The sequence below is a fragment of the Arthrobacter sp. 10L430 genome, assembly GCF_056395245.1.
The window spans coordinates 1-55689 of record NZ_JBFTJD010000031.1 but is presented as its reverse complement, the minus strand read 5'-3'; the positions used below and the strand labels follow the sequence as shown (position 1 = coordinate 55689).

At 67.1% G+C, this 55689-nt stretch carries 54 protein-coding genes, 1 tRNA gene and 1 riboswitch (1 of these 56 only partly in view); of the genes, 30 read left to right on the top strand and 25 right to left on the bottom strand.

What is annotated here, in order from left to right; genetic code table 11:
* Window positions 1–343: the 5' end (the start) of a LysR family transcriptional regulator gene (locus AC1DDG_RS19700; protein WP_476877389.1), read on the bottom strand. Its footprint begins 512 nt before the window's first position; 343 of the gene's 855 nt are visible here — the first part of the coding sequence; the start codon lies at window positions 341–343; the stop codon falls past the left edge of the window.
* 173 nt (window positions 344–516) lie between these two features.
* Between AC1DDG_RS19700 and AC1DDG_RS19695 the strand changes: the two genes are divergently transcribed.
* Entirely contained in the window at window positions 517–1848 is a 1332-nt protein-coding gene (locus AC1DDG_RS19695) for an MFS transporter (protein WP_476877388.1), read from the top strand.
* 71 nt (window positions 1849–1919) lie between these two features.
* Here the strand turns inward: AC1DDG_RS19695 and AC1DDG_RS19690 are convergent, their stop codons facing one another.
* The 3 genes from AC1DDG_RS19690 to AC1DDG_RS19680 all read right to left on the bottom strand — a co-directional run bounded on the left by AC1DDG_RS19690 (window position 1920) and on the right by AC1DDG_RS19680 (window position 3425).
* Window positions 1920–3083 (bottom strand): N(5)-(carboxyethyl)ornithine synthase, encoded by a 1164-nt coding sequence (locus AC1DDG_RS19690; protein WP_476877387.1) that lies wholly within the window; start codon window positions 3081–3083, stop codon window positions 1920–1922.
* Window positions 3080–3226, bottom strand: coding sequence for a hypothetical protein (locus AC1DDG_RS19685; protein ID WP_230121423.1), 147 nt, complete (start codon window positions 3224–3226; stop codon window positions 3080–3082). Before AC1DDG_RS19685 ends, AC1DDG_RS19690 begins: the two co-directional genes overlap by 4 nt.
* Window positions 3227–3351: 125 nt before the next feature.
* Window positions 3352–3425, bottom strand: a tRNA-Gly gene (locus tag AC1DDG_RS19680).
* 244 nt (window positions 3426–3669) lie between these two features.
* Between AC1DDG_RS19680 and AC1DDG_RS19675 the strand changes: the two genes are divergently transcribed.
* Window positions 3670–4116, top strand: a complete 447-nt coding sequence (locus AC1DDG_RS19675; protein WP_476877386.1) for an SRPBCC family protein — start codon at window positions 3670–3672, stop codon at window positions 4114–4116.
* 47 nt (window positions 4117–4163) lie between these two features.
* Here the strand turns inward: AC1DDG_RS19675 and AC1DDG_RS19670 are convergent, their stop codons facing one another.
* Complete coding sequence (locus AC1DDG_RS19670) at window positions 4164–5426, bottom strand: CAP domain-containing protein (protein ID WP_476877385.1); 1263 nt, start codon at window positions 5424–5426, stop codon at window positions 4164–4166.
* A 13-nt stretch (window positions 5427–5439) separates the two neighbouring features.
* Here AC1DDG_RS19670 and AC1DDG_RS19665 point away from each other — a divergent pair, with 13 nt between their 5' ends.
* From AC1DDG_RS19665 to AC1DDG_RS19655, 3 genes are all read left to right on the top strand, one after another.
* Window positions 5440–5901, top strand: a complete 462-nt coding sequence (locus AC1DDG_RS19665; protein WP_476877384.1) for a hypothetical protein — start codon at window positions 5440–5442, stop codon at window positions 5899–5901.
* A gap of 203 nt (window positions 5902–6104) precedes the next feature.
* Window positions 6105–6680, top strand: coding sequence for a dCTP deaminase (gene dcd, locus AC1DDG_RS19660; protein ID WP_230121426.1), 576 nt, complete (start codon window positions 6105–6107; stop codon window positions 6678–6680).
* A gap of 438 nt (window positions 6681–7118) precedes the next feature.
* Window positions 7119–7787, top strand: coding sequence for a hypothetical protein (locus AC1DDG_RS19655; RefSeq protein ID WP_476877383.1), 669 nt, complete (start codon window positions 7119–7121; stop codon window positions 7785–7787).
* Between the two features lie 69 nt (window positions 7788–7856).
* On the opposite strand, the gene AC1DDG_RS19650 is transcribed toward AC1DDG_RS19655, so the two are convergent.
* The 5 genes from AC1DDG_RS19650 to AC1DDG_RS19630 form a co-directional block, all read right to left on the bottom strand.
* Complete coding sequence (locus AC1DDG_RS19650) at window positions 7857–9041, bottom strand: cation:proton antiporter (RefSeq protein WP_476877382.1); 1185 nt, start codon at window positions 9039–9041, stop codon at window positions 7857–7859.
* Between the two features lie 5 nt (window positions 9042–9046).
* Window positions 9047–9478, bottom strand: coding sequence for a cation:proton antiporter regulatory subunit (locus AC1DDG_RS19645; protein WP_476877381.1), 432 nt, complete (start codon window positions 9476–9478; stop codon window positions 9047–9049).
* 183 nt (window positions 9479–9661) lie between these two features.
* The gene (locus AC1DDG_RS19640) at window positions 9662–10852 is read right to left on the bottom strand and encodes a transposase (RefSeq protein WP_476877380.1); all 1191 of its coding nucleotides are present in this window, start codon (window positions 10850–10852) and stop codon (window positions 9662–9664) included.
* 222 nt (window positions 10853–11074) lie between these two features.
* Entirely contained in the window at window positions 11075–13375 is a 2301-nt protein-coding gene (locus tag AC1DDG_RS19635; RefSeq protein ID WP_476877379.1) for a fibronectin type III domain-containing protein, read from the bottom strand.
* Between the two features lie 342 nt (window positions 13376–13717).
* Window positions 13718–14116, bottom strand: coding sequence for a DUF5997 family protein (locus tag AC1DDG_RS19630; protein WP_476877378.1), 399 nt, complete (start codon window positions 14114–14116; stop codon window positions 13718–13720).
* Window positions 14117–14238: 122 nt separating this feature from the next.
* Here AC1DDG_RS19630 and AC1DDG_RS19625 point away from each other — a divergent pair, with 122 nt between their 5' ends.
* Window positions 14239–14976 carry a LysR family substrate-binding domain-containing protein gene (locus tag AC1DDG_RS19625; RefSeq protein ID WP_476877377.1) on the top strand — a complete coding sequence of 246 codons (738 nt, stop codon included), beginning with the start codon at window positions 14239–14241 and terminating at the stop codon, window positions 14974–14976.
* 16 nt (window positions 14977–14992) lie between these two features.
* On the opposite strand, the gene AC1DDG_RS19620 is transcribed toward AC1DDG_RS19625, so the two are convergent.
* On the bottom strand, window positions 14993–15721 hold the full coding sequence (locus tag AC1DDG_RS19620; protein ID WP_476877376.1) for a GntR family transcriptional regulator: 729 nt from the start codon (window positions 15719–15721) through the stop codon (window positions 14993–14995).
* 105 nt (window positions 15722–15826) lie between these two features.
* Between AC1DDG_RS19620 and AC1DDG_RS19615 the strand changes: the two genes are divergently transcribed.
* The 4 genes from AC1DDG_RS19615 (at window position 15827) to AC1DDG_RS19600 (ending at window position 21579) form a co-directional block, all read left to right on the top strand.
* Window positions 15827–16585 carry a LamB/YcsF family protein gene (locus AC1DDG_RS19615; RefSeq protein WP_476877375.1) on the top strand — a complete coding sequence of 253 codons (759 nt, stop codon included), beginning with the start codon at window positions 15827–15829 and terminating at the stop codon, window positions 16583–16585.
* Window positions 16586–16738: 153 nt separating this feature from the next.
* The gene (locus AC1DDG_RS19610; RefSeq protein WP_476877402.1) at window positions 16739–18031 is read left to right on the top strand and encodes an MFS transporter; all 1293 of its coding nucleotides are present in this window, start codon (window positions 16739–16741) and stop codon (window positions 18029–18031) included.
* Window positions 18032–18076: 45 nt separating this feature from the next.
* On the top strand, window positions 18077–19780 hold the full coding sequence (locus tag AC1DDG_RS19605) for a 5-oxoprolinase subunit B/C family protein (protein ID WP_476877374.1): 1704 nt from the start codon (window positions 18077–18079) through the stop codon (window positions 19778–19780).
* Complete coding sequence (locus AC1DDG_RS19600; RefSeq protein ID WP_476877373.1) at window positions 19780–21579, top strand: acetyl/propionyl/methylcrotonyl-CoA carboxylase subunit alpha; 1800 nt, start codon at window positions 19780–19782, stop codon at window positions 21577–21579. The genes AC1DDG_RS19605 and AC1DDG_RS19600 overlap by 1 nt, the downstream gene beginning before the upstream one ends.
* 9 nt (window positions 21580–21588) lie before the next feature.
* Here AC1DDG_RS19600 and AC1DDG_RS19595 read toward each other — a convergent pair whose 3' ends face one another.
* The gene (locus AC1DDG_RS19595; RefSeq protein ID WP_476877372.1) at window positions 21589–23202 is read right to left on the bottom strand and encodes an FG-GAP-like repeat-containing protein; all 1614 of its coding nucleotides are present in this window, start codon (window positions 23200–23202) and stop codon (window positions 21589–21591) included.
* A 242-nt stretch (window positions 23203–23444) separates the two neighbouring features.
* On the opposite strand from AC1DDG_RS19595, the gene AC1DDG_RS19590 reads away from it, so the two are divergent.
* The 7 genes from AC1DDG_RS19590 to AC1DDG_RS19560 all read left to right on the top strand — a co-directional run bounded on the left by AC1DDG_RS19590 (window position 23445) and on the right by AC1DDG_RS19560 (window position 30901).
* Complete coding sequence (locus AC1DDG_RS19590) at window positions 23445–25169, top strand: multicopper oxidase family protein (RefSeq protein WP_476877371.1); 1725 nt, start codon at window positions 23445–23447, stop codon at window positions 25167–25169.
* 1 nt (window position 25170) lies between these two features.
* Entirely contained in the window at window positions 25171–25983 is an 813-nt protein-coding gene (locus tag AC1DDG_RS19585) for a hypothetical protein (RefSeq protein ID WP_476877370.1), read from the top strand.
* Window positions 25984–25993: 10 nt separating this feature from the next.
* Entirely contained in the window at window positions 25994–26698 is a 705-nt protein-coding gene (locus tag AC1DDG_RS19580; RefSeq protein WP_476877369.1) for a LacI family DNA-binding transcriptional regulator, read from the top strand.
* 429 nt (window positions 26699–27127) lie between these two features.
* Window positions 27128–28036 (top strand): ABC transporter ATP-binding protein, encoded by a 909-nt coding sequence (locus AC1DDG_RS19575; RefSeq protein ID WP_476877368.1) that lies wholly within the window; start codon window positions 27128–27130, stop codon window positions 28034–28036.
* A complete protein-coding gene (locus tag AC1DDG_RS19570) occupies window positions 28036–28947 on the top strand; it encodes an ABC transporter permease (protein WP_476877367.1) in 912 nt (303 codons plus the stop codon). Before AC1DDG_RS19575 ends, AC1DDG_RS19570 begins: the two co-directional genes overlap by 1 nt.
* Window positions 28948–28980: 33 nt before the next feature.
* Window positions 28981–30381: an LLM class flavin-dependent oxidoreductase gene (locus AC1DDG_RS19565; protein WP_476877366.1), complete on the top strand. Its 1401-nt coding sequence runs from the start codon at window positions 28981–28983 to the stop codon at window positions 30379–30381.
* A 4-nt stretch (window positions 30382–30385) separates the two neighbouring features.
* Window positions 30386–30901 (top strand): flavin reductase family protein, encoded by a 516-nt coding sequence (locus tag AC1DDG_RS19560; protein ID WP_476877365.1) that lies wholly within the window; start codon window positions 30386–30388, stop codon window positions 30899–30901.
* A gap of 86 nt (window positions 30902–30987) precedes the next feature.
* Here AC1DDG_RS19560 and AC1DDG_RS19555 read toward each other — a convergent pair whose 3' ends face one another.
* On the bottom strand, window positions 30988–31599 hold the full coding sequence (locus AC1DDG_RS19555; protein WP_476877364.1) for a GNAT family N-acetyltransferase: 612 nt from the start codon (window positions 31597–31599) through the stop codon (window positions 30988–30990).
* Window positions 31600–31815: 216 nt separating this feature from the next.
* On the opposite strand from AC1DDG_RS19555, the gene AC1DDG_RS19550 reads away from it, so the two are divergent.
* The gene (locus tag AC1DDG_RS19550) at window positions 31816–32418 is read left to right on the top strand and encodes an NADPH-dependent FMN reductase (RefSeq protein ID WP_476877363.1); all 603 of its coding nucleotides are present in this window, start codon (window positions 31816–31818) and stop codon (window positions 32416–32418) included.
* A gap of 15 nt (window positions 32419–32433) precedes the next feature.
* Here AC1DDG_RS19550 and AC1DDG_RS19545 read toward each other — a convergent pair whose 3' ends face one another.
* Entirely contained in the window at window positions 32434–33444 is a 1011-nt protein-coding gene (locus AC1DDG_RS19545; protein ID WP_476877362.1) for a bile acid:sodium symporter family protein, read from the bottom strand.
* 161 nt (window positions 33445–33605) lie between these two features.
* Between AC1DDG_RS19545 and AC1DDG_RS19540 the strand changes: the two genes are divergently transcribed.
* On the top strand, window positions 33606–34745 hold the full coding sequence (locus tag AC1DDG_RS19540; RefSeq protein ID WP_476877361.1) for a GGDEF domain-containing protein: 1140 nt from the start codon (window positions 33606–33608) through the stop codon (window positions 34743–34745).
* Window positions 34746–34906: 161 nt separating this feature from the next.
* On the opposite strand, the gene AC1DDG_RS19535 is transcribed toward AC1DDG_RS19540, so the two are convergent.
* The 3 genes from AC1DDG_RS19535 to AC1DDG_RS19525 all read right to left on the bottom strand — a co-directional run bounded on the left by AC1DDG_RS19535 (window position 34907) and on the right by AC1DDG_RS19525 (window position 38653).
* The gene (locus tag AC1DDG_RS19535) at window positions 34907–35725 is read right to left on the bottom strand and encodes a hypothetical protein (RefSeq protein ID WP_476877360.1); all 819 of its coding nucleotides are present in this window, start codon (window positions 35723–35725) and stop codon (window positions 34907–34909) included.
* A gap of 3 nt (window positions 35726–35728) precedes the next feature.
* A riboswitch (cyclic di-AMP (ydaO/yuaA leader) is annotated at window positions 35729–35917 on the bottom strand.
* Window positions 35918–36038: 121 nt separating this feature from the next.
* The gene (locus AC1DDG_RS19530; RefSeq protein ID WP_476877359.1) at window positions 36039–37541 is read right to left on the bottom strand and encodes a SulP family inorganic anion transporter; all 1503 of its coding nucleotides are present in this window, start codon (window positions 37539–37541) and stop codon (window positions 36039–36041) included.
* Window positions 37542–37546: 5 nt separating this feature from the next.
* Entirely contained in the window at window positions 37547–38653 is a 1107-nt protein-coding gene (locus AC1DDG_RS19525) for a GTP pyrophosphokinase (protein WP_476877358.1), read from the bottom strand.
* Between the two features lie 267 nt (window positions 38654–38920).
* Between AC1DDG_RS19525 and AC1DDG_RS19520 the strand changes: the two genes are divergently transcribed.
* Window positions 38921–39751 carry an alpha/beta hydrolase gene (locus AC1DDG_RS19520; protein ID WP_230118241.1) on the top strand — a complete coding sequence of 277 codons (831 nt, stop codon included), beginning with the start codon at window positions 38921–38923 and terminating at the stop codon, window positions 39749–39751.
* Between the two features lie 113 nt (window positions 39752–39864).
* Here the strand turns inward: AC1DDG_RS19520 and AC1DDG_RS19515 are convergent, their stop codons facing one another.
* The 3 genes from AC1DDG_RS19515 to AC1DDG_RS19505 form a co-directional block, all read right to left on the bottom strand.
* Entirely contained in the window at window positions 39865–40626 is a 762-nt protein-coding gene (locus tag AC1DDG_RS19515) for a YcnI family copper-binding membrane protein (protein WP_476877357.1), read from the bottom strand.
* A gap of 117 nt (window positions 40627–40743) precedes the next feature.
* Window positions 40744–41358 carry a hypothetical protein gene (locus AC1DDG_RS19510; RefSeq protein WP_476877356.1) on the bottom strand — a complete coding sequence of 205 codons (615 nt, stop codon included), beginning with the start codon at window positions 41356–41358 and terminating at the stop codon, window positions 40744–40746.
* Window positions 41359–41473: 115 nt separating this feature from the next.
* Window positions 41474–42061, bottom strand: coding sequence for a copper resistance CopC family protein (locus AC1DDG_RS19505; RefSeq protein ID WP_476877355.1), 588 nt, complete (start codon window positions 42059–42061; stop codon window positions 41474–41476).
* A gap of 185 nt (window positions 42062–42246) precedes the next feature.
* Here AC1DDG_RS19505 and AC1DDG_RS19500 point away from each other — a divergent pair, with 185 nt between their 5' ends.
* The 8 genes from AC1DDG_RS19500 to AC1DDG_RS19465 all read left to right on the top strand — a co-directional run bounded on the left by AC1DDG_RS19500 (window position 42247) and on the right by AC1DDG_RS19465 (window position 48903).
* Entirely contained in the window at window positions 42247–42873 is a 627-nt protein-coding gene (locus tag AC1DDG_RS19500; RefSeq protein WP_476877354.1) for a hypothetical protein, read from the top strand.
* A 103-nt stretch (window positions 42874–42976) separates the two neighbouring features.
* Window positions 42977–43717 (top strand): YcnI family copper-binding membrane protein, encoded by a 741-nt coding sequence (locus AC1DDG_RS19495; RefSeq protein ID WP_476877353.1) that lies wholly within the window; start codon window positions 42977–42979, stop codon window positions 43715–43717.
* A gap of 395 nt (window positions 43718–44112) precedes the next feature.
* On the top strand, window positions 44113–45207 hold the full coding sequence (locus AC1DDG_RS19490) for a ferredoxin reductase (RefSeq protein WP_476877401.1): 1095 nt from the start codon (window positions 44113–44115) through the stop codon (window positions 45205–45207).
* Window positions 45208–45220: 13 nt separating this feature from the next.
* Complete coding sequence (locus tag AC1DDG_RS19485) at window positions 45221–46402, top strand: fatty acid desaturase family protein (RefSeq protein ID WP_230118167.1); 1182 nt, start codon at window positions 45221–45223, stop codon at window positions 46400–46402.
* A gap of 103 nt (window positions 46403–46505) precedes the next feature.
* The gene (locus AC1DDG_RS19480; RefSeq protein WP_476877352.1) at window positions 46506–47471 is read left to right on the top strand and encodes a carbohydrate kinase family protein; all 966 of its coding nucleotides are present in this window, start codon (window positions 46506–46508) and stop codon (window positions 47469–47471) included.
* A gap of 9 nt (window positions 47472–47480) precedes the next feature.
* Window positions 47481–48011: a YbhB/YbcL family Raf kinase inhibitor-like protein gene (locus tag AC1DDG_RS19475; protein ID WP_476877351.1), complete on the top strand. Its 531-nt coding sequence runs from the start codon at window positions 47481–47483 to the stop codon at window positions 48009–48011.
* A 72-nt stretch (window positions 48012–48083) separates the two neighbouring features.
* Window positions 48084–48413, top strand: a complete 330-nt coding sequence (locus tag AC1DDG_RS19470; RefSeq protein ID WP_476877350.1) for a PepSY domain-containing protein — start codon at window positions 48084–48086, stop codon at window positions 48411–48413.
* A 13-nt stretch (window positions 48414–48426) separates the two neighbouring features.
* A complete protein-coding gene (locus AC1DDG_RS19465) occupies window positions 48427–48903 on the top strand; it encodes an NUDIX hydrolase (protein ID WP_476877349.1) in 477 nt (158 codons plus the stop codon).
* Here AC1DDG_RS19465 and nagA read toward each other — a convergent pair.
* The 4 genes from nagA to AC1DDG_RS19445 are packed head-to-tail and all read right to left on the bottom strand — an operon-like array spanning window position 48872 to window position 53598.
* Window positions 48872–50044 carry an N-acetylglucosamine-6-phosphate deacetylase gene (nagA, locus tag AC1DDG_RS19460; protein WP_476877348.1) on the bottom strand — a complete coding sequence of 391 codons (1173 nt, stop codon included), beginning with the start codon at window positions 50042–50044 and terminating at the stop codon, window positions 48872–48874. The genes AC1DDG_RS19465 and nagA overlap by 32 nt on opposite strands.
* Window positions 50041–51117, bottom strand: coding sequence for an SIS domain-containing protein (locus tag AC1DDG_RS19455; RefSeq protein WP_476877347.1), 1077 nt, complete (start codon window positions 51115–51117; stop codon window positions 50041–50043). The genes nagA and AC1DDG_RS19455 overlap by 4 nt, the downstream gene beginning before the upstream one ends.
* A 40-nt stretch (window positions 51118–51157) precedes the next feature.
* Window positions 51158–52195, bottom strand: a complete 1038-nt coding sequence (locus AC1DDG_RS19450; protein ID WP_476877346.1) for an N-acetylglucosamine kinase — start codon at window positions 52193–52195, stop codon at window positions 51158–51160.
* On the bottom strand, window positions 52195–53598 hold the full coding sequence (locus AC1DDG_RS19445; protein ID WP_476877345.1) for a sugar porter family MFS transporter: 1404 nt from the start codon (window positions 53596–53598) through the stop codon (window positions 52195–52197). Before AC1DDG_RS19445 ends, AC1DDG_RS19450 begins: the two co-directional genes overlap by 1 nt.
* Window positions 53599–53726: 128 nt before the next feature.
* Between AC1DDG_RS19445 and AC1DDG_RS19440 the strand changes: the two genes are divergently transcribed.
* Window positions 53727–54440, top strand: a complete 714-nt coding sequence (locus tag AC1DDG_RS19440) for a GntR family transcriptional regulator (RefSeq protein WP_476877344.1) — start codon at window positions 53727–53729, stop codon at window positions 54438–54440.
* 172 nt (window positions 54441–54612) lie between these two features.
* On the top strand, window positions 54613–55050 hold the full coding sequence (locus tag AC1DDG_RS19435) for a hypothetical protein (RefSeq protein ID WP_476877343.1): 438 nt from the start codon (window positions 54613–54615) through the stop codon (window positions 55048–55050).
* A gap of 143 nt (window positions 55051–55193) precedes the next feature.
* Here AC1DDG_RS19435 and AC1DDG_RS19430 read toward each other — a convergent pair.
* Window positions 55194–55689, bottom strand: a 496-nt coding sequence (locus AC1DDG_RS19430; RefSeq protein ID WP_476877342.1) for an ABC transporter substrate-binding protein, incomplete at its 5' end; no start/stop codon positions are given.

Genomic DNA, 55689 nt, shown 5'->3' with positions numbered 1-55689 from the left:
TTTGCCGGAACTCCCTGAGGATGCGCGGCAGTCCGGTGATGGCGAGGTCGTCGGCGGTGCCGAACCGGAGCCGCCCCCGCATCGCTGAGCCGGAGAAGTAGCGGGCGGCGGCATCATGGGCCGCGAGGATGCTGCGGGCGAACCCGGCCATGGCATCACCGTTGTCCGTCAGCCGAACGTCGCGGGTGTCCCGGGTGATCAGCACCCGCTTCGCGGCCGTCTCGAGCTTGCGCACGTGTTGGCTGACGGTCGGCTGGGCCAACCCCAACCTGTCGGCGGCCTTGGTGAAACTCAGCGTTTCGGCAACGGCGAGGAAGGATCGCAGCTGGGCCGGTTCGAACATGCGGACTCCTGGTGGCTGGCGCGCACCGCCGGCGGGCGGGCTGGGTGGCGGTCTGTCGGGGCATGCATTGCGTTCCGCAATGCTAGTTATAAGCCCAATAGACTTCCATAATCATCAGCTCCAACCCTAGCGTTAGAGGAGCCCCCGTCAGCCCGCTCTCCTGAGGACTTCCTGTGACACCCCCACCGCCGTCAACGGCCACCGTCACCCAACCCGTCGCCGTCGTCAGTGAGCGCCTCCCCTGGCGTCACACGTTCATCTCCCTCCGCGTTCCCAACTTCCGGATCTTCGCGATCGGACACTTCGTGGCAGTCATTGCCCTGTGGATGCAGCGGATCGCCCAAGACTGGCTGGTGCTTCAGCTCTCCGGTTCCGTCACCGCCGTCGGCTTCACCGTGGCGCTGCAGTTCACGCCGTCCCTGGTGCTGGGACCCTGGGGCGGCATGATTGCGGACCGGTTCGCCAAACGCAGGATCCTGATCAGCTGCCAGTCAATGGCGGCGGTCTTGGCGGCCGCTCTCGCCGGGCTGGCTCTCAGCGGAGCCATCGAGGTGTGGCATGTGTATGTCATAGCGTTCGTGCTGGGCCTGGTCACAGTGCTGGACCAGCCGGCCCGGCAGGTGTTCGTCCATGAACTCGTGGGCCCCCGGTACCTGCGGAATGCCATCAGCGTGAACTCCACAACGTTCCAGCTGGGTGGACTGATAGGGCCCGCAGTCGCGGGCGTGCTCCTCACCGCGGTCGGCGCCGGGTGGGCCTTCGCCGCCAACGCCGTTGCGTGCTGTTCCACGGTGGCCATGCTGCTGCTCCTGCGCAAGGACGAGCTGTTCATCAGCGCCCCCGCGCCGAAGCGCAAGGGCATGCTCCGCGAAGGGCTGCGGTATGCGCTCAGCAAACCCACCATCTACTGGCCGTGGCTGATGGCAGGATTCATTGCCGTGTTCGCCATGAGCCTGCCCGTGCTGCTGGCCGCGTTCGCGGACCATGTCTATGGCATCGGTGCCGGCGGCTACGGCATGCTCAACGCCCTGGTCGCTTTGGGTGCGCTGGCAGGGGCAATCGCCTCCACCAGACGGCGCCAGCTCCGGCTGCGGTCAGTGGTCCTGGGCGCCGGAATGTACGGCCTCATGCTGTGCCTGTCAGCCTTCACGCCGTCGCTGGCATGGTTCGGCGCGGCCATGGTGCTGTCCGGCTTCTGGTGTCTGATGTTCCTCACGGCGTCCAACCAGCTGGTCCAGACCAGCTCCAACATGGCGATCCGTGGCAGGGTAATGAGCCTGTACATCATGGTTCTGATCGGCGGACAGGCCATCGGTGGACCCATGATCGGAAGCATCGCCGAACACTTTGGTCCGCACGCCGCCCTGCTGGTGGCAGGAGGGGTGCCGGTGCTCGCAGCGGCGACGGTCGCCGTCGTGCTTGCCCGCCGTGGCGAGCTGAAGCTCAAGGTCGACTTCCGGGACCGGCGGCGCCTGCTGCGGGTGGTGCAGCGGGCCGCCGCCTAGCGGCCGGCCTTCCGGCAGCCCCAATTGGCCGGCAGTGCCGGCCTTCCAGCAGCCCCGGTTGACCGGCAGCGCTAGCTTTCCGGAATCGGCGCGTGCGGGTAGTCCGCCGCGCGCCGCTGGAACTCCAGCACGTCCTTGTTGATGACCTCGCCGTCGCGGATTTCGATGGCGCGGCTTATGGTTTCGTTCTCCTGCCAGGCAGCCGGCCCGGACATCACGGTTTCCAGGAACGGCAGGAGTGCCTCGCTGATTTCCCAGCTTGAGGAGTTCCACAGGTAGGACGGGCTGTGGTCCACCGCGTAGTAATCGATGTGGTCGCCCACGGTGAACATCGGTTCGGCAAAGCTGGTGGTCTTGGCCCAGCTGAAACCCATGCCCTCGTCGCAGGAAACATCCACGATCAGGCTGCCGGGACGGAACGCCCCGAGGTCGTCCGCTTGCAGATAGGTGAGCGGATTGTTCGGGTCCTGCAGCGTGCAGTTGACCACGATGTCGCTCTCGGCCAGGAACGGCGCCAGGGGGACGCGGCCACGCTCGGTGATGACCTGGCTGAGGAACGGTGCCTTGTCGTCGTGGTCGAACTGCGTGATCCGCACCGAATGGATGGGGGAGCCCACAGCAGCGACGCCGCGGTTGGTGAGCACCTGGACGTGGTGGATGCCATGCGCGTTCAGGGCAGTTACCGCCCCGCGCGCGGTGGCGCCGAAACCGATGACGACGGCGCTGAGCCGCCGTCCATAGTCTCCCGTCGACCCGGTAAGCGCCAGGGCGTGGATCACCGAGCAGTAGCCGGCCAGCTCGTTGTTCTTGTGGAAAACGTGGAGGCCGAAGCCGCCGTCGCTGGCCCAGTGGTTCATGGCCTCGAAGGCGATGAGGGTGAGCTTCTTGTCGATGGCCAGCTGTGTGATGGCCCGGTCCTGGACGCAGTGCGGCCAGCCCCAGAGGGTTTGGCCGTCGCGGAGTTCGGCGAGGTCCTGGGGCTGCGGTTTTGGCAGCAGCACGACGTCGGCTTTCGCCACAAGCTCTTCCCGGCTGGCCAGGCGCCCCACCAGCGGGCCGAGCTGGGCATCGGACAAGCCAAAGCGTTCCCCGTAGCCACGCTCCAGGATCAACCGCTGGCGCAGCTCCGGCGCAATCCGCTCGAGGTGGAGCGGGTGCAGGGGCAGGCGGCGCTCGTCGGGTTTGCGCGACGAGGCAACCACGCCCAGGGTGAGATGGTTCGGCGAACCCGTCACTTCTTCTTTGCCGGCATCGGTTTGGCTGAAGTCTTGTCCAGCGAGCTGGCCGGCGCTGAGGTGGCTCTCTTGTCGGCGCGCTTTTCCTTGATGGATTTGCCGGATTTTTTGGATGCTGCTTGACGGGGGGATTTGTCAGCCATGATTGCTCCTGTAGCGGAACCGAAGAAGTTCCTGACTTCTGACCATACAGGTAACTGCCAAACGCGCCCTTGGAAGGGAACGGCCCGGGCGGCCGTGAAACGTGCCGGCGGGGACTGGGGAAAAATGGAGCGGCTGACGGGAATCGAACCCGCGTATCGAGCTTGGGAAGCTAGCGCTCTACCATTGAGCTACAGCCGCAGCGCACCGGATTCCGCCGGCGCAGAACCTAGCTTAGCGCAGTTGCGGTGCCGCTCTGCTCACAGGCTCTCCGTGTCCTCGCCGGTGCGCCGCCGACGCAGTTCCGTCCCGTCTCCCCGTAACTCTTCGGTAAAGGCCCGGTCCTCTGTCGCTGGGCCCCGGGCGCCGGTGGCTATCCTGATGTCCGTTAGCTGCAGAACGGGGGAACGGGCTACACGGACAGGCCCGACGTCGAAAGGATCCCATGGCATTTGCGGAACACGAGGTTTTCGTTCAGCGCGATGCCATGACCGTCTACTCCTTTCTCCTGAACGGACTCAACCTTCCCCGCTGGCAGCCGACTATTCGCAGCATCAGCCTGAGCTCCGGTCCTGCCGGGGCGCCGGGGGCCAGATATCAGGTGACGCTGATGGGCCTGCGCGGGCACCCGGTTGCAGGGGATTTCGAAATCACGCAGGCCCGGCCGGGTGCTGAAATCCAGTTCCAGGTGGTGGCCGGCCCGTCCCTGTCGCGCGGCGGCTTCTACCTCAGCACCGAGGGCAGCGGAACACGGGTGCGCTTTGCCCTCGAAGCCCCGCTCAAGGGACTCCGGACCTTCACCCGCACCGCGGTCCAACGGAGACTGCAGGAAGATGTCGCGCAGATTGGACGGCTCCCGGCAGTACTGGAAGAGCGTCCGACGGCGGTGTGAGACCCCGCTGCCGGCGCTCCGGTTCCGCTGGGGTACTGCGCAGCGGGCTACTGCGCCAGCCGGTGGCCTGCCCAGTTTCCGGGAACAGCGGAGGGCGTCGCAAGCGCCCCGCCGCTGAGATCCCAGTACTGTACGGCGTCGCCGGCCCGCTGGATGGCCAGGCCGGTTGAATAGGGGCCGGTGACGCCACGCAGCGCACGGATGGCCAACACGTCACCCCAGCCGCCCGCCACGACGCCCCGCGCCTCGGCCACCGGTGACGGGCGGCCGGAACCCCGGTAGAGGGATACGGTGCCATCACCTTGGCGGGCCAGCAGATCCTGGAACCCGTCGCCGTCGTAATCGGTCATGGCTAGCCGCGTCGCGGAGACGCCGGAGGCGATCAGGGTGCGCTGGACGAGGTCGCCGCTGCCCTGGTTGGGATACAGCCAGAGGTTGGCCGCGGCGTCGAGGGCCAGGAGCTGGGGCAGCCTGTTGGTTGAGCACCAGCCGCCGACCGCCAGCGTGAGGCCCGCCCAGCCGGACTGGCCCAGCGTCACGGGCGGCAGGAATCCGCCCGTGAGCACACCTGAGTGCAGCGTGAGCCGGCCGTCGTTCCACTGGCTCACCACGTCGAAAACGCCGTCGCGCTCCCAGTCCGTGACGAACACCGTCTTGGCCGCCGCGAAACCCGTGCCGATGGGTTCCGCCGGGCCAAACAGCCCCGACCCCAACGAGGGACGGTTGACGAGCTGGCCTGTCGCGTCCACTGAGACGAGGTCCCCAGCGCTGCGGATGGATGCCGTGGCCAGATCAAGGGTGGGCGGCATGTGTTTGACCAGGGGATCGCAGACGCTGGCGGGTTCAGCGGGAAGAGCGGTGGTGCCGCCAGGGCTCGCGGTGGTCCCGGCGGGGAGGGCTGAATAGCCGAAGAAGTTCACCACGCCCCACATGGTGTAGCGGTTCGGGGTGGTTTGCCAGTTTCCGTCGGTGAATGTGATGCCAATGCCCACCACGTTGAAACGCGGATCGATCAGGATGGCGTTGTGGGCCGGGGAGCCTTTCCACCACTCGACGAGCTGCGCGGCATCGCGGTCCCAGCGGACGGCAATGACCTCGCCCGCGCCGTTGTTCGGGCTGAGGGCCCGTGCGTCCGTCCAGAAGTTCGCCCGGTGCTCGATGACTTCGCGGGAGGCGATGCTGTCGGACCACTCCTGCGCCAAGCCTGCCACCGTCGCGTGGTACTTCACGGCAGCGAGCCCCAGGGATGCCCGGTAGGTGTTGATCGCGTTGAACACAGCGGCGACCTGGGCTGCGTTGCTGTCGGGCACCAGGGCCTCGGGGGTGAGGGTTCGCGGGGCAACGGACGCGGCCGACTTTGTCTGGGCCGATCCTCCCAGCGTCGGCGGCGGCGCGGACGTGAATGCACCGGCAGGGGCTGAGAGCGGCGGGATGGACGCCGGTTCAGGCGGACCGGCGGCGGTTGACCCTGAAGCCGCAGGGTCCGCGGGTCCGACGGCCGGCGGCGCGGTGGTCATTTGGTGGGTGGTCATCTGCTGTGTGGTCACCTGCGCCGTGGCCGTCGTTCGTTGCGAGGCCACGGCAGGTGATGACGCCGCCGGGACGGAGGCGGTCGATGAAGGCAGTGTGGAGGGGGCTGTCGGCGCTGGCGCCGCTTCCACGGCTGTGGCGGGCGGCTGCCCGGGTGAGCGGGCCGCGGAGGCCGGCCCGCCGTCGTCGGCCGAAGTGGCAGTGGTGCTGCCCGGGGTGGGTTGCGCCGTCACGACCTGGTGGGCAACAGCCTGACGGCCGGGCTCCGGCGCCGGAACGCCGCTCGCCGCCGGAGCCGACAGTGCGAGGGCGCACATGATCGCAACAACGGCCTGGGCCGCAATCTTCTTCAAAATATCCCCAGCTCTATTTTGGCCGTGTGACGTGAGACCGTCGGCCGGATTGTTCTCGCAACACTAATGGGAGGCGCGGGCGCCAGCAATGCTATTTTTGAAGGTGTGCTGATCTCTGACCGCGACATTCGTGCCGAAATTGATTCCGAACGGATCGTGCTGGACCCGTACGACTCCGGGATGGTGCAGCCGTCCTCCGTGGATGTCCGGATTGACCGCTTTTTCCGGCTGTTCGACAACCACAAGTACGCCCACATCGATCCCGCGGAAGAGCAGCCCGAGCTGACCCGCCTGGTGGAGGTGGAGGAGGGTGAGCCGTTCATCCTGCACCCCGGTGAGTTTGTGCTGGGCTCCACCTACGAAACCGTCACACTGCCGGATGACATCGCCGCGCGTCTCGAGGGCAAGTCGTCCCTTGGCCGGCTGGGCCTGCTGACGCACTCCACCGCCGGCTTTATCGATCCTGGATTCTCCGGCCACGTCACGCTGGAGCTGTCCAACATGGCCACGCTGCCCATCAAGCTCTGGCCGGGAATGAAGATCGGCCAGCTCTGCTTCTTCCGCCTGACCTCTGCTGCCGAGCACCCCTACGGCTCCGGCGAGTACGGCAACCGCTACCAGGGCCAGCGCGGACCCACCGCGAGCCGCAGCCACCTGAACTTCCACCGCACGGACATCTAGCGCTCTGGTTTGGCGCCCGGGCTCACGCCGACGCGTGAGATCTCGGCGCTTTGACTCCACGTAACCGCCGAGACCTCACGCATCGATGAGCGCTCCGCGGCGGCACTACCCCTCCCCACTGTGGATAACCCGAATCGGCCTGCCCGAATGTGCCCACAATGGCCCATGAGGAAGCCGCAACCGTTACCCAACGTTCTCGCGGGCAGGTCCTTCACCCTAGTCGAGCAGCTCGCCGAGGGGGTGCCACCACATCGCGCATGGCGCAGCGATCTCCGCGTGGCAAGCCGCGGGGTGCGGGTGCCGTGGGGCGCGGGACAGGACCTGGCGCATACCTGCCGGCTGCTTGCCGGAATGTGTCCTTCCACTGTGTGCTGCTTAGGAACAGCCGGTCTGCTCTGGCGATGCCCGCTGCCGTGGTTTGTCCAGAATCAGTTCCGGGTGCACCTGGCACGGGTGGACGGCGGGACGCGACCCGTCCGGAATGGGGTAGCCGGCCACCGCCTCGACCTGCGGGGCTCTGACCTGACCGTGCTCGACGGCGTTCCCCTCACCACTCCGGCCAGGACCTGGTTCGACCTGGCCTCGGTACTCGAGCCGGAAGATTTGGTGGTCGCCGCGGACTTCTTCATCTGCAGCCAGTCGCGGAGCTTCGGCCGCAACCGGCTGGCCCTGTGTTCCTTGGCCGATTTGCGGAACCAGGTGGAGACTAACAGAGGCGCCCGGGGTATCCGAAAGGCGAAGGCAGCGCTGGAGCTGGCACGGGTTGGCGCCGACTCTGCGCCCGAGACCAGGCTCCGGCTGGCCTTCGGCAGGCTCGGCCTCCCCGAACCCGTGCTGAGCTATGTGGTCATGGATGAGACGGGATGGGAACTGGCCTGGCCGGACATTGCCTTTCCCGGCTTCAAGGTGGCGGTGAACTACGACGGCCGGCACCACCTGGAGCTCCGCCAGCGTGAATCGGATATCCGGCGCGACGAGTCCATCGACGCGATCGGCTGGACCTCCGTCACGGTAACCGCGGGCCAGGTGAAGGCCCATGGCTACGACGGGTGTGCTCATCGCGTCCTGGACGCCCTTGTCAGGGCCGGCTGGCGGAACGAGACGTGAGATCTCTGCGCTTTGAATCCGGGTAAGTGCCGAGATCTCGCGCATCGATGACACGCCGGAGCGACGGTGTCAGGCGCGGACCGTCTCGGTCCTTGCAGGGCGGGAGAACTTCTTGACCAGCGGCTCGATGTAGCGTGCGGCCAAGGGGCCGAAGATCGCCATGAGCAGGACATAGGCCGTGGCGAGGGCGGCCAGCTCGGCCTGGACCACGCCTGACGTGACCGCGAGGCCTGCAATGACAATCGAGAACTCGCCGCGGGCAATCAGTGCGGCTCCCGCGCGGAACCGGCCCGGCCGTGCAATGCCTGCCCGCTTGGCGGCCCACACCCCGGTGAGCATCTTCGTCGCGGCGGTGACGACGGCGAGGACGAGCGCCCATCCGAGGACTGGCGGGATGGACATAGGATCCGTATTGAGCCCGAAGGCCACGAAGAAGATGGCGGCGAACAGGTCGCGAAGGGGCTCGAGGATCCTGGTGGCGCTGTGGGCCGTGGCGCCGGAGATGGCAATCCCGAGCATGAACGCGCCCACCGCGGCTGACACCTGCAGGGCCGCGGCCACGCCGGCCACCAGGAGCGCCGCGCCAAGCAGATTGAGCAGGAAGACCTCGGAGTTTTCGCTGTGCACGGCCTTGGAGACGTGATGACCATGCCGCAGCGCCACCACCAGCACCACGGTTACCACGGCCAGCGAAATGCCCACGGTCTGCAGGCCCCCCAGGAAGCTGACGCCGGCAAGGGTGGCAGTGAGGATCGGGAGGTACACGGCCATGGCCAGGTCTTCGAACACCAGGATCGAGAGCACCACGGGCGTTTCCCTGTTACCGATACGGCCAAGGTCCGTGATGACCTTGGCCGCTATGCCGGACGAGGAGATGTAAGTGACCCCGCCCATCACCATGGCACCGACCAAACCCCACCCGAGCATCGCGGCGAGGGCAGCCCCGGGGGCGAAATTAAGCACCAGGTCCAAGACGCCGCCCTGCCAGGATCTCCGCAGCCCGGTGACCAGTTCGGCGGCCGTATATTCCAGACCGAGCATAAGCAGCAGCAGGATGACGCCGATTTCACCGGAGAGGTGCGCGAACTCCTTCATCCCGCTCAGCTCCACGAGGCCGCCCGCGCCGAAGCACAGGCCACCCACCAGATAAAGCGGGATGGGAGACATGCCGATCCGGCCGGCCAGCCTCGCCAGCAGGCCGAGGGAGAACACGACCGCACCCAGTTCGATGAGAGTCAGGGCCAGGCGGTCCATGACGGTCAGCCGTTGCGGAGGATATCGGCCGCTGAATCAAGGCCTTCTTGCGTACCGACAGCGACCAGAAGATCGCCTGAGTGAAGGACGACGTCGGGCCCTGGTGAGGGAACCACCTCACCTTCACGCATGATCGCCACGATCGAAACACCGCACCGGGTGCGGATGCATGCCTTGCCCATGGGCTGGTTTTGAAACGGTGAGTCCGGGGCGATGGAGAACTGCCTCGTCACGATGCCAGGAACCTCGCGGTGAGCCTCCGTCAGCTTCATGGCCAGATGCTGGCCGCCCAGCAGGTTGCCGAGGGTGGCAGCTTCGTCGCCGGTCAGCGGAATGGAGGCCTGGCAAGTGTCGGGATCATCCCACGTGGAAACGAACAGTTCTGTCTGGCCCTCGCGCAGCTCCACTACGCCGATCCTCCGGCCGGAGGCTGTCATGCTAGGAGACTGCTGAACAACGTGGTTGTGGGGCGGGCGGAACGCCACCAATGGCCGTCAAGCGGCGTGTTCTGGTCAGCACCCTTGGGTGCGACAACGGGGTCGTTCCGCCCGCTTAGTTCATTGTGCCCCCGGATGTGGGGCGTCATCCAGTGGTGGGATTGGCCGGGTCCGAGCGGTGGTTCATCCCAGCGCCCATGACCCCTCGTTCACGGTCAGTCCCAGGTTGAGGAGCCTGCGCAGGTTTAGTCCCGCGATCCGCAGGCGCAGCCAGGCGTTGTTCCGTTTGATGCCGCGGTGGGGAACGCGGCGGTTGCCGCGGGTGAGCCAGGCGATGGACCGCTCGACCATGGGCCGGTGGGTGCGGTAGTCGTCCCGGAAGGCCGGGTCCGCGGCGCGTTGACGGTGTTCGCGCTGTAACGCGTCGTGTTCGTGGAGTTCGAGCTTGCGTCCACGCGGTGAGGCGGTGCAACGGTCCCGGAGGGGGCAGCCGGTGCAGGCGGCGCCGAACGTGACACTGCGTTTAGGGGTGATGGTCTTAGTAATGCCGTGCGGGCAGGTCGCGGTGCCGGCTGCTTCATCGACGGTGAAGTCATCGAGGGTGAACCCGCCTTCGACGGCTGGGCGCAGGGGCCATGGTTTGATCACTGGGGTGTGAGCGGTGCGGGCGAGGGCGGCGAGCATTTCACCTGTGCCGTAGGCCGAATCTGCCAGGACCTGGACACTTGTGCCGGCGATCGTGGGATCCATGCCGATCAGCCGGGCACCGACGGCTCCGTCGCTGTTCTCCGGTCCGGAGGCCTTGGTCAGCTCCGCGGCGGTGATCAGCCCAGTGTCGGGCTCGATGACAAGATGGGCCTTGAATCCGTCCTGCTGGCGGGACTGGGTCTTATGCGCGTGCCGGGTGTCCGGGTCCACGGTGGAAATCATCCGGTCCGGGGCGACCTTCCGGGCGATCCGCCACCGCCCGTCGGTCCCGTCAGAATCCTCGGCCGGTTCCACGTCCTGCCCGGCGACGAGTGCGAGCAGCGCGTACGCATCGGCCGCCTTGCCGTCCAAGGTCTCGGGATCCACCGCGGCCAGCAGCGCCAGCGCGTCGGTGACCAACGCCGAAACCAGCCCATCCCTGGCGGCCTGGTCGTCCCACTCGATGTCCGGTTTGCCGGTGCGCGTGTAGTCATACACCGTAGCGTGGGTGCCCAGCAGTTCCTGCCCGTCAGGGACATCACGGCCGAAGCGGCGGATCCCGGCGATCAGCTGCGTGATGGTGTCCTGTCTCGCGACCGCGTCGTCCAGGACTGTTGAATCCACAGCCCTGCGGCGCTTGCCCTTCAGGATTCCGGTCTCCGCGACGACCTCGCTGATGGCCTCCATGATCCGGTGCGGGTTTCCCGATCCGGCCAGACGCCTCCGCCAGTACGTCAGCGTGCTCGGGTGGAACGCGGTATCGGCCCGGGGCCAACAACTCCCCGGCCAGCGCCTCCACATCCAAATACCCGCGTTGCGCATCCTCGCGTCCCTGCATAAGACCAGTCTTAACCACCACGCTCACGAGTCCAGCCGACGCGCCCGCCTCGCGGATAATTCAGCAGTCTCCTAGCGGTTCACGACGGTGGCGGGCCCGGCCGTTCCACCTACGGTGGACTCAATCCAGACTTTGCCGGGGTTGCTGGCTCCGGCTGCGGCGTTGCGCAGGCGGAGGTTGTAGTCTCCACCGGTCGCGGGGGCCGCGGCGGCCGTAACGGCTACCTGGCCCAGCACGGGGCCGGTGGCGCTTCCGGAGTGAACGGTGATGACGCCGCCGACCACGCTGCTGGTGCCGCTGATCCTGAGATCGCCGGCCCTCCACTGTGCGATACCAATCGTGACCCTGTCCGCTACCGGCGTCACCGTGACCTCGTCTGTCCGGACCGTGGTGCCAACGGTGACCGTCAGCCGGAAAGTGAGCGGACTGTTCGTCATCGGTGATTTGAAGACCGGAAGGCTGAACGTCGGCTTCAGCGTGGTGCCGCCGGCAATCGTCACCTTGTTCGGATCAGTTGCCCCGGAAAGTACCTGTTCCCACTTGTACTTGGCGCCCGTTGTGGTGGATCCGGTGCCGTCCAGTGCCACAGTGGTGGCTGTGGTGCGGCGGGTGACGGTCTGGTCCGGGCCGGCGATTGCCACCACGGCGCCCTGGGCGGTCGTGGACGCGGTCTTGGCCGATTCGGGACTGGTGCCGTTGATGTTGCTGGCCCTGATGGTGAACTGGTAGGCGGTGTCGCCGGCGAGTCCGTCGTAGACAAGGGACGTGGCCGTGCCGGGCGCCGTCTTGGGTGCGCCGAACGCGGTGCCGTCAGCTGTGTACGCCTGGATCGTGTAGCCGGTGATGGTCAGGCCGGCCGCGCCCGGGTCAGGTGCGGTCCAGGTCAGGCTTGCCGTGCCCTGGCCCACAACGGGTGTCCCGGAAAAGGCCGGAGCTGCCGGAACGGGGTCGTTGGTGACCTTGAAGACGGCTTCGCTGATGGTGGAGACGTTGCCGGAGGGATCGAAGGCGGCGAACTTCAGCGTGGTGCTGGCTGAGATGTCCATCGGGCCGGTGTAGTGGACGGCGGTGGCTCCAAGGACACCGCCCGAGAGAACGGGATCAGATCCGTCGATGGTGTAATAAATGTCGCTGCCGGTCTCGTTGGCGGCCAGCGCTACCCGCTGCGCGACGGGGGACGTGCCGCCGTTGGGCGTTGCACTCACCGTTGGTGCCGTGGTGTCCGTTTGCGGGATTGCGTGGATGGCCGGGTAGGTTTCCCCGGTGCTGCTGACCGCAACCATGTAGACGTCATAGTTTTCTCCGGTCGCGAGGCCCGTAATCGTGGTGCTAAAGGCGGCCTGGCCGGAGATACGCTTGCCGATTTCGATCTGCTCGCTGCTGGTGACGGTCTGGCCGACGGCCACGGCGCGGTAGCCGGTGATGGCCGGTGTGCCGGGTATGGCTTCGGCGGGCTTCCAGGTCAGCTTGAGACCTCCGGACACCTTGGCGGCTGCGACATTGGTGGGTCCCGCGGGGCCGGACTGCAGGGGACCGTTGGGGCAGCCTCCCATGCCGGGGCCGCCCGGCTCGCCGTACTCGGCAATGGTCAGGCCCTGGCGGTTGGCGTCGGCATCCTCGAACTCCCAGGACATGGCGCGCTCGCCGAGCCCGGCGTTAGCGGCCATTTGCGCTGTTGCCGCGTCGTCGAAAACGTACGTTGCGGTGAAGGTGTTGGGCCCGTCGACATCGAATTCAAGGCTCGACGAGTAGCCGCCCTTGGGGGCAGCGGTGAGGGGGCCAGAGACGGCCCGGATGTCGCGGCGGGCGACGGTGGTGTCCCTGAGTGCCGGCTCAATGATGCGCTGTTCCATCTGTGCCCGCGTGACTCCCGTTCCGACGTGCCCCTTGACCGTGACGGTGCTGCCGCTGACGCTGGAGTCGCCCGTGACGTACGCGTCCTGAACCCGGGTGTCTCCGGCAGCCGCGGCGCCGAACTTCAGGGAAACGGTGTCGCCGGGACGGATGTCGGGAGTGATGTTCAGGCCGGTTCCTGCTCCCCAGCAATAGCCGCCGGGGTGGTTGACTTCGAAGGCGACGTCCCCGGCCGCGACTATGCCCTTGGCGGAGCCGATGACGCCGGCACCGGCGCGGCTGACCTCCACTGTGGCGGTCTCGCCGATGTGGTCCTGGTACCCCTCGATGGTGACGAAGTCACGGTCCGGGAAAACGACGATGTTGTCCGGGAACGTGGGGACGGCGGCGCTGGCAGCTGGAATGGCAAAGACGGATGTTGCGCAGACCACGGCCGAAACGGTTGCAATGATTCCGGCCCTGCGGGTACCGGGAAGGCGTGAAGTGTGCGCTTCCGGCTCGGGTTGTGCTGATTTCATGATGACCTCATCGATCCGAGGTGCGCGATACCTTCACGCACAATCACAGAATCAATAGCCCGCCTTGGGGAAACGCTGTTCCTCGCGGGCCTTTGGAGCGTCTCCCGCCGTCATTTCTGCGGCCCCCTTGGGCCCCCAGATGGTGGGGGAGCGGACCGGATGAGCAGGTCCGTTCGTCGTGGCGGCAGCTGGTATGGCCGCGCCCCGTCTGGCTTCTGCGGGCGGCAGGCCGGCTCGGGGGCCCGGGCCCCCCAGCCGCGCTGGCATCCCCTCGGGATGGGGGATCAGGAGTCCGGGTTATCGCAAGGGTTGCGGCAGCTTTTGTGCTGCCGGAAGCTCCAGCTAGGCCTGGCGCGCCTTCTTGGCGTCTTTCTTGGCAGCCTCGTCTTTGACGCGCTGAGCCTCGGCGCGCACCGCGGCGTGGGTGGAGCGCTCGGCGACCAGCCACGCGGGGGGAGCCTGCAGCAGCGCGGTGATTTCCGCCGTCGTCAGGGCCTCTTCGACGCCGCCGCGGGCCAGTCCGCTGATCGAGACATTCAGCTTCTGCGCCACCACAGGGCGGGGGTGCGGGCCGTTGCGGCGCAGCTCGGCCAGCCACTCCGGCGGGTTCGCCTGGAGTTCGGCGAAATCGGCGCGCGTGATGGTTGAATCCTGGAACTCCTGGGGTGTTGCGGGCAGGTAGATGCCAAGCTTCTTGGCAACGGTGGCCGGCTTCATGGACTGGGAGTTAGCAGAGGTCATGCTTCAAGGGTATCTGGCTGCGTACCGGAAGGGGACCAACGGTGAACCAAGAGCGGGCACCGCGCGGGGCACCGGCGGCATAGGGCTCTGGCGGTACTGAGCTCGGGCGGTACTGTGAACGTGTGCCCGCTGAAGATGAATCCACATTAGCCCCCGCCCCGCCAGAACCCGGCCGGCGGGAGCTTCGCTTCGCGTACGTCGCCGGCGTCACGCCGGGAAAGTGGATCCGCCGCTGGGAAGAGCGGATGCCGCATGTTCCGTTGCGCGGGTTCATGTCCGACGGCGGCACGCAGCTTTCCGTGCTGCGCGACGGTTCCGCCGACCTCAGTTTTGTGCGGCTGCCCGTGGACCGCGAGGGCCTGAATGTCATTCCGCTGTATGAAGAACAGCCGGTGGTGGTGGCACCCAAGGGCCATGAGATCTCGGTGTTCGAGGAAGTGGCACTGGAGGACCTCGCGGAGGAGACCTTCCTCGACGCCGACGGGCTCGGCGGGCCGGAAACTGCCCTGCAGGTGGTGGCGTCGGGGGCGGGCCTGCTCATCCTGCCCATGTCCGTGGCCAGGCACTTCAACGTCAAGGACACCGTGGCCCGCCGGCTCACAGGGGCGCCCGGCACCGAAATTGCCTTGGCGTGGCCCAGCGATGCCACGGACGAGGTGATAGAGGAGTTCATCGGCATTGTCCGCGGGCGCACCGCCCAGAGCTCCCGGCAGCCGTCCGCCCAGCAGGAGAAGCCGAAGAAGGAACCCAAGCCGGACCGCCGCGGCACCGGTGCCAAGAAGCCCAAGGTGGCCCAGCGTTACGCCCCCAACCCGGACAAGGGCCGCGGCCGCGGCTCGCGGAAAAAGGGCAAGCGCTAGCCAGGCACCTGCGCTCTCAGGCGCCGTGAATGGCGACCTGCTGGGCCTCGGACCGGTCAAGGTACGCCAGCATCAGCTCTGACGCGCGCTCACCGTCCCCGGCTTCCAACGCGGCGCAGATCTGCTCGTTGTCCTCCAGGTATCCGCTGTAGAACTCGGCGTCCACCGTGGCCTTGTGGAAGAACAGTCGCATCTCGGCGAGGACCTGGGACATGATTGTGTCCAGGCGCCGGCTTCCGGCCATGGCCACAATGGCGCGGTGGAAATGCTGGTTGGCGCTGCCGAGCCCCTCATTGTCATTCGCGGCCGCGGCTTTCTTGCCCTCTTCCACAGCGGCGCGCACGGCCGCAATCTGCTCCGTGGTGCCCCCGTTCCGGATGGTGCTTACCTCGATGGCGCGGCGGACGGTGTAGACGTCGTGGATGTCACCGGCGCCAAGACTCGCCACGAACACACCACGGTTGGGATGCCGGACCAGGAGCCGCTCGCTGGCCAGCTCGGCGAAGGCCTCGCGGACAGTGTTGCGTGAAACGCCTAGATCCTCGGCCAGCGCGGCTTCCGTGAGCCTGGCGCCAGGCAGCAGCAGCCCTTCGGCAAGTTGGTGCCGCAGCTCCTGGGCAACCCGCTCCGCCACCGAGGGCACGGCTACCCGAAGGCGTGCCCCGGGAACCGATGCGCCGTTGGCTGCAGCGGCTACAGCGGCTGGGGCGGCGGCACTCCGGGCGTTGCGATCTGGGCTCGTCATGCCTCGAATTTACACGATTGCCACATCGTTTAATCGTTGGATTGTTGAACAATTCTCAAAAGTGGTGCATCCTAGAACTCAGGCTTCTATGAGACGAGGATCACAATGACGAAGATCGACCTGAACAGCGACGTCGGAGAATCATTCGGGCGGTGGACGCTGGGCGATGACCAGGCGATGTTCCGCTCCGTCACGAGCGCCAACGTGGCCTGCGGCTTCCACGCCGGTGATCCCAGCGTTATTCGGAAGACCTGCCGGCAGGCGGCCGCCGCCGGCGTCGTCATCGGCGCACATGTGGGCTACCGCGATCTTGCCGGTTTTGGCCGCCGCTTTCTGGACATAGCGCCCAACGAGCTCGCGGACGACGTCGTCTACCAGATCGGCGCGCTGCAGGCGCTGACCGCGGCGGAGGGCACGCGCGTCCAGTACGTTAAACCGCACGGCGGGCTCTACAACGCGATCGTCCACCACACGGCGCAGGCACAGGCCGTGGTTGACGCTGTGAAATCGCTGGACGCCCAGCTGCCCATTCTGGGGCTTCCCGGCTCGGAGGTGCTCCGCCTGGCGGAAGCCGCCGGCCTGCGTGCCGTCCCGGAAGCCTTCGCCGACCGGGCATACAACCCGGACGGCACGCTCGTGTCCCGCTCCCTGCCAGGATCTGTCCTTGATGATCCCGCAGAAGTGGCGGAACATGTCCTACAGATGGCCACTGATTCCGCCGTCCGCACCGTGGACGGTTCCGTCCTGAAAATCCGCGCAGAAAGCATCTGTGTGCACGGCGATTCCCCCGGAGCCGTTGCCATGGCCACAGCCGTGAAGTCAGCCCTGACCGCAGCAGGCGTCACCGTCGCCGCCTTTGCCTGACCGCCCGGCCTGCCTGCCGCAGCATGGCCGGATAACCCTTCCAAGCACTCCAACACCCCAACCCCGGAGTATCTAATGACCGCCTCAAACCCATCACCGGCCGGGTCCACACCCGGAACGCCGTCCCCGGCAAAGAAGCCGCAAACCAAGAGGATGCCGCCCGGGGCACTCAAGGCCTACGTCGCCAGCCTCACCGGCACGTCCCTTGAGTACTACGACTTCGCCATCTATTCGGTGGCTTCCGCCCTCGTCTTCCCCAAGATCTTCTTCCCCGGCAATGACGAGTTCGTCGGGCTGCTCCTTTCCTTCTCGGCGTTCGCCGTCGGCTACCTCGCCCGCCCCATCGGCGGTGTGATCTTCGGCCGGCTCGGCGACAAGATCGGCCGCAAGCAAGTCCTGGTAGTTACCCTCATGCTGATCGGCGCAGCCACGGTGCTGATCGGTGCGCTGCCTGACTACTCGGTCATCGGCGTCGCCGCCCCGGTCATCCTGGTGCTGCTGCGACTGGCCCAGGGCATCGGCGTCGGCGGCGAATGGGGCGGAGCCGTCCTGCTCTCCAGCGAATTCGGCGATGCCCACAAGCGCGGCTTCTGGTCTTCGGCCGCGCAGATCGGCCCGCCGGCCGGCAACCTGATGGCCAACGGCGTCCTGGCCGTGCTGGCAGCGACCCTTAGCAACGAGGCCTTCCTTTCCTGGGGCTGGCGCGTCGCCTTCCTGGCCTCCGCACTCCTCGTGGTCTTCGGCCTGCTCATCAGGCTCAAGCTCGAGGAAACCCCGGTCTTCAAGGCCATCCTTGCCCACGGTGAACAGCCCAAGGCCCCCATCAAGGAGGTCTTCACCAAGGAACCGCGTGCCCTGGTCGCGGCAGCCCTGTCCCGGGTCTGCCCCGATGTTCTCTACGCCCTCTTCACCGTCTTCGTGGCGGTCTACGCCACCAAGGAACTGGGCATGACCACCGGCAATGTCCTCGGCGCCATCCTGATCGGTTCCGCCTTCCAGCTGGTACTTATTCCCGCAGCCGGGGCCCTCACGGACCGCTTCAACCGCCGCCTCGTCTACGGAATTGCCGCAGTCGGAACCGCTGCGTACACCCCGCTGTTCTTCCTGATGATCCAGGGCAAATCCGTCCTGATGCTCACCGTCGGCGTCGTGATCGGCCTGGCCTTCCACGCGTTCATGTACGGCCCGCAGGCGGCGTACATCACCGAGCAGTTCCCGGCCCGGCTGCGCTACGCCGGCAGCTCGCTGGCCTACACGCTGGCCGGAGTGATCGGCGGCGCCGTGGCACCGTTGATCTTCACCGCCCTCTACGCAGCGTCCGGCGACTGGCTACTGATCGCGGTGTACCTGCTGGTGGCGTCCGTGGTCACCGTCATCGGCCTGGCGCTCGGCCGGAACCCGCAGACGGCCGAGGAAGAACGGCTGCTGCAGGAATCGCGCGCCTAAGTGGCTCAGATCCCGTTCACGGCACCGGCAACGATGGAAGCGGCTATGGAAACAGTGGCAGCACAAAAGGCGGCCGTTCAGAAGGTCAGGTCCGTGCGTGCGGTGGGGACCCGGGCGGTGCTCGCCGAACTCTCCGGCACCCGGGACGTTCTCGCCCTGCAGGCGCTGCTGCTGGAGAACCCGCTGCCGGGCCAGCAGGACGTTCTGGCCGCGGCCGAGACGGTCCTGCTGACGGCGGATTCGCCGGCAGCTGCACGACGCATCGCCGCGCTGCTGCTGCAACTCGACCTCACCGCGCCGCCCCAGCGGGACGGCGACCTGGTGGTCATTGACACTGTGTACGACGGCGAAGACCTCACCGAAGTGGGGGAGCTGACCGGCCTCGGAGCGGACGGCGTGATAGCCGCTCACACCGGGCAGATCTGGACTGTGGCCTTCGCCGGCTTCGCCCCTGGCTTCGGCTACATGGTGGGGGAGAACCAGGTCCTCGAAGTGCCCCGCCGCAGCTCACCGCGCACCGCCGTTCCCGCCGGCTCGGTGGCCCTGGCCGGCAACTACTCTGCCGTGTACCCGCGCCGGTCCCCGGGCGGCTGGCAGCTCATCGGCCGCACCGGCGCGAAAATGTGGGACCTGGACCGTGAACAGCCCGCGCTGGCGAGCCCCGGCCACCGGGTGCAGTTCCGTGCCGTCCGGGACGCAGTAACACTGGCTGATGAAGCCGTTGCCGCGGCGGAGCCGCAGGACGTTCCTTCCGGCCTGCAGATCGTTTCTCCGGGACTTTACAGCCTGATCCAGGATCTCGGCCGCTACGGCCACTCCGCACTGGGGGTTTCCGCCGCCGGAGCGCTGGACCGGGCCTCGCTGCGGCGGGCCAACCGCCTCGTGGGAAACCCGCCGTCGGCCGCCGCCGTAGAGACTGTCGCCGGCGGACTCACGGTGACGGCCGTCGGGGACCAGGTCCTCGCCGTCGCCGGCGCGCCGTCGGAACTGACCGTTGACTCTGCTTCAGACGACTCTGCTTCAGACGAGGATTCCGGGACCGTGCGGCGCTCGGTTCCGGTAGCCACCCCCTTCGCCTTGCTCGACGGCGAGACTCTGACCATCGGCGCGCCGGAGAGTGGTTTCCGCAGCTACCTCGCCGTACGCGGAGGAGTGGACGTAGCGCCCGTGCTCGGCAGCCGTTCCACCGACACCATGTCCGGCATCGGCCCGGCGCCGCTTGCCGCCGGCCAGGTCCTTGCCGCCGGTGGCGAGACCGAATCCGGCGTCGTCGGGACCCCCGAGCTGCAGCCGGAGTTCCCGGGCACCGGGGTGACCGTGCTCGACGTCGTCCCCGGCCCGCGCGCCGACTGGTTCGATCAGGAGGCGCTGGCGTCTTTTGCCGGCCAGGAGTGGGAGGTGAAGCCGCAGTCCAACCGGGTGGGCATGCGCCTGAACGGCACGCCGCTGCAGCGCAGCCGCGCAGGCGAACTCCCCAGTGAGGGCACGGTTGCCGGAGCCCTTCAGGTCCCGCCGGAGGGCCTGCCCGTACTCTTCCTCGCCGACCATCCGATCACCGGCGGCTACCCGGTCATCGCCGTCGTGGTGGACCACCAGCTCGACATCGCAGCCCAGATCCCGATTGGCGGCAAGATCCGCTTCCGCTGGGCCCCTGCTGAAAAAATTCCAGCCCCCGTTTCCCCTTCCGCCGAGATCCCAGCCGCCGCAGCGGCCCCCGAAACCACTTCCGAACGAAAAGCGAGTAACTGATGCGCAAGGTCCTGATCGCCAACCGCGGAGAAATCGCCGTCCGGATTGCCCGGGCCTGCGACGACGCCCAGCTGGGCTCCGTCGCCGTCTACGCGGACGTCGACGCTGACGCAGTGCACGTCTCCGCCGCGGACGAGGCGTACGCCTTGGGCGGGAACTCTCCCGCGGACACTTACCTGAACATCCCCAAGCTGCTCGCCGCGGCCGCCCAGTCCGGCGCGGACGCCATCCATCCCGGCTACGGCTTCCTCTCTGAGAACGCCGACTTCGCCCAGGCAGTCCTGGACGCCGGACTGACGTGGATCGGCCCGACGCCGGAGGCCATCTTGCTGCTTGGCAACAAGATCACCGCCCGGGAGACGGCCGTCCGCGCCGGTGCGCCGCTCGTGGCCGGCAGCGACGGTCCGGTGAACTCGGCCGCGGAAGCGCGCGCCTTCGCCGAAGAACACGGCCTGCCGATCGCCATCAAGGCAGCCTTCGGCGGCGGAGGGCGCGGCATGAAGGTGGTCCGTGCCCTGGACGAAGTGGAGGAAGCCTTCGACTCCGCGGTCCGGGAAGCCGTCGCCGCGTTCGGCCGGGGTGAATGCTTCGTGGAGCGCTACCTGGACCGTCCCCGCCACGTCGAGGCGCAGGTCCTGGCGGATACCCACGGCAACGTGGTCGTCGTAGGAACCCGCGACTGTTCCCTCCAGCGGCGGCACCAGAAGCTGGTAGAGGAGGCCCCTGCGCCGTTCCTCAGCGATGACCAGCGGAAGCAGATTTACGACGCCGCCAAGGCAGTCTGCCGGGAAGCCGGCTATTCCGGCGCCGGGACAGTGGAATTCCTCGTGGCCACGGACGGCACCGTGGCGTTCCTCGAAGTCAACACCCGCCTGCAGGTGGAGCATCCGATCACCGAGGAAACTACCGGGATCGACCTGGTCCAGGAGCAGTTCCGGATCGCGGCGGGAGAACGCCTGCGTTACTCCGAGGACCCGGCACCGCGCGGCCACTCCTTTGAGTTCCGGCTCAACGCCGAGGACGTGGGCCGCGGCTTCCTGCCGTCACCCGGAACCATTGCCGAGTTCTCCGGTCCCACCGGTCCGGGCATCCGCCTGGACACCGGCGTCCGCTCCGGCTCGTTCGTCGCGCCGCAGTTCGACTCCCTGCTGGCCAAGCTGATCGTCACGGGCGCGGACCGCCAGCAGGCGCTGCGCCGGGCCCGCCGCGCCCTCGCGGAAATCCGCATCACCGGCGTTTCCACCGTGCTGCCGTTCCACCGGGCGGTCCTCGAGTCCCCGGACTTCACCTCCGAAACCGGCCTGGGCATTCATACCCGCTGGATAGAGACCGACTTCGCGGACCGGATCCCGGCCGATCCGGGCTACAGCACCACAGCGCCCGACGGCGAACGCCGCACCATCACCGTGGAGGTGGACGGCCGCCGCATGGCGGTGGGCCTGCCGGCGGATTTGTTGGACGGCTGGGCACTTTCTGCCCGGACACTGTCCGGTGGGGCCCTGTCCGGTGGGGCGCTTCCGGCCGGGGTTTCGATTGGTTCGGGGTCCGGCGGCGGGGCTGCCGGTTCGGGCACGGATGCCGCCGACCCTGGGGAGCTGCGCGCAGACATGGCCGGGACCGTGGTGAAGTGGCTCGTAGAGCCGGGCGACGAAGTGTCGGCGGGGGACGCCGTCGTCGTTCTTGAAGCGATGAAGATGGAAACCCGGATCGCGGCGCACCGCGACGGAACGGTGACCGGCATCCGTGCCGAAGCGGGCGGAGTGGTCACCGCGGGAGCGGTGCTGGCACTGATCGGGTAGCCGCACGCATCAGCGGACGAGCGTGCGGATGCCGCCCCAGCCTGTCCCGATGGTGCCCGGTGCTCCCCACCGGCCCAGGCCCAGCGGGTAGTAGCGCAGCGCGCCGTCGTGGAACAGAACGGTCAGGCCGCGGGTGCCGGCTCCCTGAAAACTGTAATTGGCGGTGATGCTGCGGGCGCTCCAGCCGGTGCCGATTTGCGGGCGGGCTTCGCTCAGGAAGTTGCCCCTCCCGTCCTGGCGGTAGAGGCGGAGAATCCCGTCCCGGCCGGAGGCCAGCAGATCCGGGCGTCCGTTGTTGTCCCAGTCCGCGATGGTGAAGTTGGAAACGTTGCCCCATCCGCTGCCCACCAGGCGCCGGGTGCCCAGCCCGCGGCCTGCGGGGTTGTCGTATAGCCACAGCTTGCCCGCGGCGTCGCGCGCCAGAACACCCGGATACCTTCGTGAGGTGTCCCAGGTCCCGGCCGTGATGGTCAGCTGCTGCCACCCGCCGGCCCCTGCGGTAGACGGCGCGCCGAAACCGCCGGCCGGCCGGCCGGGGTAAACGGTCAGCGTTCCGTTGGGCCACTGCGCCAGCAGGTCCAGGGTGCCGTCACGGTTCCAGTCCACCTTTGAGACGGAGCGCGCAGATCCCCACCCTTTGCCGATGGCCGCGCGCTGGCCGAGGCCGCCATTGCCCAGGGCGGGGTAGTTCCACAACGTGCCATCCGGTGCCACGGCCAGAACATCGGAGCTGCTGTGGATAGAGGCAAGCGACTTGCCGGCAGTGTCCGAGGGCCCTGTCCTTGACGCGGAACGGAAAACGTCGCCCACCGCGCCCATGACGATTCGGTCCCCGGGCCGGCTGGTCCGGAGGAGACGGGTCACGGTGGAGAGCGTGGTGGAGATGCAGCCGGCGGACGGAACCTTTCCGGCGTGGAAGAAGATGGCGTACGAGGCTCCCTGGATGGTGGAGGCATCGGGAAGTCGGTTGTAATTAATCACCGCGGCCTGCTCGTAGTAGCCCTGGTTCATGAAGGTCCACAGGTTTTCGTCCGCCGGCCCGCCGGCACCTTCAAAGTACTGGTTGTAAGTACTCCCGCGCTCGCCGCCCCAGCGCGAGGACGGTTTGATGGTGCGGTACCTCAAAGCCGTGCCCGGATTCCGCCGTCCCAGGGCCTCGGTGACGGTAAAGGACCCTGTGGGTGAGCGGTTGGTGTCTTCCCACGCCTTTCCAGGTGCGGAAAAGCCGTTGATGCCTGCGAATCCCGTGGTTTGCCATTCAGTGCTGTACCCGGATGCTGTTTTCACGCAGCTGGTAATGGCCACTTGGGTGCGGTTCCGGTCCGTGGCGGTCGCAAACGTGACACGCGGGGCGCCGTACGTGTTGAACTGCACCTGCCCTGCGGTGAGCCGGGAGCAGGCGTTGTAAACCTGGACTGCGTATACCTGCGCCGCGGGGACCTGGGTTGCGTATACCTGGGCCGCGGGGACCGTAGCGGACTGGGCGGCGGGAACGTTACCCGCCGCCAGGATGGTGACCACAGCGGCAGCGATCAAAGTGGCCAGCCGCCGCGCCCGGTGCGACGGAGCGCGGCGTGACGGAGCGCGGTTTGCCGGAGCCCGGTGCGATGGAAAAAGCGTCAATTTATCCCCCAAATAAATGCGCGGCAATGCCGCGCGGCAATGCCGCGCGGCTTTGTCCGCGCCAGCGGATGTCCCCAATCTAAACCACCAATTCGGGTGGGCACGCCTGCACACCGAATTCCTCCCCCAAGGTTTTCAGAAGTCCGTTGGCGCACCATGGCTGTGTTCCACACCACAGGCAGTTGTGCAGGAAACTCGCGGCCGGTGTTCCTTCGAACACCGCACAATTCTTGGAGGAAGTCATGGCAACACGGAGAGACGTGCTGAAACTGAGCATGCTTGGCGGCGCTGTTGCCCTCACCGGGACCAACGGCGGCGCCGCCCTGGCCGGTGTGCCGGCAAAGGGCGGCGCGGACGATGCGGGATCGACGCCGATCACCACGCCCAGCAGGCTCGCGGCGAGCAACACGCCGGTTCCGTACAGTGCAACGTTCCGCCGGCCTCCCGAGTTGCTCCCCTACTCGACCGGCAGGGACCCCAACGGCCAGCTCTTCGCGAAGTATTCGCTGTCGCAAAAGCTGGGCAAGGCCCAGATAGCCCCGGGACTCTCCACCACGATTGCTGGCTATAACGGGACGTTTCCAGGCCCGACGATCCGCGTTCCGCAGGGCACCCGGACCGAGGTGCGGATCAGCAACCGCCTGCCGGCGCAAGGCCTGCTGTACACGGAGCCGTTCAACACCGTCACCCACCTGCACGGCTCGGCCTCGCTGCCGCAGTATGACGGGTATGCCAATGACCGCACGGCTCCGGGCAAGGTGAAGAACTACCACTACCCGAACTGGCAGGCTGCCCGAACGCTCTGGTACCACGACCACAACCACATGCTCACCGCCCAGGGTGTGTACTCCGGCATCGCGGCCATCTACGCCCTCTCGGACAAATATGAGCAGGCGCAGCTGCCGCAGGGCGAGTTCGACGTGCCGATCCTGGTCTCTGACGTGATGCTGAACGCGGACGGTTCCCTCGGCTACAACGACAACGGCCACGCCGGGCTGTGGGGCGACATCATCACGGTCAACGGCGTGCCGTGGCCCACCATGAAGGTCAAGCCCAGGATCTATCGCTTCCGCTTCCTGGTCGGCTCGATCACCCGGTCCTACCGGTTCGCCCTGTCCACCGGTGATCCGTTCTACGTGGTGGGCACTGACGCGGGCATGACGCCGAAGGTCCAGGCGGTTCCGTCCTGGCGGCAGGGCACTGCCGAGCGGTACGAGGTGCTCATCGACTTCCGGAAATACAAGCCCGGGCAGACCGTGGAGCTGCGGAACCTGAGCAACAAGAACAACGTGAACTTCGCCAACACCGGCAAGGTGATGAAGTTCCAGGTCGTGGCCAACTCCCCTTCCCCGGCAGGATCCAGGAGCATCAGCGCCATCCCCTCGACGCTGGACATCGGCGCACACCCCACAAAGGCCGCGGGCGGGATCGAAACCATGGCACTGACCCCCGACATGGCCGTGGCCAAGAGAATCCTGCGGGTCCAGCGCAAGGGCGGAGAGTGGACCATCAACGGCGAAACGTGGGACACCGTGGAGAAGTCCAACTTCACCCGGTGTTTCGCGAACCCACAGCGCATGCAGGTGGAGCAGTGGACCATCGTCAACGAATCAGGCGGCTGGTTCCACCCGGTCCACATCCACCTGATCGACGGAAAGATCATCGGCCGGAACACGAACGGCGGCAAGCCCTTCGCCTGGGAGGGCGGCCCGAAGGACGTGTTCTACGCGGGGGAGAACGAATCGGTCACCGTGCTGATGCAGTTCGACACCGGCAAACACCTGGGCGGCCGCTACATGGTCCACTGCCACAACCTGGTCCACGAGGACCACGACATGATGGTCCAGTTCGCGGTCGGAGACCTCAGGAACAACGACCCCATCAACGCAGACAAGCCCGTCTGGGAAACGAAGCCCGAAGGGTCCTACGCATCAAAGTACAAGGCCGCCTACCCGGCAGGAACGTGACATGAACCGAATTCTCCTCATCGCCCCGGCAGTGCTGCTGTCCCTCTCGCTCAGCGGCTGCACCGGCGGGGTCCAGTCCAACCCGTCAGCCACCCCGGCCCCAGCCGCCTCTTCGTCTGCGGCCGCCGCAGCAGACCAGGTGCTGGCCCAGGCGGAGGAGGGGCAGGACCTGGGCAATGGCCGGCCGGTGGTCAGCAATGACGGGCTGATGGTGCGCCGCCTCGTGGTGATCGCCGTCCACTCAGAGCTGGACGCCGACGTCGCGGGCATCCGCAAGAAGCTGGAAGCGGCCGCGGGGAACACCAAGCTTTCCAACATCTCCCCGGACGTGCTCGAGCCCGCGGTGCTCCAGCAGGTGGTGCCCGAAATCATCGTTGCACTCCCCGCCACAGCCACGCTCGACGACGGCCGCGCGATCGTGAACCGAGCCACCCAACAGGGCACCGGGAAACTTGGCGTCAACAACTTCTTCGTCCTCTCGGCCCTGGTCCACGACCTCCGGTTCAGCGTGGGCTCCGCCAACCCCACGGCATTGTCGGCGGCCGTGGACAGGGAGGGAATCGTCTCCGACGCGCTGGGGAACTATGACACCGACATTAAGGACGGACAGCTCAGCATCAGCTACACGGGACCGCTCCTGGGCGATGAAATCGTCCAGAGTGTCCGTACCGGCATCGCACGACCGGCCCACGCGGCGGCGACCACCGTTACAGTGGGCCCGAGGTCCACGACGGGAACCGGTGTGGACATGTCCATCGAGCCGGAGTGGGATCCGGAACAGCTTGCACCCATTGCCGACCACCCGCACAAATGACGGCTGCAAAATGAAGCTTGGATCGAACCCCACTATCCGCGACGTTGCCAACAAGGCCGGGGTCTCCCTGACCACTGTGTCCTACGTGCTGTCCGGAAGACACGGCGGCACCACCCGGATCAGCCAACCAACCCAGGACCGTGTACTCGCCGCCGCAGCCGGCCTGGGCTACGTGGCCAACAAAGCGGCCCGCGGGATGCGGCTGGGCCGGACCGACGTGATCGCCATTGCCGTCGGTGACCTGGAATGGCCTCCGGACCGTGCGCTGGCCACGGCCGCCTCGGCCATCCTCCCGAAGCACGGTTACCAGTCGGTCATCATGCTCGGCGAGGCGTGGCGGCAGTTCATGCTCGCGGGCTGCGCGGACGGGATCATTGTGGCGGGCCTGCCGCGGGACGCCCATGAGGACGCAACCGTCACCGAGCTGGCCAGGCGAGGAGTCGCGCAAGTCGTCATTTCGACGGCAATGCAGCCGGCCGGTTTTGATGTTCTGGTTCCCGGCGCCGCCCAGCAGGCGTCATCCGCCGCGGGTTCGGAATCGATTCCTGAACGGGCCGTCGCCATGCTCGTGGACCGGTTGGTGGGAAACGCACCGCCCGACGGCGTCCGTGTCGCAGCACCGCGTCGGCTGACGCTGCGCGGCACCTCACTGGACGTTTACCGTGCGGTTCCGTCCGCCGTCGACGCCTTCTCCTCCCGGATCGCCCGCACCTAGGCGCGAACGGGGCCTCAAGTTTTCGTTCGCGCTCAAGCTGGCGCTGTGCCTCGACGCTGCCGCGTAACAATCAACGTTGGGCGCCTCCCTTGCCCAGCCGGCCCCGGGGTGGTGCGTTTTATGACGGCTCCTGTCACATGCCGTAGCGGTACTTAGTCCCGGCGTCACAATGGCCCCTTGGCGGGCCGGAGCGCCCGAACTCAGCGGCTCAGAAGTCTCTGCGCGTCGCCCTTCTTACGGACTGTTGCCCTGTGTGTCCGCCCCGGCCCGTGACCGCCCGGACGGCTCCGGGCGGCAGCGCATTACGCCCGGTTTCCCCGCGTGAACAGGCCCTTCAGGCGCGCATTCATCTCTGTTCTGATGGTGGACAGAAGCCAACCACCGGCACCATCACGAATCTCAGACGACCTGCTGAAGGGAACCCCCGACATGACCTCCGGTACCGGCCCCACACCGAAAATAAGCCTCGAGAACATCACCAAGAAATTCACTGTACGGCCGACCAAGGAGAACCCCGAGGGGTCCGTCCTGACGGCACTCGACGGAATCTCCCTGGACGTGTCCGCCGGCGAATTCATTACCCTCGTAGGCCCGAGCGGCTCCGGCAAGACCACACTCCTTGACCTCCTTGCAGGCCTGACCAAACCGGACACCGGCAGAGTCCTCGTGGACGGCAGGGAAGTCACGGGACCGGGCCGGGACCGCGCCGTCGTCTTCCAGCAGTACGCACTCTTCCCGTGGCGCACGGCGGCAGCGAATGTATCCTTCGGGCTTGAAGGAACGGGCAGCAACGGCAAGCGCTACAGCCGCAAGGAGCGTGCAGAAAAGGCCCGCGAATATCTGGACCTCGTAGGCCTGGGTGGTTTTGAGGACCGGTACCCCCATGAGCTCTCCGGCGGGATGAAACAGCGGGTGGCCATCGCACGTAGCCTGGCCTATGAGCCGGACGTCCTGCTCATGGACGAGCCGTTCGCGGCACTGGACGCCCAGACGCGCGAGCAGCTTCAGACGGAACTGCTGCGCATCTGGGCCACCACCGGAAAGACCATCATTTTCATCACCCATGGCATTGACGAAGCCGTTTACCTGGGACAACGCGTGGCGGTGCTCAGTTCCCGGCCTGGCCGGCTCAAGCAGATCGTCGACATCGACCTCGGAGACCGGTCCGGGGATGAGGATGTCCGCTCCAACGCGGCGTTCGTTGAGCACCGGCACAAGGTCTGGTCGCTGCTTCACGACGAAGTCCGGCGGGCACAGGAAGCCGGGCACGTCAAGATCCAGCCGGACGGTTCAGCGCCGGACGAAGCAAGGAACGTCTCCACCGGAAAGGCAGCATGATGAGCACTCCGACACTGATAAAAGATCCAAACACCCTGGCCGCGCCGGCCCCGTCCCCGGCGACCAAAAGACGGGGAATCAAGGCGCGTTCCTGGGCTCCGAATACCGGCGCAGCCCGGTTCCGCTCAGGTGCCAGGCGCGCTGGCCGGGGCATCTGGGGCTCCGGCGCCATCATCCTGTTCCTGCTGCTCTGGGAACTTGGCCCCGTCTACCTGGCGCCGGCCTCGACACGCGTATTCCTGCCGCCGCTGCATGTGGTGCTTCAGGCCCTGGCCCGCCTGATCGAGAACGGACAGCTGCAGAGCCACCTGGCAGCGAGCCTTACCCGCTCGGCCAGCGGCTTCGGCATCGCCGTGGTGGCGGCCGTGGCCCTTGGCCTGCTGGTCGCCTGGTACCGGTCGCTGGACCAGTTCCTGAATCCCCTGCTGGAAGTCTTCCGGAACACGGCCGCGCTGGCGCTGCTGCCGGTCTTCACACTGCTCCTGGGGATCGGGGAAATATCAAAGATCAGCATCGTGGCCTACGCCGCATTCTTTCCGGTGCTGCTGAACACCATCGCCGGCGTGCGGACCGTGGATCCGCTGCTCATCCGCGCCGCCCGGTCCCTCGGGCTGTCCAACTTCCAGCTCTTCCAGAAGGTCATCCTGCCCTCTGCCGTGCCCACCATCTTCACGGGCATCCGGATGGCCGGGACATCCTCCATCCTGGTGCTCATCGCGGCCGAAATGGTGGGTGCCAAGGCCGGCCTGGGCTACCTGATCGTGAATTCGCAGATGAGCTTCCTCATCCCGGACATGTATGCGGGGATCCTGACCGTTTCGCTGCTCGGCCTGCTGGTCAACTACCTGCTGGTCGCCGTCGAACGTCATTTCTCCCGCTGGCGCACCGCCGTCGGATCCCAGGCCGCCTGAGCGGCGTCAGACTCTTCGAAAAGGAACCAAGCCATGACAAAACCATCCAAGCGCGAAGCCGACGGCGGACGCCAGCTGCACCTGAACGCGTTCCTCATGAGCACCGGACACCACGAGGCATCGTGGCGGCTCCCGGAAAGCGACAGCTTCGCGGGCACGCAGGTGGCGAACTTCCAGCAGCTGGCCCGGACGGCCGAGCGCGGAACGTTCGATTCAATCTTCTTCGCCGATTCGCCGGTGCTCCATGGTGATGTTGGCCAGCGACCCTACGGCACGCTCGAGCCCACGCTGCTGCTCAGCGCCATCGCGGCCGTCACGGACCGGATCGGGCTGATCGCCACCGCCTCCACCACCTACAACGATCCTTACAACCTGGCCCGGCGCTTTGCCTCACTGGACCACATCAGCGGCGGCCGGGCCGGCTGGAACGTGGTGACCACAGCCGGCGAGGCCGCCGCGCGGAACTTCTCGCTGGAAGACCAGCCGGCGCACTGGCGACGCTACGAGAGGGCGGCCGAATTCCTGGACGTTGCGCGGAAGCTCTGGGACAGCTGGGAGGACGATGCGCCGGTAGGGGACAAGGCAGCCGGCGTCTGGGCGGACAGCTCCCGTGTCCATGCCGTGAACCATACCGGCCGGTACTTCCGGATCCAGGGACCGCTGGACGTGCCCCGTCCGCCGCAGGGCCATCCGCTGATCGTCCAGGCCGGTTCCTCAGAGGACGGAAAGGACTTCGCGGCCCGCTACGCCGAGGCAGTCTTCACAGCGCAGCAGACGCTGGCGGAAGCCCAGCGGTTCTATGCGGACCTGAAAAGGAAGACCGCCGCCGTGGGAAGGGACCCGGAGACGATCAAGATCCTGCCGGGCATCGTCCCCATCATCGGCTCCACCGAGCAGGAAGCACGACGGCTGGAACGCCAGCTCGACGAGCTCATCCACCCCGAGCACGCGCGGAAGCAGCTGGCAGGCGTCCTGAGGGTTTCCCCGGAGTCCCTCCCGCTGGACGCCCAGCTGCCGGAAGACCTCCCCTCGGAGGATGAGATTGAGGGGGCCAAGAGCCGGTACACGCTGATCGTGGAGCTTGCGCGGCGGGAGCGGCTGACGGTCCGCCAGCTCATTGGGAGGCTTGGCGGGGGCCGCGGCCACCGCACGTTCTCCGGCACGCCGGAGCAGGTGGCCGACGCGATCCAGGAATGGTTCGAGAAGGGCGCGGCGGACGGGTTCAACATCATGCCGCCGGTGCTTCCCTCCGGGCTGGACGCCTTCGTGGACCACGTCATCCCCATCCTGCGCGCACGCGGGCTGTTCCGGCGCAAGTACACCGGGCGCACGCTCCGTGAACACTACGGGCTGGCCCGGCCGGCGAACACCTTCGCGGAAGCCGTTGACCTATCCGAACTGACGGGAAGAGAACTCCTTGTTTCTGAATCGTGAGCCCTTGAACCGTGAGCCTTTGAAGGGTGATCTGGACCCGTCCTCGCTGCGCGAAGCCTTCGGCCACGTCCCGTCGGCCGTAGCGGCGTTGTGCACCCTCGTGGACGGGGCTCCGCAGGGAATTGTGGCGTCGACCTTCACCGTGGGCGTGTCATTGGACCCGCCGCTGGTGATGTTTGCCGTGCAGAACAGCTCCCGCACCTGGCCGCTTGTCCGGGCAGGCGGGCGGATCGGAGTCTCGGTGCTCGCTGCTTCCCAGGGCGACGTCTGCCGCCAGATTGCGTCGAAATCGGCGGAGCGCTTCGCCGGCGTCGACATCACCACCACCGGGCCGGGGGCAGTATTCCTGAACGACGCCGGGCTCTGGCTCGACTGCTCGGTGGAAAGCGAAGTCCCCGCCGGCGACCACTCGGTTGTCCTGCTTCGCGTCCACGGAACATCGGTCCGGGACAACAGCGGCGATCCGCTGGTCTTCCAGGGCTCTGAGTTCCGGAGCCTCGAGCAGCCGAGCTACGTCTAGCTATTGGTGCTTCCGGGCATGGGCTTCGCCTTACTTGACCAAGGGGCCGGAGGCGAAGCCTACGCCGGCGGGAACCAGCCGGAAAGCTAGAAGTCGATCCGCATTACTACCCGCCGGAGGGTGGGCCTGCTGACCTCGGTGAATCCGGCCTCGGCGAAGATGCTTCGGCTGCCGACGTAGAGCTCGCCCCAGCTGAACTCCTGCCCCGGCTGGGTGATCATCGGATAGCCTTCGATCGCACGGGCGCCGCGCTCGCGGGCGAAGTCGACGGCGGCACTCGCCAGTGCGCGGCTGATGCCGCGGCGCCGGAAGCCGGTGCGGGTGACGAAGCAGGTCACGGCCCAGACGGCGTCGTCGTTTTTGTCTTCGGTCCGGTCTGCCCACGGGACGCGCATCCGGAGCAGGCGCACATATGCCGGGCGGGGCTCCACCGCGCACCAGCCGGCGGGTTCGCCGCCGAGGTAGGCGACGAGCCCGGTCGTGGCACGTTTCTCTGGACTTCCGCAGCCGGTCTGCGCGCGGAGCCGCCCGGAGCGTTCCTCGACGGGAACTGAGCGCCAGTCCTTGTCCCGGATTTTGAACCACTGGCATTGGCATCTGGAGGCCTCGCCGCGTTGGCCCATGACCGCCTGAAGATCATCCCAGGGCGTTTCATTGGCGGGCACCACCCGGATTCCCGCATCCGCCCCATTGGTCATCTGTATTGCACCGCCTCCCCAGGACCGACCGCCTCTACGAAACCGGCCGCTTCCCCGTGGCCGGTGGTAACGACGTTGCCAGCGCCGTCCGCGGACGTCAATATCCCCGGAGGTCACCGCGCTGCCCAGCGTCGGGAGGAAGCCCCGGGAAGAACCGCCCCCGGCCGTTTGTTAAGTCAATGTGGCAAGCAAACAGTTCCGGAGGGGAGACCTGCCATGACAAGGATCGCGATCGTTCTTGGAAGCACCCGGCCGGGCCGGCTGGGAAAGCCGGTGGCGGACTGGGTCATGGCGCGCGCCGCCAAACGCACTGACGCCCGGTTCGAACTCCTTGACGTGGCCGACTACGACCTCCCGCTGCTCGACGAACCGCTCCCGCCGTCCCTGGGCCACCACGACCAGGAGCACACCAAGGCGTGGGCAGACGCCGTGACCCGGTTTGACGGCTACATCTTCGTGACCGGCGAATACAACCACTCGATTCCCGGTGCGCTCAAGAACGCCCTGGACTACCTCTACGAGGAATGGAACAACAAGGCGGCCGGCTTCGTCAGCTACGGCAGCGCGGGTGGAATCCGCGCCGTGGAGCACCTGCGGGGCGTGGCTGCTGAACTCCAGATGGCCGACGTCCGAGCCCAGGTAGCGCTGCCGCTGGCCACGGAATTTGAGAACTACCGGACCTTCACGCCCTCGGAGGCGGCGGAAAAGAACCTGGAAAGGCTGTTCGGCCAGGTGGTCGCCTGGGCTGGGGCGCTGAAGGCGCTTCGCAAACCCGCCGCGGATCCCGGGAACCGTCCGCACTTGGCGGCGTCTGCTTAAGCGTCCGTTTTGCCTTTAGGAGTCGCGCAGCGGCTTCCGGGCGAGCCACGCGGCCACGATCGCACCGGAGATGTTGTGCCACAGCGAGAACACGGCCGACGGCAGCGCCGCCAGCGGGCTGAAGTGGGCGGTGGCGAGCGTTGCGGCCAGGCCCGAGTTCTGCATGCCCACCTCGAAGGCCAGCGCCCTGCGGGCCTTGTCGTCCAGGCGCCCCAGCTTCCCGGCAAGGTATCCCAGCCCCAGCCCGAAACCGTTGTGCAGAACCACGGCGAGGAACACAATGCCCCCGGCGGCCACGATCTTGCTGGCGCTGCCAGCCACCACCACTGCCACAATCAGGGAAATTACGACGGCGGACGCCCACGGAAGTGCCGGCAGTGCCTTTGCGACGAGGTTCTTGAGGAACAGCCGCGCCAGCAGCCCGGCGATGACCGGCAACAAAACCGTCTTGACGATGTCGAGAACCATTCCTCCGGCGTCGATGCTCAGGAACGATCCGGCGAGGAAGAGCACCAGCACCGGAGTGACGATCGGGGCGATGAGCGTCGAAACGCTGGCGACGGCCACTGAGAGTGCAACATCGCCCTTGGCCAGGAACGCCATCACGTTGGAAGCCGTGCCGGAGGGTGCGCAACCCACCAGGATCAGGCCCACGGCAAGCGCGGGCTCCAAGTGAAGCAGCTGTGCGATCAGCCAGCCCGCTCCGGGCATGATCACGTAGTGGGCAACGATGCCGAGCACCACCGCCCAGGGCCGCTTGGCCACCGCCGCGAAATCCGGCGGCGTGAGCGTCAGGCCCATGCAGAACATGATGATGCCCAGCAGGTAAGGAACGCCGGGGCCAAGCGGTTTGAACGCACCGGGGAGAAGGAAGCCCGCCACGCCGGCGGCGAGCACCAGCAGGGGGAAAACGGTCACGGCGACGCGGGCAATCTTCGCCTCCGCGGCCAGTGCCGGGTTCAGGGGCTCGACGGCGGCGTCAGCGGCGACCGGAGCGGTTTCGGGTTTTGTTGTTGCCTCAAGCATCCAATAATGCTGACACTGAATTGCGCGTCGGGGAAATTCGTGAACAGATGTCAGACAAATGTGTCGGCGCTTACAAAAATTTTGGTAAGCGTCCTGATAGTTGAGCCTTCAGCGGTGCGATACTGGGTCAGCAACGAATGGTGATTCGGGGGAGATGCGGCATGGTGCTCGACACGGCAACACTGCGGGTTGCCTTTGCCGTGATGGCTCTGGCCCTGGGTCTCTTGTTTTACTTCTCGGCTTTCCGCAGTACGCGCTCCCCGTACAGCGGCTGGTGGTGCCTCGCCTTGCTGCTGTTTCTCTCGGGTTCCGCCTGCTTTCTCCTCAACGGCACGCCCCAGCAGTGGTGGGCCAATACGTTGGGGAATATCCTGCTCGTTGCTGGTGCGTCCAGTGCCTGGGCAGGCGCGCGTTCGCTGCGAACGCCGGGATACAACTTCTGGCTCCTCACCGCCGTGCCCGTCTCCGCGGGAATAGCCTCCGCTGTTGATCACCCCGGTTCGAACATCTGGTCCGGCGGCGCCGTTTTCCTGGCGTCGATGTCCCTGATGATCGGCCTCACGGCACGCGAACTGTGGCGCTTGGAGCCGGGCTATTCAAGGGTCCGTATCCCCATGGCCATCGTGGCTGCGGGCGTGTCGGCGTTCTACCTGGGCCGGCTGGTCGTGTTTATCGCCGACGGCCCGAACAGCCCAACGTTTGTCGCCTACTTCGGGTCCGCCGTGACCACGCTTGTCACCATGGTGCTCCTGGCGGTGGTTTCGTTCAGCATGGCCGGGCTCAGTACCGAACAGCAGACGCGGGCGCTGCGAACCGTCGCCACCCAGGACGGCCTCACGGGCCTTCTCAACCGTTCGGCGTTCCTGGACAGAGCAGCCAAGCAGTTGCGCCGCAGCCCGCTGACCGAGAGCTTTGGATCGCTGATCCTGGCGGACCTTGATCACTTCAAATCCATCAATGACACCTACGGCCACGCGGCCGGCGATCTGGCGCTTCGGGCCTTCGCCGACGCCTGCCGCGCGACCGTCCGCTCAACTGACATCGTGGGCAGGTATGGCGGCGAGGAGTTCATCCTGGTGGTACCGGGGGCAAGCCCCTACCGCGCCGAGACAATCACGGCGGAGATCAGCCGCCGGCTCGCCGACGGCGCCCTGCCCGATGTGCCCAGGATGCCCACGGTCAGTTACGGCATCGCCGTGATCGAAGCCGGAACGGCAAGCCTGGACCAGCCGATCGCCGCCGCCGATGCCGCGCTGTACGAGGCAAAGTCCCGGGGGCGCAACCGCAGCGTGCAGGGCTGAGTGGGCGGGCCTGCCGAGCACGAAAGAGCCGGTGCACCGCTGCCCCCAAGGCAGCGGAACACCGGCTTGTTTCAGCGCGCAGCTCATTCCAGCGCGCGGCTCGTTGCAGCGCGCAGCTCGTTCCAGCGCGTGGCAGGAGTGCGCACAGCGAATGCGGGCTGTTAGGCGTGGGCTCGCACGAAGGTGACCGGACCCGTGGCGGTCAGCCAGGACAGCGGGTGCACCACGGTCTCGTTGACACCGTTCATGCCGCCGCTGAGGACCTTGCCTCCGCCGACGAAGATTCCCACGTGGCCGGACTGCACAACCATGTCTCCGGGCTGGGGCGTGGAGACGACGGATCCGTAGTTCATGAACTGCATCGGCGCGAGGTCGCCCACCGGAATGCCGGAAGCGCCCAGGGCCTTCTCCACCATCGCGGTGCAGTCCTGGGTGATCCCCAGCTGTGCGTAGGCGGCCGAGACCATCGAGGCGTTCACGCTGCCGGCTGCTGCTGCGTGAGCAGGAGCCTTCGCGGGAGCCGGGGCCGCCTGGACGGTGATCTTCGGAGCCGGCGCGATCTTCGGCGCCGGAGCGGCAACAGGTGCAGCAACCGGAGCGGCAGCAGGTGCCGGGGCAGCAGCGGGGGTTGCGGCGGCCGGGGCCGGTGCTTCAACCACGGGCGCTTCCACCACGGGTGCCGGGGTGGACTTCACAGCGGGGCGCTCGAAGTCGATCTTGACGCTGGCGTCCGCGCTCAGCGGCGCCTGTACCTGGCTGACGGCTTCGGGGGCCGCGGCCGGGGCCGCGTTCTTCTGGGCCGGGGCGGTGGCGGCGTTCGCTGCCATGCTGCCGGTGAAGGCAAGTCCCGATGCTGCGAGGATGACGGCGGCCTGGCGTCCCAGTCCTCCGGCGTTGGCCGTGACAGCGCGGGAGACGGAAGCGAAGCGGTTTGAACGGCCGGCCGCTGTGCGGCGGGCAGGGGTAGTGCGTGACGACATGAAGGAGCCTCTCCCGATGCCTGCGAGGTGAGCTGTCGGATTCGGATGGGAGACACCCGGCCGCGCGCCTGAACGGAATCAGGAACTGTGCGGCTTCACCCCAAGGCCCGTAGAAACAGGCCGAAAATTGGTTTCCCCGTCTCTGCCGGACATGGTCTTCGAGAGGATCCCGGGCTGCGGCAGAGTTAGGCAATCAGCGCGGGAGCGCCCTCCTCGGTGAGGAAGGCACGGTTCAACGGTACGCGAGCAAACGCCGAAAGTCACATTAAGGTAACGACACGCTGTTATGTGCGGGATTTTCGGGCTGTATGCATTAGTGCCCGGCGTTGAGTTTGCCGGCCAGCCTTTCGCGCATCTGGATGCTGGCAGAGTTCAGGCCGATCAGCTCAACCTCCCGGCCGTGGCGCCGGTACTTCTCCGTCACCGCGTCCAGTACGGCGACGGTGGAGGCGTCCCAGAGGTGCGAGGCGTGCAGGTCGATGACTACTCCGGAGATGCGCGGCTCGGCGTCCTGGGCGTAGTCGAACTGCGTGTAGAGGTCGTTGGAGGAGGCGAAGAACAGTTCGCCGTCCACGGTGTACGTGGCCACGGTCCTGCCGTTCAGCTCCACCTCGGTCCGTTCAACGGTGGCGAAGTGGGCCACGCGCCGGGCGAACATGGCCATCGCCGCGAGCACCCCGACGCCGACGCCGATAGCCAGGTTGTGCGTCGCCACCACGGTGGCCACGGTAATCACCATGACAGCGGTCTCGGACCTCGGCATGCGCTTCAGGGTCTTCGGAGCCACCGAGTGCCAGTCGAAGGTGATGGCCGAAACGAAAATCATGACGGCCACCAGGGCGGCCATGGGGATAAGCCCCACGACGTCGCCCAGCACCACCACCAGCACCAGCAGGAAGACGCCGGCCAGGAAGGTGGAGATCCGGCTCCGCGCACCGGAGCCTTTCACGTTGATCATGGTCTGGCCGATCACGGCACAGCCGCCCATGCCGCCCAGGAAACCGGTGACGATGTTAGCCACGCCCTGCCCCCAGGATTCACGGGTCTTATTGGAGCGAGTGTCCGTGATGTCATCCACGAACTTGGCTGTCATGAGTGATTCCAGCAGGCCCACGAGCGCCATGGACAGTGCAAAGGGCGCGACCACCTGGAGCGTCTCCCAGGTCAGGGGAACGTTGGGGATGAATACCGAGGGGAGGCTTTCCGGCAGCTGCCCCTTGTCCTGGACGGCGGGGACTTCGATGCCGGTAAGGACGGTGACGACGGTGAGCAGCACGATCGCCACCAGCGGCGACGGCACCGCCGTCGTGATTCGGGGAAGGCCGACGACGATCAGAAGTCCCGCTGCCACCAGCGGATAAACGAGCCACGGGACACCGATGAGTTCAGGCAGCTGGGCCATGAATACGAGGATGGCCAGCGCGTTGACGAACCCCACCATCACGGAGCGGGGGATGAAGCGCATGAGCCGGGTGACGCCGAGGGCAGCCAGCAGGATCTGGAACACGCCGGCCAGGATCACTGCGGAAATCAGGTAGTCCAGCCCGTGGCTGCGCATCAGCGGGGCGATCACCAGGGCCACGGCACCGGTGGCTGCCGAGATCATGGCGGGCCGGCCGCCCACGAAGGAGATGGTCACGGCCATGGTGAAGGAGGCGAACAGGCCGATCCGGGGGTCCACCCCGGCGATCACCGAGAAGGCGATGGCCTCCGGGATCAGGGCGAGAGCCACCACGAGGCCTGCCAGCGCCTCGGTTTTGAGGCGGCGCGGGGAGCGGAGTGTTGCCCGGACGGACTGGAGCTGTTCGGGTTTCATGGTCCCTACTTCTTGGTCTGGCGGTAGCGCTCGATCTGTTTCAGCCGCCGCAGGAGGCTGTCGCGCCGCGGGTGCGGAACGGCGTCGGGCGCCTCTGCGGTGAGGTCAATGTGTTTGGTGCCGTACTGCCAGAGGAGGAGGTCATCCAGCAGCCGGTCCGGGCCGGGGGAGTAGCGGTGGTCCAGGGCCTTGCGGACCTCAGTGATGCGGTTGGCGCTGAGGAGGCCGGCGAGCTGGACCGTCTGGTTCAGGCCGTGGGCTGCCATGAGTTCGGCGGCCCAGCCCCAGTCGTCATCCACTTTACGGTCTACGTGCGGCAGCAGCGTACGCCAGACGTCGCGGATGCGGTTGGGCGTGAGCTGCGCCGCGCCCTCACCCTCCAGGTCCCAGTAGCCGCGGACCTCCTCGTAGCGTTCATGCAGGTCCGCGAAGGCGCTCTCGACGGTTTCCAGCATGGCGGCCGTGGCCGTGAACTGGCGGTCGAAATGCGGGGTCCATGCCCGGGGGTCCTCGGCCTTGAAGCGGATGTCATGCTCGATCTCGCTCCACGCGTGCGCAAACACCGTGCGGATCTGGCATTCGAAGAAGTAGCTGCCGTTGGGCTGTGCTTCGGGGTTTAAGACGTGCTGGTACTCCTTGACGGCCTCGTTCTGGATGGTCCGCAGGATCAGGTGGCGGCTCGAGTAGCCGTAGGTCCCGGACTCAATGGAGCCGATGTCCTTCTCGCGGTCGCCGCGGCAGTCGAACAGCTGGCGCTGCCGTTTGATGAGGTTGGCCACCACTGCGTTTTCCGTGGGCAGCTTGGTGATGACGCGGACGCCCACCATGTCATTGAGCGTGCGGAACGGATCGGGGAACTTCAGCACCCTCGGATCATCCGGCTCCAGTGGCTCCTCCGTCCGGGAGATTTTTTCCCGGAAGGACTCCACGGTCTTGGTGCGGCCGGTGACAAAAAGCGGGGTGACCTCGGTGTCCTTGAGCATGGTCCGGAGAGTCAGCAGGACCTCGCGGGTGACAAGCTTCAGGGCAGGCCGGACGCGCTCATAGAGTTCCACGTTTTCCTGCACGGAGTCGCGCTGACTGACGTCCAGGCGATCCCAGTTGCTTGCCATGCTCCCAAACTACCAAGGGCGTGCGACAGTCGCAGGTGTGACACCGCCCGCTGCGGCCGCCGTCGGTCAGGTTGTCGGCGGTCGTCAAGGCGCGGACGGCCGGGCGGCTCACCCTTCCGCGCGCCGGGAGCGGCGTCACTGTAGGCTCGGCACATGGCTGATGTGCGCCGTCGGACCCCGCTTTCCCATGGACTGCCGGGCACCGCGGCAGTGGTGACGCCGGAGGCGCTGGTCGCCTCCTGCCCACCGGGACCCAAGGAGGATGCAGTGAAGCGGCAGAAGTACCAGTACGGTGACCACCCCAGCCAATGGGGCGAGCTCTTCCTGCCGGAAACGCCGCCACCGTCCTCGTCCCGGAACCCCAGGCGTCCGGCATTCCGCGGCGTGGTGGTGGTCATCCATGGCGGCTACTGGCGCTCGCAGTACGGTGCCGAGCTGGGCGAGCCGCTGGCCAAGGACCTTGCGGCCCACGGGATGGCGGCCTGGAACCTGGAATACCGCCGGGCAGGCAACGGCGGCGGCTGGCCCCACACCTTCGAGGACGTGCTGGCGGGGATCGACAAACTCCGCGGAATCGCGGACGAGCACGGACTTGACCTGGGCCGCGTGGTGGCGCTGGGGCACTCCGCCGGCGGCCACCTCGCCGTCTGGGCCGCCGGCCGGGACCGGCTGGCAGGACTTGGCACCCCGGACGCTGACCGGCAGGTCCTGCGGAACCTCAATGGCGAGGCCGTGCACCTGACGGGAGTGGTCAGCCAGTCCGGGCTGCTCAACCTCGCCCAGGCCGACTGGCTTGATCTCAGCAACGGGGCTGTCACCAACCTGATGGGCGGCTCCGCCGGCAAGTATCCCAAGCGCCACAAATATGCGGACCCCATGAGCGCGGTTCCGCTGGACGTGCCGGTCTACGCGGTCCACGGCCTTGACGACGACACCGTTCCGATGAGCCAGTCCGAAGCCTATGCCGCGGCGGCCCGAGCCGCGGGGGCACCGGTCCAGGTGGTGAAAGTCCCGGGCGACCACTTCGCGCTGATCGATCCGAAGGCCTCGTCCTACCGGAAATGCCGGGAACTCGTGCAGGAGCTGCTCGGACTTTAGGTGCAGCGGTGATCCGCTTTCTGGAAGCGAAACCGCCGCCGGCGAGGCCAGCGGCGGTTTCGTTGAAGCGGTTGCCGGCGGGCAGCGCCGGCGCGGGTCAGCGGGTCAGCGGGTCAGCTGGTCCTGGCAGTCCTCGTGCGGGCCAGGGCGGTCCCGCCGGCGGCGAGGCCGATCAGTCCGGCGGCGAGTCCGACCCAGCCGGCGACGTCGCCGCCGTTGGACGATGTTGCCGCGGCAGGAGTCGTTGACGAGGCCTCGGTGGCTGAATGTGCCGTCTCAGCCGTTTCGCCTGCTGTCGTGACAAAGGACGGCGCCGGGTGGGACTCTTGCTCCTCTGTCGCCGGAGCTGAGGAGGCCGTCGCGGTGTGATCGTGTGCAGCCTCTGCCTTGTCAGACCAGTTGACGGTGGTCCCGTCGGTGTAGCCCTGCACGGCAGGCAAGGTCACGGTGGTTCCGGCGCCGGGAAGCCTGCCCACGGAAAGGGTGAAGGTCTGGAATTCGTTCTGCCCGATCTGGTGTGCAGTGTCGGCAGTCCAGACGACGCTTGAGGGTGCCTTGGTTATGGTGGCCCCGTCCACCTGCACCGGTTTGGGCAGGCTGGCGGTGATGACCTGGGCTTTCCAGCCGTCCATGGGCTTGACCGACACTGCGGTCAGCGGCGTATCTGTGGGGAGCTTGACCTCGAGCCGGTTGGTCTTGGCGGTGGGGGACTCGTTCGGGACGCTGAAGGTCAGCTTGGTGAATCCGCCCTCGGCGGTCGCGGACGGATCGACGGTGACGTGCGCTGCGGCGGCGGCGGCGCCGGCGGCCAGGAGTCCTGCGGCTATGGTGGTGGCGGCAGCAGTCTTGAGGGTACGGCAAACGGAGGTCTTCATGGCGGGAGCGCCTTTCACAAGTAAAAACGGATCAGGAACGGGCGGCCGGTGCGGCGGCCCGGGACAGCGGGCGAAGCGCCGCCGTCGGCCCCTGTCCGTGGATGAAAGGGGCCGGCTCTAGGCGGCGGGCGCGAACACGGGAGGACCCCGCCGGGTGGGCAGCCGCAGCCCAAGGCGAGCCGGGCGAAGGATGGCGGTCACCGTGCAGGGCCCGGGAATCCTCGCCGGAACGATTGCGGCAGGTTCGGGCGGCCGCAGCAACGGGCGCAGCCAGGAGGCCAGGATCCCGAGGGCCTGTTCGCCACGGGCCAGGAGAAGCGCGGCGCCCAGCGTCGCAACAGTGTGGACGGCAAACATGAGGGCGTCGGGTCCGGACGAATGGATCGGCGTGGCCATCAACGTCTCGTGGACCAGGGATGTCCCCGGGTGCGCGGCGTGGCCGGCAAGAAGAGCCTGTGGAACCCCGGCCCGGGGCGACCCGGCGGACAGGGTGCTGAAGGCCCAGTGAAGCCAGAGCTGTCCGGCGCCGAGGAGGCCGGTCAGTACCGGAAACGACAGCCGGAATCGGGTCAGCGCAGCCACCGGGACCATGGTCACGGCACACAAAGCCGCCAGGATGGCCGGTTGCGGAAGCAGTCCGCCGCCGCCCAGGTGCCCACCGGCCGCGAAACCGAGGACGATTGAACCGATCAGCCCGGTTCGGAAGAGCCGGAACGAGGCACGGGGCATCATCGGCGGTCCTTTCCGGAAGGTCAACGGTCACAGCAGCGGTGGCACAAATTCTACTGCCAGACCCGTTTCAGGGGCGCGCCGGACGGCAATCATGACGCTTCACCGCTCCGGGAGCCTACGGCTCTTCAGCGGAGTCGTTGCCGGTCAGGCGACGACGCACGTACAAGCCTGTCGCGAGCAGCCCGGCGGCGAGCACCGTTCCCCCCGCGGCCGGGATCCACGGAAAGCCTGTTGCCTCGCCGGGTTTCCGGGCAGCGGTGGAGGGTGAGGACAGTTCCGCGGTTCCGGGCTGCGCGGTGCTGTTCGTGCGTCCTGCCGTGAAACTGAAACGTCCCTCGATCGGATGTGAATCCGAGGACACCACACGCCACACGACCGTGTACCGGCCAGCCGGCGCGCCGGGCTTCACCGCCTGGTCGACGTGGTTGTCCACGATGACCACCGGGCCGTCGGATTGGTTCGTCCCGCTTTCGTCCTTGACCAGGATCTCTGAACCCAGCGCGATCGGCGGATTGTTGAGCGTCAGCCGGACCGCCGCGGGGACCGCCGCAACAACGGATCCGTCAGCGGGCTCCGCCGCCTCGATCACATCGTGCGCGGCAGCCGGCGTCAGCGGGGCCAACGACAGGAGCGCCACCAGCGCCGTCAGGACGAGGCCGCCAACAGGGACGCGCACCCGCTTCCTCCAATGCTGGAAACCCATGGCGCACCATCCTCTGTCATCAGGGAGTATTTCCGCCCCAGTGTACGGCCCGCACAAGCTTTCCGAACCACCAATCCGGGGCGGTCACCGGAACGAATGGCTGTCAGCCGTCCAAGGTTTTTCCACGCTGACCTGCCTACCGTCAGCCTTGTCATACCGTTGTGGACCCAGGGGAGGAGGCGCGGATGGAACTACGTCATTCACTGCGCCTCTTCCGTGCGGTCCTCATCACGGTCGCGACGATGTCCGTGGCCGCCGCGGGGCATGTCCTCGGCGGCGGCGCGCTTCCCGCTCCCGGGACCGTTGCCGTTCTGGCCGCGCTCCTGCTGATACCTGTGGCGTGGCTTGCGGCGCGGGAGCTTTCTTTCCTGACCCTGCTGGGCGTGCTGGGAGCCGGGCAACTGCTGCTCCACGACGCCTTCACCTCCTTTTCAGCCCCGGCGGTTTGCCTGCCGTCGCTGGCTGGCCAAATGTCACATCACGGACAGGCCATGGTCATGGGGTGCCCTGCCGCCGGGCCGGCTTCCATGCCGCTTCACCTCGGCATTGGTTCCGACTCGCCGCCCATGCTCGCCTGCCACGTGTTCGCGCTGCTGGTGACCGCCTGGCTGCTGCGCCGGGGCGAGGTGGCACTCTGGTTACTCCTGGCCTGGCTCCGCCCCCTCGTGCAGCTGCCCCAACCCTCGGTGGTCATTCCCGTCCGCCAACGGACCCTGGCCGCAGGCCGGCCCTTCGTGCCCGCGGCTTGGCGGAACCTGCGGATTAACAGCCTCCGGGGGCCGCCCGCGGCCGCCCCGTGCGCTCTGCCCTGACCTTTTCGAAAACGGGGGGTGGGTGCACGGGACGCAGGCTCCCTTCACCCATCACTGCGCTGTCCTCCCTCCGAGAGCGGCAGCACCCCCGAAAGGCTTTGTCATGAACACCGCAACCCCGCGCACCCTGAAAACCGTCACCGTCCTCGCCGCCGCAGCCGGCCTCATGGCCCTGGGCGTCGGTGCCGCCTCCGCCCACGTCCACGTCGATCCGGAGTCCACCTCCGCCGGCGGATTCTCCCAGCTGACCTTCAAGGTTCCCAACGAATCCGAGACGGCCAAGACCACCAAACTCACCGTCACCCTCCCCACGGGCACGCCCTTCACCTCGGTTTCGGTCAAGCCCCTGGACGGCTGGTCGGCCAAGGTTGCCGAAGCGAAGCTCCCCGCACCCGTCACCGTGGAAGGCGCCACGATCACCAAAGCCGCCTCCACTGTCACCTGGACCGCGGACGCCGCCCATCAGCTCGGGCAGCACGAATACCAGACCTTCTCCATCTCCGTTGGCCGGCTCCCCTCTGCGGGCACCACCGTGTCGCTGCCCGTGGCACAGGCGTACTCCGACGGAACCGTCGTCAACTGGAACGAGGCCGAAACCCCCGGCCAGGCCGAACCCAACCATCCCGTTCCCTCCTTCGTCACCACCGCGGCAGCCGACGAGCACGCCCCGGCAGAGGCCGTCGTAGACACCACCGCCGCATCCGCAACCGCGCCGGTCACGCCCGCTCCGGACAACACCTTCGGCATCCTGGGCCTCACCGCAGGAGCACTCGGGCTGGGTGCGGGCGCGACGGCCCTGGTCCGGACACGGACAGTCCGGACGCGGACCGTCCAAAAGGACTGACTCAACGCACGTCCAGGCAGAAGCCCGGCCCCCGGTACCTGATGCGCAACGCATCCCGGCGGCCGGGCTTCGCCATGACGCGTTACGGGCCCGCCGCCAGAGAACGGGAACTCCGCCGGTGTCTGTTCGTTGCAGAGCCAGGGGGTAGATCGCAAAGCAGCACTCTGGGGGCGGCGTACCAGCCCTGCCAATCGGTCCGCTGGCTCTTGAGCGCCACGCGGTAAGTACACTTACTATTTATGTCTGATGGTTAAATTTTCACGTTCCGGCGGCCCGGTTGCTAGTGGCACCGGCTTGCGGGACTCTTATAGCGGGGGTTGAGGTAGTTTTGTATATTACGATCACCGGTTTCACTAGGAGATATAAATGGGTGAATCCAACAGGTGGTGGACAGTATGATTCGGCTCCGTAAATTGGCGCGGGCCGCGTCTGTTTTGACCACCCCGTTGGCGCCGGAGGATATTCTCGCGCTTTTTAATCCAGTCTTTTCGGCCCGCCAGCTGCGCGGCGTCGTCACCAAAGTTGTGCCGGAAACGGCGGACTCCGCCACCATCCACTTCCGTCCCGGGCGCGGCTGGAAGGCCCATAAGGCCGGCCAGTGGGCCCGGATCGGCGTGGAACTCGATGGCGTGCGCCACTGGCGCTCCTACTCGCTCAGCGCTCCCGCCGGGCAGGACCCTGCCATCACCGTGAGTGACATGGGCGCGGTGTCCGGTGTTCTGGTCCGGACCACCCGTCCCGGAGATGTGCTGTTCCTGGCGCCGCCGCAGGGCGACTTTGTTCTGCCGGAGCACCCGCGGCCGCTGCTGATGCTCACCGCGGGGAGCGGCATCACCCCCGTCATGTCCATGATCCGCACCCTGGTGCCGCACCGCCCGGATGCCGACGTCGTGCTCATCCACTCGGCCCGGACCCCGCAGGACAGCATCTTCCATGAGGAGCTCTCCGAACTTGCGGACCAGTTCCCCAACTTCCGCGTCACCCACTGGTACACCGGCGAACGCGGCCGCATGGACTTCGGCTCCCCCGCCCAGCTGGAGGACCTCTGCCCGGACTGGCGCCAGCGCGCCGCCTATGCGTGCGGCCCCGAGGGCTACCTGGACGACGCCGAGGCGCTGTGGTCCGCCGAGGCGGCCGCCCACGTGGAGGCGGCGCCGGGACCGTTTGCGGCAGACCCTATCAACCTGATCATCGAACGCTTCAACACCAGCCTGGTGGGCGGGGCCGGGCACGACGGCGGACTGGTCACCTTTGAAGCCTCCGACCGCGAAGTGGAGGCGGACGGGAACACCCCGCTGCTGGATGTGGGCGAAGACGCCGGCGTCCTCATGCCCAGCGGCTGCCGCATGGGCATCTGCCACAGCTGCCTCACGCCGCTGCGCGCCGGCCACGTCCGCGACCTTCGCACCGGCGAGGTCCATGGTGAGCCGGGCCAACTAATCCAGACGTGTGTCTCGGCAGCCGCCGGGCCCGTTAACCTCGAGATCTGAGGAGCAACACAGCATGACAGCAATATCTGACCGCACAGCCGCAGAATCGACGTCGATCAACGGGCCGACGGCCAAACCCCGTCCCGGAGCCCTGGCCACGTCGGGGAGCCCGCTTGTGCGACCGCCCGCGGCCGCTCACCTTACCGACGAGCAGGTGGCCGAGCTCGGCCGCGAGCTGGACGCCATCAAGGACGAGGTCCTCGCCAAGCGCGGTGCCTCCGACGCCGCCTACATCCGGCGCGTCATCAAGGTCCAGCGGGGCCTGGAAATTTCCGGCCGGGCAGCCCTCCTGATGGGCCGCAACAAGGCCGCCTGGATCACTGGCACCACCCTGCTGAGCGTCGCCAAGATCCTGGAAAATATGGAGATCGGCCACAACATCCTGCACGGACAGTGGGACTGGATGCGCGATCCCGACATCCACTCCACCACCTGGGAGTGGGACTTCGTGACCCCGGCCCGTTCGTGGCAGCACACCCACAACGACCTCCACCACCGCTGGACCAACGTGGTGGGCAGGGACAACGACGTCGGATACAACCTCCTGCGCATGGACGCCGACCAGCCGTGGAAGCCGCACAACCTCGGCAACCCCCTGTACAACGCCATCCTGGCTCCCATCTTCGAATGGGGAATCGCCATCTACGACCTCGAGCTGGTGGACTACCAGGAAGGCAAGAAGACCAAGGAGGCCATGCAGCGTGACCTCAAGGCCCTGGGCCGCAAGGTAGTCACCCAGTTCACCAAGGACTACGCCGCCACTCCGGCCGTCGCCATGCTGACCGGCTCGGGCAAGCAGGCGCTGTACGGCACGCTGACCGCCAATGCCGTCCGCAATGTCTGGGCCCATGCGGTGATCTTCTGCGGCCACTTCCCCGAGGGGGCGGACACGTTCACCGAGGAAATGGTGGAAGGTGAGACCCGCGGCGACTGGTACGTCCGGCAGATGATCGGCTCGGCCAACATCTCCGGCTCCAAGTTCATGCACCTCATGACCGGAAACCTGTCCCACCAGATCGAGCACCACCTTTTCCCGGACCTGCCGTCCAACCGGTACGGCGAGGTTGCCCCGAAGGTGCAGGAAATCTGCAAGCGTTACGGCCTGCCGTACACCACGGGACCGCTGCTCAAGCAGGTGGGTTCCTCGTGGGCCAAGGTCTTCAAACTCGCGCTGCCGGGAAAGAAGAAGTCCTAGACAGCCAGTGACCTTAACAGCGCGGCGGGCCCAACTGTCCGCCGCGCTGTTTTGTGCCCTGACGGACTGAGCGCAGGGCGGCGTTCTCTGGCAGAGTATGACCATGCTGACAGTTATTGGCGAGGGCCTGGTTGACGTGGTCCAGCGCACCTCCGGAATCGAAGCCCACGTGGGCGGCAGCCCGCTCAACGTCGCCGTGGGGCTCGCCCGCCTGGGCCATCCCGTGCAGTTCGTCGGCCGCTACGGCCGCGACGCCTACGGCGAATCCGTCGCTGCGCACCTGAAGGCCAGCTCCGTCATGCTCCCGCAGGCCCCGGATTCGCTGCCCACCAGCGTGGCCACAGCCTTAGTGGACGACGACGGCGCGGCCACCTACACGTTCGACCTCGCCTGGGAGCTTCCCGGCCTCGCGGAGCACCTGCCCTTCATGCTGCAGGGAACCACCCTGCTGCACACCGGCTCTATTGCCACCATGCTGGCGCCAGGCGCCGCTGACGTACTGGCCGCCGTCGAACATTCCCACCCGGCGGCGACCATCAGCTTCGACCCCAACTGCCGGCCCAGCATCATCACCGACGCGGACTATGCCCGCCGCCAGGCGGAGAAGTTCGTGACCCTCTCAGACATCGTCAAGGCGTCCGACGAGGATCTCGCGTGGCTGTACCCTGGTGCGGACGTGCTTGATTCCGCCCGCCGCTGGCTGTCGCTGGGTGGCTCGGAAGGGCCGGCCATGGTGGTGGTGACGCGCGGTGCGGCCGGACCGTGGGGCATCACGGCGGCAGGTGAAACTGAGTTCGCTGCGCCCAAGGTGGAGGTGGCGGACACCGTCGGGGCAGGTGACTCCTTCATGGCGGCGCTGCTCTCCGGCGTGGTGGACCGCGGACTGGACGGAGCCCAGAACCGGGCGGACCTGCGGGCTTTGCCGGCCGAGGGCCTCGCTGCGCTCCTGGCCCACGCGAGCCGCGCGGCCGCCGTAACGGTGTCCCGTGCCGGCGCCAACCCGCCCACCAGGGCGGAACTCAACCGCATCGAAGAAGCAGCAGAGGAAGCAGAAGTTCCCACCATCTGAAAGGCAGCCATGACATCCTCCGGTCCATTTTCAGACCTGCCGGACGTACCGTCGTTCGGGCTCAGCAGCGAGTCATTCCGGGACGGTGAAACACTGCCGCCCGCCCAACGCAGCGGCAGGATGCACGCCGGCGGGCAGGATGAATCGCCGCAGCTGAGCTGGAGCGGGGCGCCCGAAGGGACCAGAAGCTACGCCGTTACTGTGTTTGATCCGGACGCACCGGGTGCCGGCGGGTTCTGGCACTGGGCCGTCCTTAACCTTCCGGCGGACGTCACCTCGCTGCGGGAGGGGGCAGGGGCCGAGGGCGGACAGCAGCTTCCGGACGGCGTGGTGCAGTTGAAGAATGACGCCGGATTCCGGGGCTACCTTGGTGCCGCGCCGCCGCCCGGGCACGGCCGGCACCGGTACATTGTCACGGTCTATGCGCTGGGTGTGGAGGACCTCGACACCCGGGCGGGTGCGCGGCCGGCGAGCCTGGGCACTGAGTTGGCGAAACACCTGCTCGGTTCGGCGACGATCACCGGCGTCTACAGCCGTTGAGCAACAAAGCCGTCGTTGTGCATGCCCTGGATCGGGCGCACACTGGAAAAAAGCGTGAGAGGAGTCTTTGCCATGCGCAAAAGAACAGCGTGGATTGTCGGCGGGGCGCTGGCTGCAGCAGCCCTTGGAGGAGCAACGGTTGCAGCGGCGGCCGGGAACCCCTTCGACGATGACAAGGCCACGACCGGAGGTACCCAGAGCCCGCTGAGCCAGACCGACCGCGACAAGGCGATCCAGGCCGCCCTGGCCAAGGTAGGGCCGGGCGCGGTGACCGACGTGGAGGGCGGCGGCGACCCGGGCTCTGCCTATGAAGTGGAGATCCGGCTGAACAGCGGTTCGGAAGTCGAAGTGAACCTCGGCCCGGACTTCCAGGTCCTGAACCAGGGAGCTGAGAACGACTGACCGCGGTTAGCCAATGACGGTCTGGAGCGCAGGCATCCTGCTGTACCGTCGGACCGCCAGATCCGAACTGGAGTTCTGGATAGCCCATATGGGCGGGCCGTTCTGGGCCCATAAGGATGCGCGCGCCTGGTCAATTCCCAAGGGCGAGTACGTCGAGGACGAGGACCCGATGGTGGCGGCGAAGCGTGAGTTCGCCGAGGAGATGGGCGCTCCTCCACCCTCCGCCGATTACATCCAGCTGGGCTCCTTCCGGCAACCCTCGGGCAAGGTCGTCACCGTCTTTACAGCCGAGTCCGACTTCGCGCCCGGGGAAATCGTGAGCAACACCTTTTCACTGGAATGGCCGAAGGGATCCGGCACAGTCCGCAGCTTCCCGGAGATCGACGACGCCAAATGGGCCACAGAGCCCGACGCCCGCACCAAGCTGGTAAAAGGCCAGGTGCCGATCCTTGACGCGCTCATCCAGCACGTCCGGAACGGCGGCGCATGACGGGAGCGGCGGGCCGGCACCAGGTGCCGGACTTCATGGTCGCCGCAACCTCGAGTCCCTCATCGAGCACCACCAGGTCCGCGCGCTTGCCCTGTTCAAGACGGCCGACGTCGGAGAGCCCCAGCATGTCCGCCGGATTCTGGGTTGCCGCGCGGACCGCGTCGGCGAGCGGGAGGCCGGCGTGGTTTACCGCGTGCCGGATGGCGGCGTCGAGCGTCAGCACGCTGCCGGCGATGGCGCCGTTGCTGGCCAGCCGCGCCTCGCCGTTGGCGACATGGACTTCAAGCCCGCCAAGCTGGTACGTCCCCTCAGAAGCACAGGCCGCTGCCATCGCATCGGTGACGAAGACTGCCCGGGCAGGGCTTCCCGAGATGAAGCGGACCAGCGACGGGTGCAGGTGCACGCCGTCCGCGATCACCTCTGCAAAGACGTTCGGGTCTTCCAGCAGCGCCAGTGCCGGCCCGGGTTCACGGTGGTGCAAGGGCCGCATGGCGTTGAACACATGGGTCCCCACCGTGGCCCCTGCGGCGATCGCCTGGCGGGCAAGGTCATAGCCGGCACCGGTGTGGCCGATTGCTGCGACTGCGCCGTGGCCGGTGATCTGCCGGATCGCCGCCAGACCCCCTTCAAGCTCGGGTGCCACCGTTACCATCCGTACCGTGCCCCGGCCGGCCAGCATCAGCCGGTCGATGCTGGCCGGGTCCGGCAACTGCAGCAGGTCTTTGGTGTGCGCGCCGCGGTGGGAGGGGCTGAGCCAGGGTCCTTCGAGGTGGATTCCGGCCAGCACGCCGTCCTCCACCAGGCCCGCCAGGGCGGCAACAGCCGTCGCAAGCTCTGCCAAAGGCGCAGTGACGAGACTTGCCATCAGCGTGGTGGTGCCGTGCTCCAGGTGTACTGCGGCGATCTTGACGGCTGCTGCGGCGGGGTCCGGATCGTTGAAGCTGAAGCCGCCGCCGCCGTGAATGTGGGCGTCAATGAAGCCCGGTGCCAGGGTCCCCTCCGGAAAGCTTGCGTCGGGTTCGCGGGGCGGGGACCCGGCACCTACGGCGCTGATCTGGCCGGACCGGGTTTCCACCCAGCCAGGCTCGAGGACAGCGCCGGGTGCGATGACACGGGCGGCAGAAATGAGCGTGGTACTCACCAGGTTTCCGTGATTTTACGCAGCCCCCGGGGTGCGTCGGGGTCGCGGTGGCGGGCAGCGGCCATGGCGTGGGCCAGGCGCTGCAATGGCAGGATTTCAAGGATTGGAGCAAGCTGCTCGTGCACCGCCGGCAGGGGCACCAGATGGTTCAGTGGCCGGGCTGCGGCGGGGTCGCCGACAACGCAGACGTCTGCCCCGCGCTCAGCCAGCCGTTCCAGCACCGGCTGCAGGGCACGGCCGCCGGCGCCGGGCGAAGCGATGGCGATGACGGGGCGGTCCTCGTCAATCATCGCGAACGGCCCGTGCAGGAGGTCCGCTCCGGAGAAGGCATGGGCTGCCAGGTAGGACGTCTCCATGAGTTTCAACGCCGCCTCTCGTGCCGTGGGATAGGAGAAACCGCGCCCCGTGGTGATGATGTGATTGACGAACCGGTAGCGGTCTGCCACCTCAAGTATCTCCGGTCCTGCGAGGACGTCGGCGGCGTGGCCGGCCAGGACCGACGCATCGGCCCCTTCCCCGCCGGCCCAGGCATCGATGAGCAGCCAGAGCGCCAGCAGCTGGGACGTGTAGCTCTTGGTGGCGGCGACGGCACGTTCCGGCCCTGCCAGAATGTCCACATGGTGCTGGGCGGCGCCCGCCAGTGGCGACGACGGCGCGTTGGTCACGGCCACGGTGACGGCGCCGCCGCGCGCCGCGGCGGCCGTGGAGTCCACCAGGTCGGGGGACCCGCCCGACTGGCTGACCGCCAGCCAGAGGACGCCGTTCATCTTCGGTTCAGCGCCGTACACGGTTAGGCTCGACGGCGAGGCGAGCCCGGCGGGCAGCCCCAGCACCGTTTCGATGAGGTACTTCGCGTACAGGGCCGCGTGATCGCTCGTGCCCCGGGCGGCCAGTAGGACGTAACGGATGTCTGCGGCGCGAAGTGTGGCGGCAAGACGCCGGATGTCGGCGCGGCCGACGTCGAGCTGGCGGGTGAGGGCCTCGGGCTGCTCGAGGATTTCAGCTGCCATCAGCGCCCCCGGCGCCTGAAGGGTGGAACCGGCTGCGGGCAACGTGGTGTTCGGCGGTGTCATGGGATCTCCTGTTGATCGAATGGATGGTGAAGCGATGGTTTTAGGCCGGCGAGTGGATGGAATGGTTCGAACGCTGGGCCATGCCGGCGCCGGTGGAGTTGGCCAGTTCCTGGGCAAGCTTCACGGCGCCCCAGGCGGGGGCGCGGTCCAGGACCCTGACGACGGTCAGCCCGCGTCCTTCCAGAAACGCCCGGACACGGCCGGCCAGGAGCGGCTGGTTGACCAGCATCCCGCCGGCCAGCAGGACGGGTGGATCTTCTGATCCGGGAGCGCCGGACCCGTGACCATCGGATCCGTGACCACCGGATACCGGAAGAACGCCCAGCCGCTCGTTGACGGCGACGGCCAAGGCTGCCAGTTGCCGGGCGGCGTCCTCGGCGATGGCGTTGGCGGCCACGTCCCCCATGGCAGCCACGTCGAACACTGTGCCGGCAAGGCCGGCCCAATACCGGCGTTCCGGGTTGCGGTAGAAGAGGTCCAGCAGCGCCAGGGGTTCGGCGGCGCCGGTCCGTTCCAGGATGCGCACCGACAGCGGCCCGGGAGGCTGGCCCGCGTCGTGTTCAGTGAGTGCGTTGCGAACGGCGCTGCGGGTGACGGCGTAGCCGCTTCCTTCATCGCCCAGCAGGTACCCCCAGCCGCCCGCCCTGGCTTCGCGGCCGTCCGCGCTCTGTGCCCAGGCGGCGGAACCGGTGCCGGAGATCAGGACCGTGCCGGCGTCCAGGCTTTCCGCTGCGAGGATGATGCGGGTGTCGTGGACCACCTGGATCCGGGCTCCCGGGAACCTTCGCGAGAGCATGGCCGCGAGCCGGTCCCGGCTCTCGGGAGTGTCTGCCCCGGCAGCGCCGGCGCAGACGGTGTGGATTCCGTGGCCGTCAGGGTTTCCGACGCCGAGCCGGCGGGCGAGGCCGTCCAGTGCGGCGGAAGCCGCCGGCTCTCCGACTGAGGTGATGTTCGCGCTGCGGCCGGTGCACTCGGCAACAGGCTGCCCGCCGTCGTCGGCGTTTTCATTGACTGCGTTGCACGCCAGGATGGCGTGGGTCTTGGAGCCCCCGATATCCAGGCCCAGGACGCGGGGCACTACTTGGCCGCCGGCTTGCTGCCGGTCTGTTCCGGCCAGCGGGCGCCGTTTTCCCAGTAGTGCCGGATTTCTTCGAGGTTTCGGCCCTTCGTTTCCGGTGCGAGGCGGTGCACGAAGATGAACCCGGCGACGGCGAGGGCGCCGAACACGGCGAAGGTTCCGGCTCCGCCCAGGCGCTGCAGCATGGTGAGGAAGAAGGCTGCGACGATGACGTTTGCCACGAGGTCGGAGGTCAGCATGGCGCTGGCGCCCAGGGACCGCAGGCGTGCCGGGAACGATTCGCCGGCGTAGACCCAGACCAGCGCGCCGAATCCGAAGGTAAAGCCGACGGTGAACAGGAGGACGCCCAGGAATCCGATGACGGTCAGGGCTCCGCCAAAGTCGCGGCCCACCATGAAGACGGCAACGAGAACGATGTTGGCGACGATCATCATCGCGATGCCGCCGAGGAGAATGGGCCGCCGCCCCACCTTGTCCACCAGGGACAGCGACACGAAGACGGCAACCAGCGAGGCGGCCTGGACCAGGGCAGGGAGCAAAAGCAGGGCGGCGTTGCCCGTGAAGCCCATCGCTTCGAAGATCCGCGGGCTGTAGTAGACCACGGCGTTGATGCCGGTGATCTGGATGAAGAAGCCCAGCCCGACCACGAAGACCGTGGCCTTGAGGTACGGGGAGCGCAGCATTTCCCGCAGGCCTCCGCCGCGTTCGTCGCCGATGGCGCGCTGCATGTCGGCCAGTTCGGCGTCCACGTCGGCGTGCGGTTCGATGGAGGACAGTGTGCGGCGGGCGTCCTCGGTGCGTCCGCGCATCATGTACCAGCGGGCGGTGTCAGGGAGCCGGAGCGTGACGGCGAGGACCGCTGCCGCAGGGACGGCCGCCAGGCCCAGCATCAGGCGCCAGTTTTCGGTGGCGGACAAGGCGTAGGCCGCCAGGTATCCGACGATGATGCCGATGACGGTGGCCACCTGGTAGGCGACGAGCAGGGCGCCCCGGACCTTCGGGGGCGCGGATTCGGCCACGAACACGGGCACCACCACCACGGAAATGCCGATCGTCAGGCCCAGCAGGAGCCGGGCAATGAGCAGCATGGGGACGTCCGCCGACAGTGCGCTCAGGATGGCGAAGGCGGCATAGGCGCCGGCGACTCCCACCATGCACGCCTTGCGGCCAAAGAGGTTGGCGAGCCAGCCGCCCAGTACAGCGCCGAGGACTTCACCGACGACGACGGCGGTGGTCACCAGTTCCTGCTGGCTCGTGGAGAGCTGGAATTCCTTGGTGATGAAGAGCAGGGCGCCGGCGATATTTGAAAGATCGTAGCCGTAAATGATCCCGATGGTGGCGGCGGTGCCGCCGACCAGGAGGCCCAGACGGGGCGTCTGGCGAAGGTCTTGCAGGAACGACATCTTTGGGTCCTTGTCTGCCTAGGGGGAGGGGTTGGGGTTCTCATTAAGCGAGTGCCAGAATTGGTATAAACCAATTTCCTCTATTTTGGCGTAGACCAATTTTCCTGTCAATAGGTAATATCGCAGTCATGGAGACCCACGCCGCTGCGCTGCCCAAGTACTACGTGCTCAAGGAGCAGATCCTCGCGCTCATCGAGGACGCAGCCCCGGGCACCCTGATTCCCACGGAGCGGGCGTTGGCCGAGCAGTACTCGACGTCCCGCACCACGGTCCGCCAGGCGATCGGGGAACTCGTAGCCGAGGGCCGCCTCGACCGAACACAGGGGCGGGGCACCTTTGTCGCGCCGCCGAAAATCACGCATGTCCGCCAGCTCACCTCGTTTTCCGACGACGCGGCGAGTCAGGGGCTCACGGCGTCGGCCAAAATCCTGGATATGAGCACGGTGGCCGCCGATCCCGTCACTGCCCGGAGACTGGGAGTGGATCCCGGGACCGATGTCCACCGCGTCGAGCGCATCAGGCTGGTCAACGGCGAACCGCTCGCCCACGAAACAGCCTTCCTCGCCGGAGCGCTGCCGGACCTTGCGCACAACGTGGAGACCCGGGGATCGCTGTATTCCGCCTTAAGCGAGGACTACGGAATCCGCATCAGTGAAGTGGAGGACACGGTGGAGACCAAGCTCGCCGGCCCCGATGAGGTCCGGCTGCTGGATGTCGAAATGGGGGCCCCGATGCTGCTGGTGCACCGGCTCGGCTTCAACCCGGAGGGCAGTCCTGTTGAGTGGACCCGGTCGGTTTTCCGGGGCGACAGGTTCCGCTTCGTGGCACGAATGCGCCTCTAGATCCCGGCCGCCGGCTGCCTGCGCCGGTGGCCTGCGCCCTGCGTTTCTTTACGCCATACTGCCGTTCGTTAAGCCGTGTTGCGTCCTGAGTCCGTCCGTGTCCTTGTGCATTGTGGCCTAACCGTCCGAGTGGTTGGTTTGGTCCACAAGTACAGACAAGAACGGAGACCCGATGATCACCGCTTTGGCTCGCAGGATCCGCGCACAGTGCAGCGAGGAACTGACTGTGTTCCGCGACCAGGTGTATGCCTTGACCTGGCAGGACATCGGTACCGGCGGCCTGGACGGCGCCGCCACGGCCATGGCGCCCCGGCCGTCCTTGACCACGCCCGGTGTGTCAGTGGACATCGTGGGCTTTGCCCAGCGGCAGGCTTCGGGCGGCCCTGCCGAGGTGGGATTTTCGGTGGCCCTGCGTCTTGTTTCCGAGCGCGCTCCGGCCGGTGTCCACTGGGACGAGGCCCATGCCTGGGCAGGGGCAGTGGCCGGCGGACCGTGGGCGGCGGCGGAATACACCGGCAGTCAGGAGGCGCCCGGGGCGATTGTCTTCCACTATCTGCTGAAGGCCCACGAGGCGTCCTACGCCCTCGACGAACTTCAGGGTGCACTGTAGGCGCAGAATTCAGAACAGCGGCGGACTGGTTCACCCCTGATCAGCACAAACAACGAGGAGATCCGGCGGGAATGTCCCGCCGGATCTCCTCTTTGTATTGAACTGGATTGTATTGAACTGGAACTGCCGGTCTGGCCTGAGGGTCAGTCCTTGCCGAGGCCGGCCGCGGAGGTCTTTTGCCCGGTGACGCCGTTCAGCGTGGTGAGGTCGAAGATGCCGTTGAGGTCGGCCTGTTTGGTGGTGCCGGCGTCCACGCCGTCCTGCAGCAGCTTGTTGAAGGCTCCGGCCAGCGGGTCAACGGTGAACACGATGTTCTTCAGGGACCGGTCGATGACGTCCTGCGCGAGCGCCTTGCCGGCCGCCTCCTTCAGGGCCGCGTTGACCTTGGCGGCCTTTTCCGCGGCGGGAGTGTCGTTGAGCCACTTCACCGCTTCGGCGTGGCCCTTCAGCAGCCCTTCGACGGTCTGCGGGTGCTCGGCGGCGAACTTCTTGTTCACGATCAGGATGGTGGTGGGGAACTCGCCCGGCTTGCCCGTCAGCGACCCGTCCCACAGGTCCTTCTCATCGACCAGGACCTTCGCGCCGGCCTGGAGCACCAGGCGGGAGGCCCACGGCTCCGGCAGCCACGCGCCGTCGAGC

Bases quoted from the DNA above. Each gene is read 5' to 3' on its own strand.
- AC1DDG_RS19685 (WP_230121423.1), bottom strand. From the start codon at position 3,226: ATGGCTGACAAATCCCCCCGTCAAGCAGCATCCAAAAAATCCGGCAAA.
- AC1DDG_RS19675 (WP_476877386.1), top strand. From the start codon at position 3,670: ATGGCATTTGCGGAACACGAGGTTTTCGTTCAGCGCGATGCCATGACC.
- AC1DDG_RS19650 (WP_476877382.1), bottom strand. From the start codon at position 9,041: ATGGACCGCCTGGCCCTGACTCTCATCGAACTGGGTGCGGTCGTGTTC.
- AC1DDG_RS19645 (WP_476877381.1), bottom strand. From the start codon at position 9,478: ATGACAGCCTCCGGCCGGAGGATCGGCGTAGTGGAGCTGCGCGAGGGC.
- AC1DDG_RS19640 (WP_476877380.1), bottom strand. From the start codon at position 10,852: ATGGAGGCCATCAGCGAGGTCGTCGCGGAGACCGGAATCCTGAAGGGC.
- AC1DDG_RS19635 (WP_476877379.1), bottom strand. From the start codon at position 13,375: ATGAAATCAGCACAACCCGAGCCGGAAGCGCACACTTCACGCCTTCCC.
- AC1DDG_RS19630 (WP_476877378.1), bottom strand. From the start codon at position 14,116: ATGACCTCTGCTAACTCCCAGTCCATGAAGCCGGCCACCGTTGCCAAG.
- AC1DDG_RS19620 (WP_476877376.1), bottom strand. From the start codon at position 15,721: ATGACGAGCCCAGATCGCAACGCCCGGAGTGCCGCCGCCCCAGCCGCT.
- AC1DDG_RS19615 (WP_476877375.1), top strand. From the start codon at position 15,827: ATGACGAAGATCGACCTGAACAGCGACGTCGGAGAATCATTCGGGCGG.
- AC1DDG_RS19610 (WP_476877402.1), top strand. From the start codon at position 16,739: ATGCCGCCCGGGGCACTCAAGGCCTACGTCGCCAGCCTCACCGGCACG.
- AC1DDG_RS19605 (WP_476877374.1), top strand. From the start codon at position 18,077: ATGGAAACAGTGGCAGCACAAAAGGCGGCCGTTCAGAAGGTCAGGTCC.
- AC1DDG_RS19600 (WP_476877373.1), top strand. From the start codon at position 19,780: ATGCGCAAGGTCCTGATCGCCAACCGCGGAGAAATCGCCGTCCGGATT.
- AC1DDG_RS19590 (WP_476877371.1), top strand. From the start codon at position 23,445: ATGGCAACACGGAGAGACGTGCTGAAACTGAGCATGCTTGGCGGCGCT.
- AC1DDG_RS19585 (WP_476877370.1), top strand. From the start codon at position 25,171: ATGAACCGAATTCTCCTCATCGCCCCGGCAGTGCTGCTGTCCCTCTCG.
- AC1DDG_RS19580 (WP_476877369.1), top strand. From the start codon at position 25,994: ATGAAGCTTGGATCGAACCCCACTATCCGCGACGTTGCCAACAAGGCC.
- AC1DDG_RS19575 (WP_476877368.1), top strand. From the start codon at position 27,128: ATGACCTCCGGTACCGGCCCCACACCGAAAATAAGCCTCGAGAACATC.
- AC1DDG_RS19570 (WP_476877367.1), top strand. From the start codon at position 28,036: ATGAGCACTCCGACACTGATAAAAGATCCAAACACCCTGGCCGCGCCG.
- AC1DDG_RS19565 (WP_476877366.1), top strand. From the start codon at position 28,981: ATGACAAAACCATCCAAGCGCGAAGCCGACGGCGGACGCCAGCTGCAC.
- AC1DDG_RS19555 (WP_476877364.1), bottom strand. From the start codon at position 31,599: ATGACCAATGGGGCGGATGCGGGAATCCGGGTGGTGCCCGCCAATGAA.
- AC1DDG_RS19550 (WP_476877363.1), top strand. From the start codon at position 31,816: ATGACAAGGATCGCGATCGTTCTTGGAAGCACCCGGCCGGGCCGGCTG.
- AC1DDG_RS19545 (WP_476877362.1), bottom strand. From the start codon at position 33,444: ATGCTTGAGGCAACAACAAAACCCGAAACCGCTCCGGTCGCCGCTGAC.
- AC1DDG_RS19540 (WP_476877361.1), top strand. From the start codon at position 33,606: ATGGTGCTCGACACGGCAACACTGCGGGTTGCCTTTGCCGTGATGGCT.
- AC1DDG_RS19535 (WP_476877360.1), bottom strand. From the start codon at position 35,725: ATGTCGTCACGCACTACCCCTGCCCGCCGCACAGCGGCCGGCCGTTCA.
- AC1DDG_RS19530 (WP_476877359.1), bottom strand. From the start codon at position 37,541: ATGAAACCCGAACAGCTCCAGTCCGTCCGGGCAACACTCCGCTCCCCG.
- AC1DDG_RS19525 (WP_476877358.1), bottom strand. From the start codon at position 38,653: ATGGCAAGCAACTGGGATCGCCTGGACGTCAGTCAGCGCGACTCCGTG.
- AC1DDG_RS19515 (WP_476877357.1), bottom strand. From the start codon at position 40,626: ATGAAGACCTCCGTTTGCCGTACCCTCAAGACTGCTGCCGCCACCACC.
- AC1DDG_RS19510 (WP_476877356.1), bottom strand. From the start codon at position 41,358: ATGATGCCCCGTGCCTCGTTCCGGCTCTTCCGAACCGGGCTGATCGGT.
- AC1DDG_RS19505 (WP_476877355.1), bottom strand. From the start codon at position 42,061: ATGGGTTTCCAGCATTGGAGGAAGCGGGTGCGCGTCCCTGTTGGCGGC.
- AC1DDG_RS19500 (WP_476877354.1), top strand. From the start codon at position 42,247: ATGGAACTACGTCATTCACTGCGCCTCTTCCGTGCGGTCCTCATCACG.
- AC1DDG_RS19495 (WP_476877353.1), top strand. From the start codon at position 42,977: ATGAACACCGCAACCCCGCGCACCCTGAAAACCGTCACCGTCCTCGCC.
- AC1DDG_RS19490 (WP_476877401.1), top strand. From the start codon at position 44,113: ATGATTCGGCTCCGTAAATTGGCGCGGGCCGCGTCTGTTTTGACCACC.
- AC1DDG_RS19485 (WP_230118167.1), top strand. From the start codon at position 45,221: ATGACAGCAATATCTGACCGCACAGCCGCAGAATCGACGTCGATCAAC.
- AC1DDG_RS19480 (WP_476877352.1), top strand. From the start codon at position 46,506: ATGCTGACAGTTATTGGCGAGGGCCTGGTTGACGTGGTCCAGCGCACC.
- AC1DDG_RS19475 (WP_476877351.1), top strand. From the start codon at position 47,481: ATGACATCCTCCGGTCCATTTTCAGACCTGCCGGACGTACCGTCGTTC.
- AC1DDG_RS19470 (WP_476877350.1), top strand. From the start codon at position 48,084: ATGCGCAAAAGAACAGCGTGGATTGTCGGCGGGGCGCTGGCTGCAGCA.
- AC1DDG_RS19465 (WP_476877349.1), top strand. From the start codon at position 48,427: ATGACGGTCTGGAGCGCAGGCATCCTGCTGTACCGTCGGACCGCCAGA.
- AC1DDG_RS19455 (WP_476877347.1), bottom strand. From the start codon at position 51,117: ATGACACCGCCGAACACCACGTTGCCCGCAGCCGGTTCCACCCTTCAG.
- AC1DDG_RS19445 (WP_476877345.1), bottom strand. From the start codon at position 53,598: ATGTCGTTCCTGCAAGACCTTCGCCAGACGCCCCGTCTGGGCCTCCTG.
- AC1DDG_RS19440 (WP_476877344.1), top strand. From the start codon at position 53,727: ATGGAGACCCACGCCGCTGCGCTGCCCAAGTACTACGTGCTCAAGGAG.
- AC1DDG_RS19435 (WP_476877343.1), top strand. From the start codon at position 54,613: ATGATCACCGCTTTGGCTCGCAGGATCCGCGCACAGTGCAGCGAGGAA.